Source organism: Bradyrhizobium sp. MV1.5 (assembly GCF_055807615.1).
In genome coordinates, this window is record NZ_JBVVPL010000045.1 from 1 (window position 1) to 47,528 (window position 47,528).

General features: G+C 60.1%; 50 protein-coding genes. 10 read left to right on the forward strand and 40 right to left on the reverse strand.

Features of this window, described 5'->3' with window-relative positions; all coding sequences use genetic code 11:
• The 10 genes from AC0L2J_RS29295 to AC0L2J_RS29340 all read right to left on the reverse strand — a co-directional run.
• Positions 1 to 716: cyclodeaminase (locus AC0L2J_RS29295; RefSeq protein ID WP_473395318.1), on the reverse strand; the 716-nt coding region annotated here is incomplete at its 3' end.
• Positions 716 to 1,702, reverse strand: coding sequence for a hydroxyectoine utilization dehydratase EutB (eutB, locus tag AC0L2J_RS29300; RefSeq protein WP_473395319.1), 987 nt, complete (start codon positions 1,700 to 1,702; stop codon positions 716 to 718). The genes AC0L2J_RS29295 and eutB, both read right to left, overlap by 1 nt.
• A gap of 465 nt (positions 1,703 to 2,167) precedes the next feature.
• Positions 2,168 to 3,127 (reverse strand): 3-hydroxyacyl-CoA dehydrogenase NAD-binding domain-containing protein, encoded by a 960-nt coding sequence (locus tag AC0L2J_RS29305; RefSeq protein ID WP_473395320.1) that lies wholly within the window; start codon positions 3,125 to 3,127, stop codon positions 2,168 to 2,170.
• A 1,237-nt stretch (positions 3,128 to 4,364) separates the two neighbouring features.
• A complete protein-coding gene (ehuA, locus tag AC0L2J_RS29310) occupies positions 4,365 to 5,183 on the reverse strand; it encodes an ectoine/hydroxyectoine ABC transporter ATP-binding protein EhuA (protein WP_473395321.1) in 819 nt (272 codons plus the stop codon).
• A 53-nt stretch (positions 5,184 to 5,236) separates the two neighbouring features.
• Positions 5,237 to 5,968, reverse strand: coding sequence for an ectoine/hydroxyectoine ABC transporter permease subunit EhuD (ehuD, locus tag AC0L2J_RS29315; protein ID WP_473395322.1), 732 nt, complete (start codon positions 5,966 to 5,968; stop codon positions 5,237 to 5,239).
• Positions 5,965 to 6,621, reverse strand: a complete 657-nt coding sequence (gene ehuC / locus AC0L2J_RS29320; protein ID WP_473395323.1) for an ectoine/hydroxyectoine ABC transporter permease subunit EhuC — start codon at positions 6,619 to 6,621, stop codon at positions 5,965 to 5,967. The genes ehuD and ehuC overlap by 4 nt, the downstream gene beginning before the upstream one ends.
• Before the next feature lie 4 nt (positions 6,622 to 6,625).
• On the reverse strand, positions 6,626 to 7,522 hold the full coding sequence (gene ehuB, locus AC0L2J_RS29325; protein ID WP_473395324.1) for an ectoine/hydroxyectoine ABC transporter substrate-binding protein EhuB: 897 nt from the start codon (positions 7,520 to 7,522) through the stop codon (positions 6,626 to 6,628).
• A 632-nt stretch (positions 7,523 to 8,154) separates the two neighbouring features.
• The gene (locus AC0L2J_RS29330; protein ID WP_473395325.1) at positions 8,155 to 9,096 is read right to left on the reverse strand and encodes an electron transfer flavoprotein subunit alpha/FixB family protein; all 942 of its coding nucleotides are present in this window, start codon (positions 9,094 to 9,096) and stop codon (positions 8,155 to 8,157) included.
• A complete protein-coding gene (locus AC0L2J_RS29335) occupies positions 9,096 to 9,845 on the reverse strand; it encodes an electron transfer flavoprotein subunit beta/FixA family protein (RefSeq protein WP_018453239.1) in 750 nt (249 codons plus the stop codon). The genes AC0L2J_RS29330 and AC0L2J_RS29335 overlap by 1 nt, the downstream gene beginning before the upstream one ends.
• 383 nt (positions 9,846 to 10,228) lie before the next feature.
• The gene (locus AC0L2J_RS29340) at positions 10,229 to 11,764 is read right to left on the reverse strand and encodes a porin (RefSeq protein WP_473395326.1); all 1,536 of its coding nucleotides are present in this window, start codon (positions 11,762 to 11,764) and stop codon (positions 10,229 to 10,231) included.
• Positions 11,765 to 12,247: 483 nt separating this feature from the next.
• Here AC0L2J_RS29340 and AC0L2J_RS29345 point away from each other — a divergent pair, with 483 nt between their 5' ends.
• Positions 12,248 to 12,730: a MarR family winged helix-turn-helix transcriptional regulator gene (locus tag AC0L2J_RS29345; protein ID WP_473395327.1), complete on the forward strand. Its 483-nt coding sequence runs from the start codon at positions 12,248 to 12,250 to the stop codon at positions 12,728 to 12,730.
• A 350-nt stretch (positions 12,731 to 13,080) separates the two neighbouring features.
• On the opposite strand, the gene AC0L2J_RS29350 is transcribed toward AC0L2J_RS29345, so the two are convergent.
• Positions 13,081 to 14,136 (reverse strand): alpha/beta hydrolase family protein, encoded by a 1,056-nt coding sequence (locus AC0L2J_RS29350; RefSeq protein ID WP_473395328.1) that lies wholly within the window; start codon positions 14,134 to 14,136, stop codon positions 13,081 to 13,083.
• Between the two features lie 423 nt (positions 14,137 to 14,559).
• Positions 14,560 to 15,672: an alanine dehydrogenase gene (gene ald, locus AC0L2J_RS29355; RefSeq protein ID WP_473395329.1), complete on the reverse strand. Its 1,113-nt coding sequence runs from the start codon at positions 15,670 to 15,672 to the stop codon at positions 14,560 to 14,562.
• 305 nt (positions 15,673 to 15,977) lie between these two features.
• Here ald and AC0L2J_RS29360 point away from each other — a divergent pair, with 305 nt between their 5' ends.
• The 3 genes from AC0L2J_RS29360 (at position 15,978) to AC0L2J_RS29370 (ending at position 18,496) form a co-directional block, all read left to right on the forward strand.
• Positions 15,978 to 16,700, forward strand: coding sequence for a LuxR family transcriptional regulator (locus AC0L2J_RS29360; protein ID WP_473395330.1), 723 nt, complete (start codon positions 15,978 to 15,980; stop codon positions 16,698 to 16,700).
• Positions 16,701 to 16,795: 95 nt separating this feature from the next.
• Positions 16,796 to 17,428 (forward strand): acyl-homoserine-lactone synthase, encoded by a 633-nt coding sequence (locus AC0L2J_RS29365; protein ID WP_473395331.1) that lies wholly within the window; start codon positions 16,796 to 16,798, stop codon positions 17,426 to 17,428.
• Between the two features lie 72 nt (positions 17,429 to 17,500).
• The gene (locus tag AC0L2J_RS29370; protein WP_473395332.1) at positions 17,501 to 18,496 is read left to right on the forward strand and encodes a LysR family transcriptional regulator; all 996 of its coding nucleotides are present in this window, start codon (positions 17,501 to 17,503) and stop codon (positions 18,494 to 18,496) included.
• On the opposite strand, the gene AC0L2J_RS29375 is transcribed toward AC0L2J_RS29370, so the two are convergent.
• The 15 genes from AC0L2J_RS29375 to AC0L2J_RS29445 form a co-directional block, all read right to left on the reverse strand.
• Positions 18,426 to 18,668 (reverse strand): DUF2274 domain-containing protein, encoded by a 243-nt coding sequence (locus tag AC0L2J_RS29375; protein WP_473395333.1) that lies wholly within the window; start codon positions 18,666 to 18,668, stop codon positions 18,426 to 18,428. The two genes, AC0L2J_RS29370 and AC0L2J_RS29375, sit on opposite strands and share 71 nt — an antisense overlap.
• A 2-nt stretch (positions 18,669 to 18,670) precedes the next feature.
• Positions 18,671 to 19,873 (reverse strand): TraB/TrbI/VirB10 family type IV secretion system protein, encoded by a 1,203-nt coding sequence (locus AC0L2J_RS29380; protein ID WP_473395334.1) that lies wholly within the window; start codon positions 19,871 to 19,873, stop codon positions 18,671 to 18,673.
• A complete protein-coding gene (trbG, locus tag AC0L2J_RS29385; protein ID WP_473395336.1) occupies positions 19,870 to 20,844 on the reverse strand; it encodes a P-type conjugative transfer protein TrbG in 975 nt (324 codons plus the stop codon). The genes AC0L2J_RS29380 and trbG overlap by 4 nt, the downstream gene beginning before the upstream one ends.
• Before the next feature lie 2 nt (positions 20,845 to 20,846).
• On the reverse strand, positions 20,847 to 21,527 hold the full coding sequence (gene trbF / locus AC0L2J_RS29390) for a conjugal transfer protein TrbF (RefSeq protein ID WP_473395337.1): 681 nt from the start codon (positions 21,525 to 21,527) through the stop codon (positions 20,847 to 20,849).
• 51 nt (positions 21,528 to 21,578) lie between these two features.
• Positions 21,579 to 22,814, reverse strand: coding sequence for a P-type conjugative transfer protein TrbL (gene trbL / locus AC0L2J_RS29395; RefSeq protein ID WP_473395338.1), 1,236 nt, complete (start codon positions 22,812 to 22,814; stop codon positions 21,579 to 21,581).
• Positions 22,815 to 22,817: 3 nt separating this feature from the next.
• Positions 22,818 to 23,192 (reverse strand): putative entry exclusion protein TrbK-alt, encoded by a 375-nt coding sequence (gene trbK-alt / locus AC0L2J_RS29400; protein ID WP_473395339.1) that lies wholly within the window; start codon positions 23,190 to 23,192, stop codon positions 22,818 to 22,820.
• A complete protein-coding gene (gene trbJ / locus AC0L2J_RS29405; RefSeq protein ID WP_473395340.1) occupies positions 23,192 to 23,926 on the reverse strand; it encodes a P-type conjugative transfer protein TrbJ in 735 nt (244 codons plus the stop codon). The genes trbK-alt and trbJ overlap by 1 nt, the downstream gene beginning before the upstream one ends.
• Positions 23,923 to 26,364: a conjugal transfer protein TrbE gene (gene trbE / locus AC0L2J_RS29410; RefSeq protein ID WP_473395341.1), complete on the reverse strand. Its 2,442-nt coding sequence runs from the start codon at positions 26,362 to 26,364 to the stop codon at positions 23,923 to 23,925. Before trbE ends, trbJ begins: the two co-directional genes overlap by 4 nt.
• A 10-nt stretch (positions 26,365 to 26,374) precedes the next feature.
• Positions 26,375 to 26,638 (reverse strand): VirB3 family type IV secretion system protein, encoded by a 264-nt coding sequence (locus AC0L2J_RS29415; protein WP_007600323.1) that lies wholly within the window; start codon positions 26,636 to 26,638, stop codon positions 26,375 to 26,377.
• Positions 26,638 to 26,964: a TrbC/VirB2 family type IV secretion system protein gene (locus tag AC0L2J_RS29420; RefSeq protein WP_473395342.1), complete on the reverse strand. Its 327-nt coding sequence runs from the start codon at positions 26,962 to 26,964 to the stop codon at positions 26,638 to 26,640. The genes AC0L2J_RS29415 and AC0L2J_RS29420 overlap by 1 nt, the downstream gene beginning before the upstream one ends.
• Positions 26,961 to 27,881 (reverse strand): P-type conjugative transfer ATPase TrbB, encoded by a 921-nt coding sequence (gene trbB / locus AC0L2J_RS29425; RefSeq protein ID WP_473395343.1) that lies wholly within the window; start codon positions 27,879 to 27,881, stop codon positions 26,961 to 26,963. Before trbB ends, AC0L2J_RS29420 begins: the two co-directional genes overlap by 4 nt.
• A gap of 246 nt (positions 27,882 to 28,127) precedes the next feature.
• Positions 28,128 to 29,426: an MFS transporter gene (locus tag AC0L2J_RS29430; protein ID WP_473395344.1), complete on the reverse strand. Its 1,299-nt coding sequence runs from the start codon at positions 29,424 to 29,426 to the stop codon at positions 28,128 to 28,130.
• Between the two features lie 94 nt (positions 29,427 to 29,520).
• Positions 29,521 to 30,183: a ribbon-helix-helix domain-containing protein gene (locus AC0L2J_RS29435; protein WP_473395345.1), complete on the reverse strand. Its 663-nt coding sequence runs from the start codon at positions 30,181 to 30,183 to the stop codon at positions 29,521 to 29,523.
• Positions 30,184 to 30,572: 389 nt separating this feature from the next.
• A complete protein-coding gene (locus AC0L2J_RS29440) occupies positions 30,573 to 30,995 on the reverse strand; it encodes a CopG family transcriptional regulator (protein WP_473395346.1) in 423 nt (140 codons plus the stop codon).
• Between the two features lie 10 nt (positions 30,996 to 31,005).
• Positions 31,006 to 32,982, reverse strand: coding sequence for a conjugal transfer protein TraG (locus AC0L2J_RS29445; RefSeq protein ID WP_473395347.1), 1,977 nt, complete (start codon positions 32,980 to 32,982; stop codon positions 31,006 to 31,008).
• A 580-nt stretch (positions 32,983 to 33,562) separates the two neighbouring features.
• On the opposite strand from AC0L2J_RS29445, the gene AC0L2J_RS29450 reads away from it, so the two are divergent.
• A complete protein-coding gene (locus AC0L2J_RS29450) occupies positions 33,563 to 34,372 on the forward strand; it encodes a polysaccharide deacetylase family protein (RefSeq protein ID WP_473395348.1) in 810 nt (269 codons plus the stop codon).
• A 487-nt stretch (positions 34,373 to 34,859) separates the two neighbouring features.
• On the opposite strand, the gene AC0L2J_RS29455 is transcribed toward AC0L2J_RS29450, so the two are convergent.
• The 4 genes from AC0L2J_RS29455 to AC0L2J_RS29470 all read right to left on the reverse strand — a co-directional run bounded on the left by AC0L2J_RS29455 (position 34,860) and on the right by AC0L2J_RS29470 (position 38,699).
• On the reverse strand, positions 34,860 to 36,587 hold the full coding sequence (locus AC0L2J_RS29455) for a relaxase/mobilization nuclease domain-containing protein (RefSeq protein WP_473395349.1): 1,728 nt from the start codon (positions 36,585 to 36,587) through the stop codon (positions 34,860 to 34,862).
• A 241-nt stretch (positions 36,588 to 36,828) separates the two neighbouring features.
• Entirely contained in the window at positions 36,829 to 37,725 is an 897-nt protein-coding gene (locus AC0L2J_RS29460) for a lytic transglycosylase domain-containing protein (RefSeq protein ID WP_473395350.1), read from the reverse strand.
• A 3-nt stretch (positions 37,726 to 37,728) separates the two neighbouring features.
• Positions 37,729 to 38,235, reverse strand: coding sequence for a S26 family signal peptidase (locus AC0L2J_RS29465; protein ID WP_473395351.1), 507 nt, complete (start codon positions 38,233 to 38,235; stop codon positions 37,729 to 37,731).
• Positions 38,235 to 38,699 (reverse strand): DUF2840 domain-containing protein, encoded by a 465-nt coding sequence (locus AC0L2J_RS29470; RefSeq protein WP_473395352.1) that lies wholly within the window; start codon positions 38,697 to 38,699, stop codon positions 38,235 to 38,237. Before AC0L2J_RS29470 ends, AC0L2J_RS29465 begins: the two co-directional genes overlap by 1 nt.
• 112 nt (positions 38,700 to 38,811) lie before the next feature.
• On the opposite strand from AC0L2J_RS29470, the gene AC0L2J_RS29475 reads away from it, so the two are divergent.
• The 3 genes from AC0L2J_RS29475 to AC0L2J_RS29485 all read left to right on the forward strand — a co-directional run bounded on the left by AC0L2J_RS29475 (position 38,812) and on the right by AC0L2J_RS29485 (position 40,002).
• A complete protein-coding gene (locus tag AC0L2J_RS29475; protein ID WP_473395353.1) occupies positions 38,812 to 39,351 on the forward strand; it encodes an IS110 family transposase in 540 nt (179 codons plus the stop codon).
• Between the two features lie 69 nt (positions 39,352 to 39,420).
• Entirely contained in the window at positions 39,421 to 39,762 is a 342-nt protein-coding gene (locus tag AC0L2J_RS29480; RefSeq protein WP_473395354.1) for a transposase, read from the forward strand.
• Between the two features lie 21 nt (positions 39,763 to 39,783).
• Positions 39,784 to 40,002 (forward strand): hypothetical protein, encoded by a 219-nt coding sequence (locus tag AC0L2J_RS29485; RefSeq protein WP_473395355.1) that lies wholly within the window; start codon positions 39,784 to 39,786, stop codon positions 40,000 to 40,002.
• 587 nt (positions 40,003 to 40,589) lie between these two features.
• On the opposite strand, the gene AC0L2J_RS29490 is transcribed toward AC0L2J_RS29485, so the two are convergent.
• The 5 genes from AC0L2J_RS29490 to AC0L2J_RS29510 form a co-directional block, all read right to left on the reverse strand.
• Complete coding sequence (locus tag AC0L2J_RS29490; protein WP_473395356.1) at positions 40,590 to 41,492, reverse strand: replication initiator protein A; 903 nt, start codon at positions 41,490 to 41,492, stop codon at positions 40,590 to 40,592.
• A gap of 3 nt (positions 41,493 to 41,495) precedes the next feature.
• Entirely contained in the window at positions 41,496 to 41,774 is a 279-nt protein-coding gene (locus tag AC0L2J_RS29495; RefSeq protein ID WP_085398892.1) for a helix-turn-helix transcriptional regulator, read from the reverse strand.
• 124 nt (positions 41,775 to 41,898) lie between these two features.
• The gene (locus AC0L2J_RS29500; protein WP_473395357.1) at positions 41,899 to 42,420 is read right to left on the reverse strand and encodes a DUF2285 domain-containing protein; all 522 of its coding nucleotides are present in this window, start codon (positions 42,418 to 42,420) and stop codon (positions 41,899 to 41,901) included.
• Between the two features lie 58 nt (positions 42,421 to 42,478).
• Positions 42,479 to 42,661, reverse strand: coding sequence for a transcriptional regulator domain-containing protein (locus tag AC0L2J_RS29505; RefSeq protein WP_204513416.1), 183 nt, complete (start codon positions 42,659 to 42,661; stop codon positions 42,479 to 42,481).
• A gap of 157 nt (positions 42,662 to 42,818) precedes the next feature.
• Positions 42,819 to 43,097 carry a DNA -binding domain-containing protein gene (locus AC0L2J_RS29510; protein WP_473395358.1) on the reverse strand — a complete coding sequence of 93 codons (279 nt, stop codon included), beginning with the start codon at positions 43,095 to 43,097 and terminating at the stop codon, positions 42,819 to 42,821.
• Between the two features lie 107 nt (positions 43,098 to 43,204).
• Between AC0L2J_RS29510 and AC0L2J_RS29515 the strand changes: the two genes are divergently transcribed.
• The gene (locus AC0L2J_RS29515; protein ID WP_473395359.1) at positions 43,205 to 43,486 is read left to right on the forward strand and encodes a helix-turn-helix domain-containing protein; all 282 of its coding nucleotides are present in this window, start codon (positions 43,205 to 43,207) and stop codon (positions 43,484 to 43,486) included.
• A gap of 164 nt (positions 43,487 to 43,650) precedes the next feature.
• On the opposite strand, the gene AC0L2J_RS29520 is transcribed toward AC0L2J_RS29515, so the two are convergent.
• Positions 43,651 to 43,971 carry a DUF736 domain-containing protein gene (locus AC0L2J_RS29520; protein ID WP_473395360.1) on the reverse strand — a complete coding sequence of 107 codons (321 nt, stop codon included), beginning with the start codon at positions 43,969 to 43,971 and terminating at the stop codon, positions 43,651 to 43,653.
• Between the two features lie 379 nt (positions 43,972 to 44,350).
• On the opposite strand from AC0L2J_RS29520, the gene AC0L2J_RS29525 reads away from it, so the two are divergent.
• Entirely contained in the window at positions 44,351 to 44,512 is a 162-nt protein-coding gene (locus tag AC0L2J_RS29525; RefSeq protein WP_473395362.1) for a DUF736 family protein, read from the forward strand.
• A gap of 315 nt (positions 44,513 to 44,827) precedes the next feature.
• Here the strand turns inward: AC0L2J_RS29525 and AC0L2J_RS29530 are convergent, their stop codons facing one another.
• The 3 genes from AC0L2J_RS29530 to AC0L2J_RS29540 all read right to left on the reverse strand — a co-directional run bounded on the left by AC0L2J_RS29530 (position 44,828) and on the right by AC0L2J_RS29540 (position 47,461).
• Positions 44,828 to 45,061, reverse strand: coding sequence for a hypothetical protein (locus AC0L2J_RS29530; RefSeq protein ID WP_473395363.1), 234 nt, complete (start codon positions 45,059 to 45,061; stop codon positions 44,828 to 44,830).
• An 81-nt stretch (positions 45,062 to 45,142) separates the two neighbouring features.
• Positions 45,143 to 46,066: a DUF2493 domain-containing protein gene (locus AC0L2J_RS29535; protein ID WP_473395364.1), complete on the reverse strand. Its 924-nt coding sequence runs from the start codon at positions 46,064 to 46,066 to the stop codon at positions 45,143 to 45,145.
• Between the two features lie 327 nt (positions 46,067 to 46,393).
• Positions 46,394 to 47,461 carry a DUF7146 domain-containing protein gene (locus tag AC0L2J_RS29540; RefSeq protein WP_473395365.1) on the reverse strand — a complete coding sequence of 356 codons (1,068 nt, stop codon included), beginning with the start codon at positions 47,459 to 47,461 and terminating at the stop codon, positions 46,394 to 46,396.
• Between the last annotated feature and the right edge of the window lie 67 nt (positions 47,462 to 47,528).

A 47,528-nucleotide genomic window follows, 5' to 3' on the forward strand; every position in this document is an offset into this window, starting at 1 on the left:
GCGGGATCAATCTCATTCTTGTGTTCGGCATCCGATCCCATCGCGGTCACGTGCTGTCCCGGTTCCAGCCATTCCGCGCGCAGCAGCGGCTGTACGGCCGGCGTGGTCGTGACAATCACATGCGAGCCCATCACGGCGCGTCTCGGCTCCGCATATGCCCTTACGGGAAATCCCAATTGTACGGACAGGTCTTGCGCCACGGTTGTGGCCTTGGAGTGATCACGAGCCCAGATGCGCGCTTCGTGGATCGGCCGCACAAGCGAAAGAGCCTGCAGCTGCAACTTCGCCTGCATTCCGGCTCCCAGGATCGCAGCTACCGCTGCATCTCTGCGGGCCAAGTACTTGGCTGCCACTGCACCTGCGGCTGCCGTGCGCACGTCGGTCAAATAGCCATTGTCCAGTAAGAGTGCTTGAACCAAACCGGTTTTGCTAGAAAGCAGCACCATCATGCCATTAGTGCTCGGTAGTCCGATCTTCGGATTATCAAAAAAACCGGGGCTGATCTTAATGGCAAAGCCGTCGAGACCGGGCACATAGGCCGTCTTGACGTCCACCTCACCACGATGTTCGGGAATATCCAAGCGAAGGATTGGTGGCATCGCGACTGGCTTGGTCGCGAGCGAATGGAAGGCCTCCTCAATGCAATGAACTGCTCGCAGGTCGAGCGACACGATTTGCTTTAGATCGCGTTCTGTCAAAATCTTCATTCTTGGCATCAGACCTGCTCCCGAAATGGATCGCTATGCCCGTTTACGACACGGCGGTGGAGTTCCATGTCGATATTGCGACCCGAGAGCACGAGAGCGACCGGGCCCCGTATTGCATCTATTTTGCGAGCGAGCAGCGCTGCAATTCCGACAGAGCCAGCGCCTTCGAGGATTTCGCGTTCTTTTTCGTAAGCATGGCGGATTCCAGTCGCGATCTCGCTCTCGCTCAGCAACACGACATCATCGAGCAGAGCTCGACACATAGCGAACGTCAGCTTGTTGTCGTGGCCAACGCCACCACCGAGGGAATCGGCAAGGCTTGAAAATTCTTTGACCTGTACCGGACGCCCTGCGTCGAGGCTTGCCTTCATTGCCGCGCCGCGTTCCATACTAATTCCTATCACCCTCGCATGAGGCTGCATGCCCTTGACGGCTGCTGCGATCCCAGCCGCCAAGCCGCCGCCAGAGAGGGGTACAAGCACGGTGGCGACATCGGGCATTGCTTCGACTATGTCGAGACCGATCGTCCCTTGTCCTGCCACGATGTCCGGATGATCGAAGGGCGGCACCATCACCAGCCCGTCTTTGGCCACCAGGCGCTCAACTTCTTGCTGCGCCTCGTCCTGTGAATCACCAATGATTCGCACGTCGGCACCGAGGCGCCGGATCTCAGACACCTTATTGCCCGGCACTAGCCGCGACATGCAGATGGTCGCATACGAACCTAACGCTTGGGCTGCATGAGCAAGTGCTCGACCATGATTTCCCGTAGAGGCGGCAACGACTCCTCGGGATCGCTCCGGTTCGGTGAGCTTTAGGATAGCATTGCTAGCACCTCGCAACTTGAAGCTGCCGGTCGATTGGTGATGCTCAAGTTTCAAGCTCACCGTAGTGCTGCAAAACTCCGAGAGCGTCGGTGACTGCACGAGTGGCGTCGGGACGATGTGCCCGGCGATTCGTCGGCGGGCTTCCTGAATCGTATTGAGACTGATCATAGGCACCTTTCAAGTCAAACAACGACTCCATGCGATGCACCCCATCGTGGTCCATCAGAGAGGGCGCGGAGGCGCCCGCGACGAAGGCGAGGCCGAGCGCTGGCCGTCGCGAACCACGTTATCAGTCCAAGCTCTGGAGGCGGCTTCCGGCATTGTCGCATCGTAGAACAACGCTAGCTTGCCCCCATGATAGACGTTCTCACAGCGAAACGCAGCAATCGCGCTCTCAAAGGCAACCGGCCGCACTCGTAACTCGAACGCGTGCTGGTCAGGCGGCGCATAGTACGGTTTGCTTGGCACGATGATGCGAAGCGTCCGCACTATGCGGTCACCGGCTGCCTCAAAGCGGCATAGACCCTGTCGCCGCTTGCGCGCCTCCCAAACATCGCCCAGACTGACAACATTCCTCGGCCTGCGTCGCAGCACACCATTCTAGCAGTGCGCATCAATGGCGGACGCGCAATTCTACGCCCCGCTCGGGTCGATGCTGGTTTCTCGCTGCGCACGAAGAACAGCGGCTAAGGTTCGATCTCGTTGAACTTCGACGGCCGAGCGGGCGCGCCCGGCCATAAGACGCTCGCAGCCCTCCAACATCGCCGCCTCTAAGGACGCATTACGAACCGGCGGTTGAAGATGGGCCAGAAGCCGTTCGCTTCCCAGATCAAAGCTAGGAAAGTATCCTGCGATGCCGGATCGCGCGTATGCGAGATGCATGACCGTGAATGGTCCAATCGCCGACCAGCGCGGCGCCAGACCATGCACCAGACAGGCGTCAATCTGCTCTGGCGTGGCAATACCTTCGTTAACCAAATGAAGAGCTTCACGGAACAGCGCCGCTTGAAGGTGGTTAGCGATGAAGCCCGGCGCCTCCCGCACCATCGTCACGGGGACGCGCGCTAATCGTTTGTAGAAAGCGACGGTAGCGTCGATGGCCGCAGGGGCAGTAAAATCGGCACCCGCCACTTCCACCAAAGGAACCAAGTACGGCGGATTGAAGGGATGCCCGATAACGAACCTCTCGCAGGGCGGTCCATCGGACAATAGCTCCGTAACGGTGAAGGCAGACGTGGAACTCGCCAATACCACGCCCTCTCGAAGAGCAGGGATAACCTCCCGTAGGAGCGCGCGCTTAAGTTCCAACCGCTCTGGGCCGCTCTCCTGCACGAAGTCGCCCATGGAGACAGCCTCCGCAGCGGTCCCGACAAAGCGAACGCGAGAGGGGTCCGCACCTTGAGCTAGACCGAGCAACTCAAGGGAAGGCCACGCTCGCTCAATCAGAGAGTGAAGGCGCGCAGCTGCATCCTCTGCCGGGTCCCAGACAACGACGTCGAGGCCATGAGCCAAACACAGGGCCGCCCAGCCGCCACCGATCAGTCCCGAGCCCAAAAGAGACACGGTGCGGATCACAGGCAATGAGCTAGTCATACAATCTCTCCCTAGTTTAGGCCGTCACTCGGAGGCCTCTTGCAACTTTCCTTCCACACATACTTAGCGCGTCTCGCTCAGTGCCATGCGGAAGAGGTTCTCCCATCGACTCTCACCCGTGATGATTCGGTGCGGTCGCCGAATTGAGTGTAACGGTGTCTTTATCTCGATTGATGCAATGAGAAAGAGTTGGACGGTTAAATCCTGCATTGGGCTGATCTTTTTCGGGGATTTCAGCCGGTCAGCGGCGCAACCATGCGCCCAGCTGCCTTTGCGTGAAACACTTGAGAACGCTCGCAAAGAGAGACGCAATTCAATGCGTAACGTCCGCGAGCAATTTTGCAGATGGAGCGCCAGGATGGGAGAGTCGCGACGAGCTCCTAAGAGGGCGACTCATCGGTGCGGCAAGACGGGTCGCCGCATGAACTTGGCAAATGTGCTGGACGGCGCTTCTTCTAAATCTATTGCTCGACGAGCCGGCCGCCAGCCAACTCGCGCTCCTCGCATTTTGCCGAGTGATCCCAGAAGGCCAGAGCCTGCTTTCCTCGCCACGATTGTCCAGCACGAGATCACCGACGGCAGCCGCCTCCCTCCCTAACGCGGCGACCTCGTCACACGCGACAGCGCAAAGCAACTCGACAGCTCGACTCACAACGCCATACTGATGTCGCCGATGCGCATTCACGCGCTCGCCGTGTCGGCCGGTTAGGCCAGGCCAGCGGGGCGCCAAACGCCACCTATTCGGCCGTAACCGTAAACTGAACGTATCGCTGATACTAGGAATTTCGAATCGCAGTCACATCCGTGCGGGCCGCGGCCAGTCGTTGGCTGGGTGGATAAGGCAAATCCACGAAGGCAGTGCGCAGACCCTGCAGATCTTCAGATCGATGCTCTCGAGCTATTAGAACTTCAACGCATGAACGGCCTCAGCTTGACGCTTGCGTTCGGCCCAGCCGTCAGTGATCAAGAATGTGAGGCGCGACGCAACTAACTTGTCCAGAAAAGGTGTCTACTAGTCGCGAACTCAAGCTCGAAGCCTTCATCGCCTCAAATTTGGTGATTGTCGTCTCTTGGCATGGATAATGCAAGATCCTGCTTGCCGGCAAACAGAGGTCGCGGCTCGCTGTTCCGCCCTGTTCGAAAGACTTTCCCCGACTCACGAGGCGCTAGATGCCGCACTCTGTGGCGGAGACACCGTGAAGAGCGGCATCAATGTTTCAGCGAGACCGCGCCAGAATTACGTAGACCGGATCGCCTTAAGAAAGGATTTTGTCCTCTCATTCTGAGCACAACTGAAAATTGCCGACGGGGGACCTTCCTCGAGTATTCTACCATTGTGGAAAAAGCATACGCGATCAGCGACTTCTTGCGCAAACTCCATTTGGTGAGTGACGATTAGCATGGTCAAATCATCTTCGGCGCTGAGCTGCCGCATAACTTGAAGAACCTCATAGACAAGCTCTGGGTCCAGGGCGGATGTAACTTCGTCGAACAGCATCACCTTCGGTCGCATCGCCAGCGCTCTCGCGATTGCGACACGTTGCTGCTGCCCGCCCGATAGCTGCGAAGGATAATGGTCTTTCTTGTCATCCAGCCCAACTCGCTTCAGTAGTATCATCGCGCGTTCACGAGCTTCGCTGGCACCTAGTCCCAGAACATGAGCTGGTGCTTCCATTACGTTCTGAATCGCCGTCATGTGAGGGAAGAGATTAAATTGCTGAAATACCATCCCGATCTTGCCGCGAATGGCGCGCAAATGCGACTCGGTTGCGGGTACAAGCGATCCCTTTTCCATCCGATGCGTAAAAAGCTCGCCCTCGACCTTGATGCATCCGTCTTGGATCGATTCGAGAGTCATTAGTGTGCGAAGCAAGGTCGTTTTTCCTGAACCAGATGGCCCAATCAACGCGACCTTTTCACCCTTTCGTACCGATAGACTTAGCTTATCAAGAACAACAAGCGACCCGTATCTCTTAACGACCTCGCAGAACTCAACAATCGGTTGCTCCGCGCGAGCTTCACGATTTGCTCCGTCGACAGCCACTTCTCTCTCCATTCTACCGTCCCAAGGCAAGATTCTGCCCACTCGAACCACTCGTTCCGATGTGACTAGACAGTTCGCACAGTAGGCACTTCAGGAGCGATCCCAGCTGCCCCCCCACTGGACGCAGCCTGCCTGCCATCCGCAGCGTTGAAGTACCTTTCCGCCCTACGAATTATCGCTGATGAAACCAGCGTGAGAACCAGGAATATCACCCCGACGATCGTGATAGGCTCGACGTATCTGAAAGTTTCCGATCCGATCATCTTCGCTCTGCTCATCATTTCAAGGACCGTGATGACGGACAAAATCGGTGTTGCCTTGAACATATCTATGAGAAAGTTTCCCAGTGCAGGCACCATCGGGGGAATTGCCTGAGGGAGAATGATGCGCTGATATGCTTTGCGCACGCCCATGTTCAATGCTCGCACGGCCTCCCATTGCCCTCTCGGCACAGCGTCGAGACCTGCCCGATAAACCTCGGCTATGAAGCATCCGTAGTAGAGGCCTAACGAGAGCAGCCCGGCAGCCATCGGCGATAAAGTTACGCCAAACTCTGGAGCAACGAAGAAGACTACGTATATCTGAATCAAGAGCGGCGTCGATCGAATGAATTCGATGACAGACCAGCTTAGGCACTTAAGAACAACGCTCGAGCTTCGACGAGCGAGCGACAAAGGCAGCCCAATAACAAGCGCCAATAAGTATCCCAGGATCGTTGCTTGGATTGTTACGACCGCGCCCTGAAGAAGGGTTGGCAATATCGACCAAGCAAATCCGAAGTCAAAAAAGTCGTTCATGCTAGCTTCCCCATACCGCCACGATTCACGGCGCGGTATAAAGCCGCCACTGAAAATGCAATCGCCTGAACAACGACGAAATATATTATGAGAGTTGATACGTATATTGGGACGGTTGCAAATGTCTGAATGTTCAAATTGTAGGCGTTGAAGGCAAGATCGTGGATCGTGATTAGTGATACTATCGATGTTGATTTGAACAATATGATTAGCAAATTCCCCCAAGGCAGGAGCATTGTAAGTAGCGCTTGGGGCAGCACGATTCGTCGCATCGCTAAGCGCTTTGTCATATTAAGCGCTATAGTCGCTTCAATCTGCGCGCGTGGCACTGAAATAATCGCGCCTCTGACAACCTCACTGCCATAGGCGCCCATGTTAAGCCCCAAGGCTGCGATTGCAACGGCGTAAGGAGGGAGCAAAATACCAAAGTGAGGCAAAACGTAGAACAGCCAGAAGAGCTGAACGAGCAGCGACGTTCCGCGAAAAAACTCCACGTAGCAAGCTGCTATCCATCTAGCCATCCGAAGGCGCGATAGCTTAGCGAAGCCGGCGATAAAGGCCATCACAACAGCTACTAACGACGCTGCACCTGCAATTAGAAGCGATACTACGGCGCCCTTGAGGAGGAGGGGAATGAATTCGGCCGCGGCCATTGGTTCAGTCGACCTTGGAGCATTGTTTCGATGTTGTCATCTCGCCGGGAGGTTGGGGAGTCACCCCGTATTTCGAATAGATAGCCTTCGCCTCGTCGGACCCTAAGTACTCCTTAAGAGCGGCATTGAAGGCTTCACGGAGAGAGACATCACTCTTCCGGAACGGAACGGAGGAATAAGATACGGCCCATTCTGACGTTGTAAACGGCGTGGCAGCCTCGACTGCTCCTCCTCCCTTTTCCGCCATTGACTTAACGCTTCCTGGCGTGAGAGCCGCAGCGTCCGCCCGCCCCGATATAACGGTGGCCAGCATGGCACCGGGATCTTGCAGCGGGACAGTTCGATCCGCGGGCACCCCCGCCTTCAGAATATATTTCTGCTCTGCCGCCCCCGCCATCACCGCAACGCGAACGTCTGGATTCTTTGCGGCGTCTTCATAGCTGTGCAAGCTCTTAGGGTTGCCTTTCTTTACGAGCATAGCACCCTCGAGCTTGGAAATCGGCTCACCGAAAGAGACAGCAGCGCATCGAGCGGGAAGGATGAACATCGGGGTGGCAAGGTCGAAGCGACCAGCATTCAAGCCAGGGATAAGCGAAGCCCATTCGGTAAGAACCGGACGAACCTCTTTGATGCCCATCCTCTTGAAGATGGCTACAACCTGCTCTGCATTCAGACCGGCAGCCTGGCCGTCGGGGCCCATAAATACGTACGGCGGCTCGTTGGAAAACCCGAATGAGACGCCATTGGCACGGGCACGCTCAAGAGAGTCATCCGCAAATGCCGCCGATGATGCAGCGAACAGCGATCCGAAAGCAATGGCTATAACTGCACCGCGAAGCGTAACCATGTTTTCCTCCTTGGGATCGGATTTCACGATCGTTGCAGTCGCGCCCGCACTCATCCTTGGCGCCGCGACTAACTACCACCACATCTTCTCAACTTGTCAGCCTCAATCTGCAGCCCTCGGCTTTTCTTGCTTACAGAGGCAATAAATTCGCGGAGCGCTAAGAACGTTTGGTTAGAGAGCGCAGAGCTTTTCGCGTGGTCCGGCCGCCCTCCCCAAAGGTCTTGCGCCTTCCAATTGCTAGTGTAGAGGGCGCTCAGCGAGCAAAACCAGCAAAAAAGGCGCTCAACAAAGCAACTTTATGCAAATTTGGCCTCATACGCGCATGTGTCCCGCGCCGCCTTACCAGAAGTTGCAGTTATTCGACCTCACCTACGGAGGTACTTTCCTTGCAAGCGGTCTTATTTTTGTCGCCTCCACCTGCAGATTGCCACGTTGCTTTGAGTCGGGACCATTTGTCCGGCTCCTGATCGTGCAGACGATGGCACTGGAGCCGGTAGGGACTCAATGCGCTCCATGCACGAGGAGTCCATGTTTCTTCCGATCGTCTCGCCAACCGCTGTGCCGCACCTCGTTCGAGCAAGCCGATCTCTGATATCGTGGGGGCTCAGCAGGGCAGACGCTCTTGTCCACGACTGCTTCAATCAATGGTGCCGGCCGGAGTTTACACATCCGGCCGGCGCTCTTAACTAGTTATACTTGCCGAGTTCGGCCGTCAGCTCCGGAACCGCCTGATAGAGGTCGGCGACCAGGCCGTAATCGGCGACCTGGAAGATCGGCGCGTCCTCGTCCTTGTTGATCGCGACGATCACCTTGGAGTCCTTCATGCCGGCCAGATGCTGGATCGCGCCGGAAATGCCGACCGCGACATAGAGCTCGGGGGCCACGACCTTGCCGGTCTGGCCGACCTGCCAGTCGTTCGGGGCATAGCCCGCATCCACCGCGGCGCGCGAAGCGCCGACGCCGGCGCCGAGCTTGTCGGCGAGCGGCTCGATGTACTTTGCGAAGTTCTCGCGGCTCTGCATGGCGCGGCCACCGGAGACGATGATCTTGGCCGAGGTCAGCTCGGGACGGTCACTCTTCGCGACCTCCTCGCCGACAAAGGACGACAGGCCCGGATCGGCCGCCGCCGCGACGCTCTCGACCGACGCGCTGCCGCCTTCACCCGCTGCGGCGAAGGTGGAGGTGCGCACCGTGATGACCTTCTTGGCGTCCTTCGACTTCACCGTCTGGATGGCGTTGCCGGCGTAGATCGGGCGCTCATAGGTGTCGGGGGCGATCACCTTGGTGATCTCCGAGACCTGCATGACGTCGAGCAGGGCCGCGACGCGCGGCATCACGTTCTTGAAGCGCGAGGTCGCGGGCGCGACGATGGCGTCATAGGACGGCGCCAGCGAGACGATCAGCGCGGCCAGTGGCTCGGCCAGATCGTGCGCGTAAAGCGCGCCGTCGGCGAGCAGCACCTTCTTCACACCGGCGAGCTTTGCCGCGGCGTCCGCCGCGGCCTTGGCGTTCTCGCCGGCCACCAGAACCTCGACGTCCGCGCCGAGCGCGGCCGCTGCGGTCAGGGCCTTGTTGGTCGCATCCTTGAGCGACGCATTGTCGTGTTCGGCAATCAGAAGCGTCGTCATCAGAGCACCCCGGCTTCGTTCTTGAGTTTCGACACCAGCTCGGCGACGTCCTTGACCTTGACGCCCGCCTTGCGGCCCGCCGGCTCGGTCGTCTTGAGAACCTCGAGGCGCGCGGTGAGATCGACGCCGTAATCGGCGGCAGTCTTGTCCGCAATCGGCTTCTTTTTGGCCTTCATGATGTTCGGCAGCGAGGCGTAGCGCGGCTCGTTGAGACGGAGATCGGTGGTGACGATCGCCGGTCCCTTCAGCTTCACGGTCTGCAAGCCGCCGTCGACTTCGCGGGTGACCTTGAAGTCGCTGCCTTCGACCTCGAGCTTCGAGGCGAAGGTCGCCTGCGACCAGCCGAGCAGCGCGGCCAGCATCTGGCCGGTCTGATTGCTGTCGTCGTCGATCGCCTGCTTGCCGAGAATGATCAGGCCCGGCTGCTCTTCGTCCGCAATCTTCTTCAGGATCTTGGCGACGGCGAGCGGCTCGACCGCACCCTCGGCCTTCACCAGGATGCCGCGATCGGCACCCATGGCGAGACCGGTGCGGATCGTTTCCGACGCCTGCGCCGGTCCGATGGAGACCACCACGACTTCGGTCGCCTTGCCGGCTTCCTTCAGGCGCAGCGCTTCTTCGACAGCAATTTCGTCGAACGGGTTCATCGACATTTTGACGTTGGCGAGTTCAACACCCGATCCATCGCTCTTGACGCGGACCTTGACGTTGTAATCGACCACCCGCTTTACCGGCACCAAGACCTTCATCGATCCTCTCTCTTTAAGACTCCGCCTTTGGCGCACCTTAAACTCGTCGAGTGTCCTCCTGAGTTGCACACTACGAGAAAGTTTAAAGGCCCATCGTTAAGTACCCTGCATTCAAGCTGCTAGCGCGCCGAACTTAGAAGTGATGCTCAACTAGTGCCCCTCTGCAAGTCCAGCTAAGTTCGCCAGTTATGAGGCGTACTACGAACAGAATTGGCTTGCAAACCTCGCGCAGTAATTCAGCAGCTGTACCTTCAGCTCTTCAGCTCCACAGCAGCAGTGGTCAAATCAAAGGCCCCCGGCGGGCATGCCGGAGGCCTTCTTGGAGGTTAACTTAGCTCAGTAAAGCCGTTCGGTTTTCTCCTTGCGCTAGTTGGTCGGAAAACTCACCAGGCGCGTTGAGCGCGGAGCAGCAGCGCCAAGCTGTTCTGATCCTTGAGCTCATAGGCGCCCGCGGGCTTGGCGATGCCTGCTTGGGTCGGCAGCGTGACAGTGCTTCCGCTCGCATACTTCTGGTCGAGCATGACGTAAGCAACTTCGGCCGTGAACGTCAGATTCTTGACAGGATTCCAACGCGTGGTGGCACCCACAACTGAGTAGTTGAAGTCAGGGTTACAACCGCCGAGGCCGCTCGATAGCGCGAGCGTCGTCACAAAGGCGCCGCAGATGTAGCCCTTGGCAGTGCTGTTGTACCGGACAGCACCGATTCCGCCCCAGAGCGAACTGCTCCAGCTTGCGTTCCAGTTGTGGGTATAACCGCCATTGAAGCCATAGCTAGTGGTCAACTGCTGACCGGCGCCGGTAACGAAGACAGAGTCAGAGAGCCCAGCGAGGCCAACGCTCTGGTAAGCTCCCGTCCCCCCCGTAGCGCCGTACAGACCGAAAGTGTAGGGCCCATAGGGCTGGAAGTTGTACCCCGTAGCGCCGTTGGTATACACGCCCTGGATGTTGATCGTGTCACCCGGACCGGTCGGGATGTTTTTGATCGACAGCGCCAGCTGCCCAGCCCAACCCCACTTATCGCCGGGATGACCGGTGGTTTCATCAACACCATAGTACGCAGCGTGATTGTCATGTGCGGCGACCGAGGCCTGGAAAAGACCCCAAGCCTGATCGACTCGCAGCTGCGCCACAAAGTCCGGAGTCCGCGACCCGCCAATGTCGCCAGCACCGTACGTGCCAGCCGCAAGACCTGCGGCGGTCGCACCACTCACGTTCCAAATATTGGTCGTGTTGCGAACAACCTGGTCCTCAGCCGAGAAGCTCGCCGTGATGCCCTGCCCAAAATCCGCCGTGTAGGCAACCTGGTTGACAGCCTCCCACCCGCCACCACCAGGCAAACCGTCGTAGCCGTTCGCTGGATAGTTGGTCCACGGGGAGGAGAACTGCGACTGCGCCCGACCAAAGGTGAAACCAGCGAACTGGATAAACGCATAGTAGATAGACAGGTTGCCGCCAGAGATCATTCCGCTACCACTTCCTGCGGGGTTACTCCCGCTATAGGCCGTGGCGCCATTAAGGGCAGTTGAACCGGCACCGTTATAGCCACCCGCAGTCCAGGTGAAGGCCAGCTCAGCGTACGTGCGAACAACACCATACTCAGTCGCCGTACGGGAATCGACACCGAGATCGAAACGGGATTGACCGGTGTAGTAGTTGCTCAGGCGATTGTGCGCGCCACCGAGACCGCCGGTCGGGGCAACCCAAAGGCCATTCGTACCCAGCCCCGCGGTCGCGCGCACATAACCACCTAGCTTGATACAGGTATCGCTTCCGGGGATGTAGAAAAATCCAGCACCATATAGAGAGCAGATTTTCACATACTCGATCGCCTTGGCCTTCACGGGAAGATCGGCAGCCTGCGCGCCAGCGCCCACGAACATTGCGGCTGAACCAAAGATAAGACTCTTCATCAACTTCATTGCTGAACCTCCAAGTTGGAAACGTCGTTTCCGTCCTTCAAAGATCCGCCGCTACTAGCCTCACCTACTGTGGGCGGGTGCTTGACGGACGACGTCGAGGTGCCCCCCCTCCGTCCGCTCAATGACTAATTGGCAAAATCACTTGCCGCAATTAATTAATGAACGATATCACTTTTCTGCCGTACATCGTTGCATTCAAGCAACACTTTCCAACGAGCGCCAAGGATGTCGGGTACGAGCAAAAAAGAACCCCTTGGGGGCATCCCAGAGGTTCTCATTGGAGATTTTGACGTGATCGCCGAAGAGCCTCTTCAACGATCTGGCCAAGACACTATCTGGGAATAATTATATTAGTCAATTTATTTCTACATGGCGTCTATGCGCGCCGGGCCTTTCCACCCGGCCTTAAGACGGATACCTCTCATCCAGTGCTGCCCATAGACCGGCTATCGGAAGCCACCGAGGTATGGCGGAATGACCAACATGGCTGAAAAAGAAAAAGTCGATAGGGCCGTAAGGGACTTCATCTGGAACATTGTCGAGATCCATTCCCAACTCGAGGAAATACACAAGAGTTGGGCCCAGGTGCTGGGATTAACGGAGCCGCAATGGCTGATCCTAATGGCGATCGATGAACTCGATGAAGGCCGCGGTGTGTCAGGAATTAGCGTCGCAAACAAGCTGCGAATCCATCCGACATTCGTCACCAACCAAACGAAGAAGCTAGAAACGATGGAATTTCTGGCTCGCGAGCAATCGCCCGATGATGCACGGTTCCTCCAAATGTCTTTGACTCAAAAGGCTCGTGCAGAAATCTCAAAGCTCTCGATGAAAAGAGATGCCCTCAACTCCGCATTGTTGGAGGGGCTAGACGAGGCATCGCTTGAGTATCTCAACAAGCGACTAGCCTCGTTCGCCAAAAATAGCCGATTGGCATCGCAAAAAATGAGCATAGGCGTCTTGTAGGCGGCAGAACCGCGATCGCTTACGCCGTGAATTGCAACCGGATGAATGTTGCTGTAGCGAAGCGAACGCGGCAAGGAGGACATTGAGCGCCTGGTGAGCCAACCGCCACGTGTTCAAAATATGGTCTTCGAAAAGCGTTAGTTTGAGCGCTGAGTACAACAGCGGCTCTGCCACGACTTATTGTGAAGCTGAGCCGATTTCTGGAGCGAGTGGTCATTTCAGATGCTAGCGCGCTCGTTTTGCGCAACTACGCGACAAGATCCTTTGGCTATTACCCAAATTCAATATTCGATCGGCGCACCTGCGAGCAAGGTCGGACGCTCTATTCCCATGCGCTTCTCATATTTCCATCATGGAGCTCTAGCTCTCGTGAGTTTGTTTTTCAGCCATCTAAAGACACAGTCATCTGCGGTCACGAAGTTCTCAACCTCCTCGCCAAAGCCTCCTCGAATGATCTGCGGCATAGCCAAGTCCAAATGGATGTACGCCGCCATACAATCAGCCTGTAGCTTGACAGCTTCCGATACGCTGACTACGCCGCGGCCGCCAGCCACCACGAGTATTGGGCAATTCAACTGTCGCGCTGACCGCGAGCGACATGCTGATATCCAGTCCTTGGCAGGGCCATCTGCGATGCCGGTTATCCAGCCGACGGACGTCGAAGTCCGCACCCAGTTCAAGATGCCACCGTCGCAAACCGCCGCAGCGACCCTCCGATCATACACTGCAAAATCAGTAGCTAGAGTAGCCGATAGTGCGTCGCCATAAACGCCGATTCGGCTGATATCGACCTCAGGCCGAGCCGACAAATAATCAAAACAGTGAGACAGTAGTGCCGCCGGTCTGCCGCGGGAGTGATTTAAGACGTCTGCATGAGAGACAACAAGGACAGACATTCCCCGCCCGATCACCACAGGCAGGAGCCTGCCGAGCAGCGTCGCTCCCTTTTCTTCTTCGCTGCTGACGCAAATGACCGCTGGGGCAGACAAACCGGTACTAGCAGCAGGCAAATAGTAGGCCTGAAGTTCGGCCCCGTCGAAGCAAGTTATTTCTACGCTCTCCACCTGATAGCCGAGAGCCGTTCCGAACCTTTGAACCCCAGCCTCAACCTTAGCTGAAACGCCTGCCTTGCCTGCATCATCATCAGCAACTAGCCTCCTGGCAACTTCGAAGGCAGTTAGCGCGCAAAGCCAAGCTTCCTTTGCTTCATCGAAGGCTAATTTGTTTATGTTGAGGTCAGCAAGACGGTAATAGGCATCTCCGGTCTTTGTCCATGTCGCCACCCAGTTTTGCCGAACCGTCCCCGCGCGGCCCTCATCAGACGGCAGATTGTCAAAAAAAGCCGATGCGCAGCGTCTTGTAGACGCAAGATCACCCCTCAACGGGGGCCAAGCACCAAAATCCATAGATTTGCCCTCGGTGCTGCTGGTTTCGAGTCAATTCCTATCGATGAGACGGTCGGCCTCTTGGGCTTCTGTTTCTGGAAACAAATATTATCAAGTTGCCAAAGCCGAAATAGTCGAATGGAGCACCGCGTAGCTCCGAAATTCGGCGCGAAAACCCATTTTGAGGACTCTTTCGGGCGCGCTGAAGCGTTTTGGCTATTCCCAAGAAACAAGAGAAGTCGTCGCAAGGAGCATTGAAACCTCTGTTCCCCAGTTCAGCGCGATGAAAAACATGTCGCGGTTGGCTATGCAGTAAGGACAACCAGGAGCGAAATGCAGGTTCTTTTGGAGCTCGCTTTTGCCAGATTACTAAAAAAGCGGGTCACCCCGAAGGAGTGACCCCGCCAAGTCAGGGACGAAACGCCCCCTAGGAAGGCCTCTGGATCAGGCCGCCGCCTGATCGATCGGCGAGAATGGCAGCCCAAGGCTTTCGGCCACAGCCTTGTAAGTTAGCCTGCCGCGATAGACATTCAGGCCTGCGCGCAGATGCGGATTTTCGAGCACAGCTGCGAACCCCTTGTTGGCCAAGGCCAAGCCAAAAGGCAGAGTCGCGTTGTTCAGGGCTTGGCTTGAGGTGAGCGGGACAGCCCCCGGCATATTGGCAACACAGTAGTGAATGACACCATCAACCTCGTAGGTCGGCTCGGCGTGTGTGGTCGCTCGCGACGTTTCGAAGCATCCGCCCTGATCGATAGCCACGTCGACAATCACGGCCCCCTTGCGCATTGAGCTCAGCATACCGCGGCTGACCAGCTTCGGCGCACTTGCACCCGGAACCAGAACGGCGCCGATCACGACGTCCGCGGCGAAGACCTCTTCCTCAACAGCATCGATTGTCGAGAATCTGGTACGTACCCGTCCTTCAAAGAGCTCATCCAGCTCGCGAAGCCGAGGTATCGAACGGTCCAGGATTGTCACCTCAGCACCCAGGCCGGCGGCCATGCGCGCAGCATGCGTGCCGACAACGCCGCCTCCAATCACCACGATACGGGCAGGTTGAACGCCTGGCACACCGCCGATCAACAGGCCGCGCCCACCGGCGTAACGTTTCAGTGCCGCACCAGCTGCCTCAATCGAAAGCCTTCCCGCGACCTCGCTCATCGGAGCAAGCAGCGGAAGCCCTCCATGCGCATCGGTAACGGTCTCGTAAGCAATGGCAGTACATCCCGACTTCATGAGGCCTTTAGCCTGCTCGGGGTCCGGCGCCAAATGCAGGTAAGTAAAAAGAATCTGGTTCTCTCGTAGCTGCGTCCACTCAGACGGCTGCGGCTCCTTAACCTTCACGATCATCTCGCTCGACGAAAACACCTCGCGAGCAGACTCGGCAATCCTCGCACCTGCTTTGCGATAACCATCATCTGCAGCGCCAATGCCTGCACCGGCACCCGTCTCCACCAGGACCGTGTGACCGGCAGCGACGTATTCCCGGACGGCTCCAGGTGTCAGGCCGACGCGGTATTCGTGCGTCTTGATTTCCTTGGGAACACCGACTTTCATATGCAATCTCCTTGGTGAGCGGTCCTTTGTAGTCGCAGCGGCGACACAAACCTGTAGCTACGACGCCCGAACGACGCATTAATTCGGCGATCTTTCACTCCCACGTGCAGTATTTCGGCAGATGGTGAGCCCCGATTTACAGTTACTTCCCATTGTATCGGGCGGAGCGCCTAGACGCGCCGCGCGTCGTTACTCCAGCGAAGTCAATCTTTTTGGCTCCACCTCTTCGTTGTTTTGCCCTATTCGCGATGCTCGATCGAATACGCGAAAAACGCTTTGCAGGAGGGCCTACGGGTTCATCAACGATGGATCTGGTTTTTCAGAAATTTGCCGAGCGATTGACCGAAAGCACGCATCGAGAGGCAATTCAGCAAAGCATGGCCGATGTCACCGCCGCATTGAACTTGTCTTTCTTCGCCTATCTTACGTTTCGCCGCACGCCTAGCAGTGCTCCGGACCTTATCTCGACTTATCCATCCTCCTGGACCGGTATCTATTTGCAGCGGGGCTATGACTCTGTCGATCCGGTAGTGCGTCATGCAATCCACCAGCCCAGGCCCTTTCGATGGGGGCTGGGATTCAGACTCGGAGATTGCCCGGATACCGAGCGCACGTTATTCGAAGAAGCCGCAAAATTTGGGATTCGATGTGGATTTACATTCCCGATCCACGATGATCACGGCCCGATTGCCGCGCTGAGTTTTGCGGGGGACGAGCGTAGCACTTGCTTCGAGCGTTCCTTGGTCGAGCACGCCCAGAGCCTGCGGCTCATCGCGAGCTTCTTTCATGCACACGCGAAGCGTTTTTTGACGATCGATCGCATGGTCGGCGGGGTCTTGTTGTCTCCTCGCGAGTACCAATGCCTTGAATGGTCCGCGCGCGGCAAATCAGCTTGCGATATCGGGACAATTCTCGGTATTGCCGAGCGAACCGCATGCTTTCACCTGGACAACGCCCGTGCAAAGCTCGGTGTCAGGTCGCTTCATCAAGCCATCGTGCTGTTAACGGAAGCAAAATCTCGAAAATAGATCATTAGCCGTCCACGAACACCTGTGCAACTACACAGGATGCTCTCGGGCCGAATCTCCCTGCTTAATTGCCGACACAAAGCAGGGAGACAAAAATGATGCAGCTCATCGCGCCCGAATACTACGGCGTATTCATCCACGATCTCGCAGAGATGCACCGGCTACGGTACCGCGTGTTCAAGCGGCGCCTAGACTGGAACGTCGAGGTCAGCGGTGACATGGAAGTCGACGAGTTTGACGTCCTCAGGCCGGTGCACCTGATCAACCGCTGCGCAGCCGGACAGATTCGAGGTTGCGTCCGGCTTTTGCCCTCGACCGGCCCAACTATGTTGAGAGACACCTTCCCGATCCTGCTGGACGGGGAGCCCGCACCACGAAGCAATCGGATCTGGGAAAGCAGCCGCTTCGCGCTCGATGTCCCCTCAGATGCTCCGAAGGCGGGAGGTGGACTTGCTGCAGCGACCTACGAGCTCTTTGCGGGCATGATTGAATTTGGCCTATTCACTGCGTTGACCGAAATCGTCACCGTCACCGACGCCCGGATGGAGCGTATTCTTAGGCGCGCAGGCTGGCCCCTTCGCAGGATTGGGAAAGCTCATGCTCTTGGAAACACCACAGCTGTTGCGGGGTGTCTGGAGGTATCAACCGATGCCTTGGAACGTGTCCGCAAGGCGGGGCTCATCTCAGGTCCGGTACTATGGGCTCCCGTCATCCGAACGGCTGGCTAGTATTTGCAAGCACGTACAATCGCGTCTTCGCTTCGAACCGAAGCAGATTGCCTAACCCGCTTATGGCTCACGATGCGCAAAAGCTCTCGACCAAGAGTCTCCCTACAAGCCGATAAGGCACTCGAATTGAAACACCTGAGGTGGGCCGTTGCTGCCGCCGATTGCGGCAGCTTTCGCGCAACCGCGGAATTGCTGAAGTCCCAACAATCCAGCGTCAGCCGAAGGATCGACGAGATTGAACACCACTTGGGTATCGTCATCTTCGAGCGTTATAGCGGAGGCGTGCGCCCTACCCAGGCCGGCCGCCAGGTGCTTCGGTACGCAAGGACGATCTTGGAAGAATTTGAGGCACTCATCGCAACGGCGACATCTGTTCATAACCGCGAAACCGGTCGTCTGACGGTTGGCTTCTGCACTTCGCTTTCTGCACGCAATTTGAAGGCTTTACTCCTCGCATTTAAGCAACGATTCCCGCAGATCGACCTCTCAACGGTGGAACGGTCGCGGATGCGTTTGGCAGCTGCACTTCGCAATGGCGCGCTTGATGTTCTGCTCGTAACAGGTAGCTTGCCATTGTTGGACGGCAAGGAAATGCTGCTTTGGAGCGAGCGCGTTCTGGTGGTCTTTCCGCATGATCATACGCTGGCGCGGCGCGAGAGTGTGTCCTGGACTGACCTCCGCGGCGAGACGGTGTTGCTGAGCTATTGCGATCCGGGAAAGGAACTCGAAGATCTGCTTATTTCTAAGCTCGTATCGGCCGAGGATCGCCCCAAAATCGAGCGCCACGAAGTCAGTCCAGGCATCATCAAGAGCCTGATCAGCATGCACACAGGAATAAGCCTGGTATTAGAATCCGATGTAGGAGCGAATTTTGGCGGTCTTGCGTATAGGGAGCTACGCGATGGGACGGGCCCGAGCCGCTTCGAGTTCTACGCTTATTGGCGCGGCGACAACAACAATCCAGCCCTGCAGGAATTCCTGCAGCTACTCTCCGACGTCATTCCTGGCGGCCGCTCTGACGTTGACGCCCTCGCCGGGCTTTCCGGAAACTCCGGTCCGCCGCCATGAAGCGCGCCAACATCGGCGCGATAAGCTTGGCCGGGTCGCCAATCGGCTGACCGGTCTCCTGCGCGAGGATATCCGCGTAGGCCACAAGATCCCGGTGGATGCTCGCAGGTAATTCGTGCGTGACTTTGACCGGTTTATCGTCTTCGATTGCACTGAGTTTGAGTTTGGTCAACCTTAACCTCTATACGGTTCGAGCACCAGATCGCGATTGACGATGACCCGCACGGGAAATCCCGGACGAATTGTCAACGTCGGCTGGATGTTGAGATTGCGACGGACCACCTGCTGGCCAGTCTGGTTGGCCGAATCCGCTGCCCCGCGCCGGAGCGCGGCAATGAGGTCGCTGTTGGAGCTACCGGTGTCCGCTCCGGAATTCACCTCGGTGCCGACGGCGAGCAGCGTCGAGAGCGCAGCTGCCCCCAATAACTCCTTCCAATGGTTGTCGACCTCATCCTCAAGCCCAGAGTAGCCGGCGGCATCTGCGCCCGGCTGCCGCTCCAGCACGAGCGACCGCCCATTTGGCATGATGAGGCGCGTCCACACCAGGAGTACGCGCGATTGGCCAAATGCGACTTGGCTATCATACGTCCCGATCAACCGGGCTCCTTGCGGGATAAGGCGAGCTCGCCCGGTAGGGGAATCATATACCGCTTCTGTGACTTGGGCCGTGATCTGCCCAGGCAGGTCGGACCGAATCCCCGTGATAAGAGCAGCCGGAATGACCGTTCCCGCCTGGACCACAAAGGGAGAGACCGGTCTTGCGAGGCGATCGGGACTCGTGGTTCGACGGTCAACGGAAGCACTGACGAACGCAAGTTTTCGATCCTGGCCATTCTGGGCAAATGCTTCGTCAGATGGCGCTGCATTTGATGGGGCTTCACTTGGCGATGTGACAGGGGCCTGTGCGCGGACGCTCGTGCTGGCAAACACCTTGCTGGTGCGTGCCGCCTCGCTCTCCTGATTGACGCGCTGCTGTTCAGCGTCAACACCAAGCGGGCTGGGGGTCGAAGAGCCCTGTGCTGCGACGATCGGCCGGCCAAGATCGCCGGGTAAAGGTGGTCCAAGGCGCGGCACCTCCTTCGGGATCTCAGCATAATCCTTCGGCAAGGTTGCAAGCTGATCAGCGACATTGTGGTGGTCGGTCGCGTAAAGCTCCTCGGCGGCCGGCGAGCGCGATCGCTTCTCCTGCAGAGCCCAGAAGACCGCACCAGAGATGAGCACCAGAAAAAGGGCGCTGCCGCCCGCAAGCACCTTACGCGATAGGCGCGTAACTTGCGGCCGATCTGGCCGGAGCCGAAGGGTTTCGGCGATATCTTCCGGCGGCTTAACCCGAGGAGCGTCCTTGGGCGTGTCATTCGGCTGGCCAGTCTCTGTCACAGCGACCTCCCGTCGGTTCGGAGGATCCTAACCTTCTGCTGGTGCTCCTCGCCCAGCCTCAGTTCCGCGGCGGCGAACAGCCGGTCGACGATCAACACATTGCCGTAAGCGCGATAGTTGACGAGTTCGGTTTTGCCGTCAGGCCCGATCACGAACAGCGGCGGCATCTCGCCCTGGCCGACGCCGGGCGAAAACTCGATATAGACCTTGCGCCCATCGTCATAGGCATTGACAGGACGCCACGGTGGGCTGTCTCCCTCGATGGCGTAGCGGTAACGGCGCTGCGCCTGACCCGGGATGACGGGTGTGGGCGGCAGAGCTCGACCACGCGCGGTCCGGTCCTCCGGATAGAACCATGTGACCTGTGGCATGTAGGGCCTTTCGCGGGAGCGCAGTTCCATCAGGTAAGTGCGGCGATCGGTGTTGATGACGAGATTGGTCTCAATCGAGGAGCGCGTCGGCTTCACCATGATGTGCACACGTCGCGTGTCGCCGCTGCCGCTTTCGGTATCGCCGACCACCCAACGCACAGTATCACCCGCGGCAACTGGTCCCGAGCCGATCAGCTGCTCGCCGGGCTCCAGCGCAATGTCCGTGATCTGCCCCGGCGCGACATAGATTTGATAAAGAGCGCCCGGACTATACGAAAACACCTGCACCGCATTGAAGTAGCCAGCCTTCCGCGGCTGCACACGTGCGGCGTCATTCGCGGTCTCAATCCGTTCAATCGGCTCCTTGGCTTCCGCGTTCTTGCCGCCGCGGGCCGCCTTCCAGGCCGGTGGGACATGCAGCGGCCGCGGCCGGTCGTCGGCAAGCGCCGGCAGATCTGGAGCTGGCGGGACATCGCTATCGTAACTAATTTGCGGCGGTTTGAACGTGGTGCAACCGCCAAGGGTGGACACACCAACAATAAGAGCCAGAGCCAGGCTCGGGCGGCCCCTCTGTGACGCAATAACGAGACCTGACGGCATGACTAGCCCAGCTCCTTCGACCAGTTGATGGCGTTGACGTAGATGCCAAGGGGATTTTTGCGTAGGCGATCGAGATCGCGAGGCATCTCCACGATGACGCTGACGATCGCGCTCCACCGCTCGGTTACGGCCAGCTGACCGTTGTCGTAGCGGCGTTCGACCCAAGCGAGGCGAAAGCTCTCAGGAGATGCCCGAACGACGCTCGAGACCTCGATCGCAATTTGCGTCTTGCCGAGCTTGGCGAACGGATCGTTGTTGCGGGCGTAGTCATTCAGTGCGGCCGCACCGCGATCGGTTGTAAAGTCGTAGGCGTGGAGCCAGTTTTCGCGCAGGACGATGGCGTCCATCGGCAGGCCACGCACATGCTCGATGAAGCGCGCCAGGTGAAAAGCTACTTGCGGATCGGTCGGTTGATAGCTGGCATTTGCCGGAGCTACGGCTTTCGCTTCGCCCAATTGATCGACCTCGACCACCCAGGGCGTGATCGTCCCGTGCGCCGATTGCCAGACCAGGGCGCCGGCGAGAGCAGCCGATAAGAAGAGGGAGCCAAAGGCCATCAGGCGCCAGTTCTTGGCCTGCACGCGCGCAGACCCAATGCGATCATCCCAGACCTGGGCTGCGCGTTGATAGGGAGTGACGGCTTCTGGCGTGCGGCCATAGTGAACAGCCGATCGTTTGAACATTGCTTGACCTCAAGTGACGGGGGAGAAAATGGAGTTGGCCGATCAGAAGAGTCAGCGATCCTCTTGCGAGAGGTCGACAGATCCGCCGCCGCCTCCGTGATCACCCGAACGGATCGCGTGGGTTGCTGCTGATGCGCCATGGCTGATCGTCTGCGCTCTCTTCATGCGCCGAACCCAAGAGGGCGCACTGTCTGACGCTCTCGGGGCGCCCCCTTCCCCCTTACCGGCGTCGCTCGCCGTTCCACCAAGACCAGCTGCGACCGAACGCAGGGGACTTACAGCCCCGGATGCGCTCGCCTCGGAGCCGGACTGACTCCCCGCCCGAAACACGCTTATGGTGCCGCTTGCAATCGCGCTTCCACCGCGTGCGGCACCTGCAATCGCTCCGCCGGCAAGCCCGGCAACGCCAGCCGCAAGGCCAGCGCCAGCCGCAACGACTCCACCGGCGGCAAGTCCCGTCCCGACGGCGCTGCCCGCGCCGAGCTGCGGACCTCCGGAGACGATGCCATTGGCAATCCCAGGTCCGAAAATGCCGAGGCCCAACAAGGCGAGAGCGCCGAGCACCAGCGCCATCGCGTTCTCGATGGTCGGCTGATTGCCGCCGAAACCTGCCGTGAACTGCGAGAACAAGGTCGATCCAATGCCGACGATGACGGCGAGGACCAAAACCTTGACGCCGGAGGAGATGACGTTGCCCAGCACGCGTTCGGCCGCAAAGGCGGTCTTGCCGAACAGACCGAAGGGGATCAGGACGAAACCTGCAAGCGTCGTCAGCTTGAACTCGATCAGCGTGACGAAGAGCTGGATGGCGAGAATAAAGAAGGCGAGCAGCACCACGATCCAGGCGAACAGCAGGACCGCGATCTGGACGAAATTTTCGAAGAAGCTGACATACCCCATCAGGCCCGAGATGGAGTCCAGGATCGGACGGCCGGCATCGAGCCCCACTTGCGCGATCCGACCTGGCCGCAAGAAATCTGCCGATGACAGGCTCGTGCCCGAGGCTTTGAGGCCAAGACCTGCAAAGCTCTCGAAGACGATGCGGGCAAGGCTGTTCCAATTACCGATCAGGTAGGCAAAGACACCGACAAACAAGGTTTTCTTGACCAGTCGGGCAAGAATCTCCTCATCACTTCCGAGGGACCAGAACAGGCCCGCAAGCGTGAGGTCGATTGCAGCTAACGTCGTGGCGAGATATCCGACTTCGCCTCCGACCAGGCCAAATCCGGAATCGATGTAGCGGGTGAAGGCTTCCAGAAACTGGTCGATGACGGAGGTGCCACCCATTGCTCACTCGCTTTGGCTTGGAATGGAGGGTGAGAGCGACGGCAGGCGGCTTTCGTCCTTACGCGGCCGCGGGGAGGAAAATGGCGCCGTGCCCGCATTGCTGTCCGAACCGTTTACCGATCCGCTTTTCCCCAAGAACTGGCTGCGCCGTTCCGCCCAGATCCTCTCGCATTCGAGAAGAGCCTCTTTCTGCTCGTAGGTGACGGTGCGGCATTGCTCGAGCTTTGCCGCCGCCGGATCGGGCTTCGCAGCGAGCGAGGCGGAAGATTTGGTCGCACTGTCGTCGCCGCGCAGGCGAATGGCGCAGGCGGCGACGACCAGGACTATGAGGCTAACTGCCACCGTCATCGGCAGCCGTTCAAATCTGTTCTTCATCATCAGTGGAACATCTGCACGGTTGTCGGTTGATAGCCCTGACCTTGGGTCAGAAAGCGCCGCAGCTGCTCCCTCCCCTGATCCTGGGCTACTGCTCTTTGCGCGGCTTCGAGCGTTTGCGCGCGCCCCTGCGCGGCCACGGTCGCGGTGAGATCAGCAAGCTGCTGGGCTTGCAGTGCAAGGAGCTGGTTGCCGGCCTGACTTGCCTGCAGAGCACCTGACGCGCCCTGGCTCGCCGTGACCAGGGCCGACATCTGGGTGCGGTTGGTATCGAGATTGCCGACGACGGTTGCCTGCACCCGCATGGCGTCCTGCAGGCCGGCAACCGCATTCTGCCAGCGGGTCTTGGCGTTGGCGACGAGGAGCCCATTGGACATGCTCGCGGATGCCGGCGCATAAGTTGTCGAGAACGCGAGATCGATCTGCTGGACATCGTAGGCAATGCGCTGCGCTTGACTGAGCAGCTGCTGCGTGCGCTGGATCGATTGCTCGAGCTGCTGCAACGACGAATACGGCAGGCTCGCCAGGTTCTTCGCCTGATTGATCAACATCTGCGCTTCGTTTTGCAGCGACGTGATCTGGTTGTTGATCTGTTGCAGCTCGCGCGCGGCCGTCAGCACATTTTGCACGTAGTTGTTGGGATCGAACACGATCCACTGTGCCTTTCCTTCCCGGGGCGCTTGGGTCAGGCTAATTGCGATGATGCTTGCTGCCAGCAGCGGACGGAGACGTTTCATGACAAGCCACCTTCCTTGGCAAGCTGCGGAATGAGATTGCAGGCCCAGCTGAGGTCGCGCGCCTTGAGCCAGCCGGTGACGAAATCGTCTCGTCCGTGCTCTTCAAGAACCCGCTCGATGAGAGCCTGGTCGGTCTTGGACGACGCGGCCGCAAAGGTGAGCGCGATTTCGCCAAGACCAAGCTCGAACAGGCGGTTGCCCCGGCGCGACTGGCAGTAGTAGTCGCGCTTTGGCGTCGCGCGGGCGAGGATCTCGATCTGCCGGTCATTCAGTCCAAAGCGCCGGTAGACCGCCATGATTTGCGGCTCGATCGCGCGGTCATTGGGAAGCAGGATCCGGGTCAGGCAGCTCTCGATAATGGCGGGCGCAATTGCGGAGCCATCGATATCGGCCAGCGACTGGGTCGCAAACACGACGGAGGCGTTCTTCTTGCGCAGCGTCTTCAGCCATTCGCGGAGCTTACCGGCAAAATCGGCATCGTCCAGCGCAAGCCAGCCCTCATCGATGATGAGAAGGGTCGGACGGCCGTCGAAGCGATCCTCAATCCGGTGGAACAAATAGGAGAGAACCGCCGGCGCGACACCGGTCCCGATCAACCCGTCAGTCTCAAACACCTGGACGGAGGTCTCTCCCAGCCGTTCACCTTCGGCATCCAGCAGCCGCTCAAACGGCCCGCCGAGGCAATAGGGTTGCAGCGCGCGCTTCAAGGCATTGGATTGCAGAAGAACGGACAAGCCCGTCAGCGTCCGCTCCCGAACTGGCGCCGAGGCGAGCGAGGTCAAGGCCGACCAGACATGATCCTTGGTCTCGGGCGTGACCTCGATGCGCTCGCGCGTAAGGATCGAAGCAATCCAATCGGCTGCCCAACCGCGCTCACCGATATCCTCGATATGCGCAAGCGGCTGGAGCGCCACGAATTCTGTCGAGTCTCCACCAACTGCGCCGCCGAGATCATACCAGTCGCCACCCATGGCGATCGCCGCCGCACGGATCGACCCACCGAAATCGAAGGCAAAGATCTGAGCGGCCGGATATCGCCGGAACTGCAGCGCCATCAGCGCGAGCAGCACCGATTTGCCGGCGCCCGTCGGCCCAATCACCAAGGTATGTCCGACATCCCCGACATGGAGCGAGAAGCGGAAAGGGGTCGATCCTTCCGTCTTGCCGAAGAACAGCGGAGGCGCCTTGAAATGATGGTCCCTCACCTCTCCCGCCCAGACCGCAGAGAGCGGGATCATGTGGGCGAGATTTAGCGTCGACACCGGCGGCTGGCGCACGTTTGCATAGACCTGACCCGGCAGGCTGCCGAGCCAGGCCTCAACGGCATTCACTGTCTCGGTCATGGAGGTAAAGTCCCGGCCCTGGATCACCTTATCAACGAGGCGGAGCTTTTCGTCCGCCGCGTGCGGATCCCTGTCCCAGACCGTGACGGTTGCCGTCACAAAGGCCTCTCCAATCTGATCCGAGCCGAGTTCCTGGAGCGCGTGATCTGCATCCATCGCCTTGTTGTGGGCATCGGTATCCAGAAGCGTGGACGCCTCGTTGGTCATCACCTCCTTCAGGATCGCGGCAATCGACTTGCGCTTGGCAAACCATTGCCGCCTGATCCTGGTCAGGAGCTTGAGAGCATCCGTCTTGTCGAGCATGATCGCCCGCGTCGACCAGCGGTACGGGAATGCGAGGCGGTTCAGATCATCGAGGATCCCGGGCGTCGTCGCAGTGGGAAACCCCACAACCGTCAAGACACGCACATGCGCGTCACCCAGCATCGGCTCAAGCCCGCCGATTAGCGGCTGATCGGCAAGCAGCGCATCGAGATACATCGGGATTTCCGGCACCCGAACACGATGCCGCTTGGTCGACACCGTCGAGTGCAGGTAAGTCAGCGTTTGCTCGTCTTCGAGCCAGCCGCATTCCGGCATAAAGCCCTCAACGAGCTGCAGCACGCGGTTGGTCCGGTCGACGAAGCCACTCAGCACCTCGCGCGCATCCGCTCCCGCGCTGCGATGGCCGCCCTCGTACAGGAGACGCTCTGCCACAGCTGCACTCTCTGCAGGCGGCAGATAAAGGAAGGTCAGGTAGTAGCTCGATTCATAATGGCTGCCGGCCTCCTCGAATTGCGCTTTCCGCTCCGCATCCACCAGGGCGGATGCGACATCCGGGAATGTGTCGGGCGGATAGCGCCCTGCCGAATGCCGTTGCGCCTCGACAAAAACCGCCCAACCGGATCCGAGACGCCGGAGCGCATTGTTCAGCCGGCTTGCGACCGCAACAAGCTCGGCCGGCACGGAACTGTCGAGGTCCGGTCCCCTGAACCGCGCCGTCCGCTGAAGTGAGGCGTCCTTGTTCAATACAATTCCCTCGTCGACCAGAGCAGCCCAAGGCAGGAAATCAGCAAGGCGCGTATTCGAGCGGCGGTATTCGGCAAGATTCATCATGGGACTATTCTCAAGCGCTGAGGTGACCGGGAACACGAACGTGCCGGCGCACGACTTCGACGAATTCCGGATCGCGTTTTGCGGCCCAGACCGCGGCCATGTGACCGATGAACGCCAGCAGAAGGCCTGCCAGCCACAAGCGCAGACCAAGGCCCAGCGCTGCAGCCAATGTGCCGTTGAGAATGGCAACCGATCGCGGTGCACCGCCCATCAGGATCGGCTCGGTCAGCGCACGGTGGACAGGGGCGACAAAGCCCGGGACTGGCTCATCCATCAGATCACCACCCCGCCGCCGAACGAGAAGAACGACAGGAAGAAGCTCGAGGCGGCAAATGCGATCGACAGACCAAACACGATCTGGATCAGCCGCCGGAAGCCCCCCGAGGTGTCGCCGAATGCGAGCGAAAGACCGGTTACGATGATGATGATGACCGCGATGATCTTGGCTACGGGTCCTTCGACCGATTGCAGGATCTGGTTGAGGGGCTGCTCCCAGGGCATGTTCGAGCCGGCGGCCCAGGCCGGGCTACTCGCCAGGTGCAGACAAGCGAATGCTGCAACTGATGCGAAACCTCGCCCGAAAGATGATCGTACGTTCATGACTGATCTCCGGTTTTCGAAAGGGTGTAGTCGCCTGATGACCCTAGCCCGGTGACAGAAGCGAGTTCGCTCAAACGCCGTTCGGCACCACGGCCAGAGAGCACGGCGATGATGTTGATGGTCTCGGCGATCAGCGCGCGCGGGACCGTGACGACGGCCTCCTGGATCAGCTGCTCGAGCCGGCGGAGCGCGCCAAGCGCGGTGCCGGCGTGGATCGTGCCGATTCCGCCCGGATGTCCAGTCCCCCAGGCTTTGAGCAGATCCAGCGCCTCGGCTCCGCGCACCTCGCCAATCGGGATACGATCAGGGCGCAGGCGAAGCGACGAGCGCACAAGTTCGGACAGCGAGACGACGCCATCCTTGGTCCGCAGCGCCACGAGGTTCGGCGCCGTGCACTGAAGCTCCCGCGTATCTTCAATGAGAACGACGCGGTCCGAACCTTTGGCCACCTCCGCCAGAAGCGCGTTCGTCAGCGTCGTCTTGCCCGTCGATGTGCCGCCCGCGACCAGGATGTTCTTGCGTGTAGCGACCGCATCGCGGAGCGCGTTCGCCTGCTCCAAGTTCAGGATGCCGGCAGCGACATAGTCGTCCAGCCCAAACACGGCGACCGCAGGTTTGCGGATCGCGAAGGCCGGCGCGGCGACGACCGGCGGCAACAAACCTTCGAAACGTTCTCCCGTTTCCGGCAGCTCAGCCGAGATTCGGGGCGAGCCGGCATGAACCTCAGCGCCCACATAGTGCGCGACCAGCCGGACAATTCGCTCGCCGTCGGCAGCTGATAGACTCGCGCCGGTATCGGTAAGGCCGCTCGACAGCCGATCGATCCACAGCCGGCCATCGGGGTTCAGCATCACTTCAACGATCGACGGATCTTCCAGAAAGCCTGCGATGGCAGGCCCCAACGCTGTGCGGAGCATGCGCGCTCCGCGCAACTCGGCTTCCGAATGAAATGAATGGATCACCACGACAGCCCCCCAGTTGAGTGAGGCAGCTAGCGTCTAGCCGCCTCACATGAGGACAACTAGAAAAAGCAGAACCTGCGCGACAGCAACAATGAGACCATGTCAATCGTAGTCTGGCGTAGAAGAAGAAAGATTAGGGACGATCGCTTCTGACGCGCCGAATATCATGAACCGGGACATCAGCCCGGCGACAGGCTGGCTTCACCATTCCGCGTGATCGTCCGCCTCCAGGATGGCGAGCTCGGCTGGTGGAATAACGACCTCAACTGAATTCCAGCCTCCTGCCGGCTGACGTGTGGCCGAAGCGCCAGCCTTCCGTTTCCGGCGCTCCAGCCACGGGACGGCGGCGAACCAGACCAACGCTGCCACCTGCAGCAAAACGTTCACACCGAACGCGGTCTGATAGGCCGTTAAAGGATAATGCCCCGCCTCTAGAGGCCATTGCTCCAGAATCAGTCCCGTCCCGTACTGCACGACGAAAGCCCAGCCAAATTGCAGGACATTCAGACCTCCATTGGCGCGCGCAACCAGCTCGGCCGGGAAATAATCCGCTATGATGGCGTAGGTCAGAGCAGTGGCTGATCCGGCCATCGACAGCACGCACCACGGCAGGAGTGAAGGCCAGGGCGGATGCAGGATCAGCACAAGCTCCGCCACAATCAACATCGCCGCGACCAAGCCAAACAGAGCCTCGCTCTTCTTAGCCCGGCGGCGCACCCAGTTGGCAAGGACGCCCAAGACCAGAGCGCCGAGACTCAAAGCGACCGCCATCACGAACAATTCGTTGACGAGTCTCGTTCGATCCAGCCGCTCCACATCGGAAAGCCAGGGCGCCGCCCATAAGGATTGCAGTGCCCAAGCGGACCCGATGCAGGTCGCCGATAAGGGCGCCATTCTCCAGAAGCGCGCATCGGAATAGACTGTTTTCAGAGTGGCGGGCGTCCTGCTACCCTGTGGCCCAGTGGTTCGTTCGGGAACCACGAGATAGATCAAAATGGCAGCAAGCGCGCTTGCGGCGCCTAGCACGCCGAATAGACCCCGCCATCCGATCCAGTCCAGCAGCACCTCGGCAGGAGCCGTTGCGGTAACGGCCCCCAATGAGCCCAGCATGATCATATAGCCATTGATGAGGGCCATTCGTTCTCTTGGAAACCAGAGGACGATGATTTTCAGCCCGGACATCAGGGCTGCTGCACTCCCAAGTCCGACAATCGCGCGAGCAAAAAGAAGCGACAGGAATCCCGTCGATAGTCCAAAGAGCGCGGCCCCCCCTGCAGCAACAGCCAAGAGCACGCTCTGGACCCGGCGCGGCCCAAAGCGATCAAGTAACATGCCGATCGGAATCTGGGCCGCCATAACGACCAGAAAATAGATTGACGTGAGCAGCCCGATATCGGCAGCGCCAAGCCCGAGATCAGAGGCGAGGCGGCCAGCAATGAGTGTATTGATCGTCCGGAACAGGTACGAAAGGTAGTACCCGGCCGCGAAGGGAAGAAACACGCACGCGATGAGCCGCCAAACAGGGATTGGCTCAACTCGTGCCACCGGCAATATTTGCGACCCAAGCTCCTTCCGCACGCTTCTGGCGGCCGGCCTAACAAAAGGAGTTGGGCAGGTTTCGAAAGTTCGGATTGCTGCCGCCCTCCACGGCGGCAGCGCTCGGCTCGGAGTTTCCATCCGCCGCGACTGCGGACAGACCTTCCTTTCTCGGCTGCTCTTCTGCCGCACGCTGTGATGCGCCGCCAAGAGCTTCGCCGGCAGGTCGACCGCGCCTGCCCAGCCGATCGATCGTCTCCTGGATCAATGGCTGACCGAGCCGTACCCGCCGTTCGACTTGCTCCGCCAATACCTTGAACCGCTGCTGCCCGAGCAGGCAAGCCTCCCGCTGCCCGGATGGCGGCACGGGCGGCGTCACGGTGAGGTGATAGCGCGCATGCAGGGCTACGGTCTCGGCGATGATCGCGATCTCGCGCTCGAGCCTGGCCATCTGGCCACTTATCCGGTCCAGAGCCTCATGAAAGAGGCCCTCGATGGACGGTGAAGGATTCAGGAATCGTTCAAGCGCCGTCTCGAGGACCATGCTCTTGCCGACCCCCGGGCGTTCGGTCGCAACTTCAAGCCGCTGAAGCATGCTCTCGGAGAGCTGAACGGTGACCTTCTTGGTTCGCGCTCCTTCGTTTGGGCTCGGCTGCGCATCGCTGTCGGCTTGATTCACAATCGAGCTGGGCTGGCCTCCAAGCTCTCCATCGACTTGCACTGCTTGTTCACTCCCAATTTGCGGCCGCGACCTGCCCGCGCACCGCGGCACGCGCGGCGTCGATTTCGGAATCGAAACGGCTGAATCGCCCCCAGCGATGATGGACTTGACACAAGGGCCAATCCGAACGTCACTTCAACCGCACCGACATCTGCGTCGTGGTCTGGCGTAGCCAAAGAAAGACAAGGCGGTCTCAAGAAGAGCGGGATTTGTAAGCCTATGTCATTCGCGGGCAGCTAACGGGCTGTTGCAGCGGGCCCGGGCGCCTTGAGTGACGCGACCATCGCTTGTTGCTTCGTGGCGTGCTGCCGACCTGCAGTCTGCTTATCTGACTCAGCGCCGTACCCATCGCCAGAAGCTGCCAGGGCGCATTGGAGCGCCCGTACTGATTACTCGGGCTTCTCAGAGGCGTGCATGTCGATGCTCACCTCTTTCAGGACGGTGGATCCGCTTGCAAGCCGCCGTCCCAGCGCCTCAACAAAGCGATCGTAACGTTCTGCGCCCTTGGCGCGCGCGGCGGGTGTCGAATGTTCGGGGAGCGCCGGCGTTGAGGTCAGCCAGAAACGGATGAAGAGCGCGATGGTCTCAAGCGTGACGCCATCATTGCGCTCGAGGCGCTCAAGCAGGCGCGCGATCCGGTCCAGCCGCTTGGCGATCGCGGCCTCGCGCCGATCGGAGTCATCGGGAGAAAGAAAGGTGGCAATCGCGGCCTCGGCGACCAGGGACTTGGGCTGACCCCGGCGTTGTGCGAAGGCCTCGAGGGTTTTGAAGGTTTCCGGATCGAGATAAATGCTGAGCTGGATCTTTTTCACGCTGCCCCGATCATAGGTCCATCCCATCGTCCGCGTCGAGGCTGACGGTCCGCGCGACGCCCTGCATCGAGCGGCTCAGAGCTCGTGCCTGGACGGCATCGGCATCACCCTCATCGAGGTCGGCGTCGAACTCGTGTTCGCCGAGCGGCGCCTTGACCTCGATCTCCTCATGTTTCGGCAATTCCGGCTCGCGACGCAAACCACCGTTCGCCTCGTCGCTCCTGCGCTTGCGTCTGGTCAGTAGCTCGACTGATGGCGGAATTGGAGCGCCGGCCGACCAGTCATCCGGTCCTGCGGACAAGGTACGCGGTTCGAAGCGGGGCGGCTTCAACACACGTCGCTGGAACTGCGGATCCTCATAGTAGCGGACTTTCGTGGCGCGCACCGGGTGCACCCCGGAAATCATCACGACTGCATCTTTCGGCGAAAGTTGCATGACCTCGCCTGGCGTCAGCAGCGGGCGGGAGGTCTCCTGACGGCTCACCATGAGATGTCCAAGCCAGGGGCTTAAACGGTGCCCGGCATAGTTCTTCATGGCGCGCAACTGGGTCGCGGTTCCGAGCGCGTCGGATACGCGCTTGGCGGTACGCTCATCATTGGTCGAGAAGGCGATCCGGACGTGGCAATTGTCGAGGATGGCATGGTTCGGCCCATAGGCGCGTTCGAGCTGATTGAGGCTCTGGGTGATCAGAAAGCTGCGGATGCCATACCCTGCCATGAACGCGAGCTGGCTCTCGAAGAAGTCGAGCCGGCCGAGCGCTGCAAATTCATCGAGCATCAGAAGGAGTTTTTGCCGGCGCCGGTCTGGATCCAGGCTTTCGGTCAACCGCCGCCCGATCTGGTTGAGGACGAGCCGCATCAACGGTTTGGTGCGAACGATGTCGGATGGAGGGACCACGAGATAGAGTGAGACGGGCTCGGCGCCGTCGACGAGATCGCGGATGCGCCAATCGCTTCGTGCGGTGATCTTGGCAACCACCGGATCGCGATAGAGCCCCAGGAAGCTCATCGCGGTCGAGAGCACGCCGGAGCGCTCGTTCTCGCTCTTGTTGAGAAGCTCGCGCGCGGCCGAAGCGACAACGGGATGAACGCTACCTCCAAGATGCGGGGTTGCGAGCATGCCGTTGAGCGTAGCGTCGATCGGGCGGGAGGGATCGGACAGGAAATTGGCGACGCCTGCGAGGGTTTTGTCGGCTTCGGCGTACAGGACATGCAGGATTGCGCCGACAAGGAGAGAGTGGCTGGTCTTTTCCCAGTGGTTGCGGCGTTCGAGTACCCCTTCTGGGTCGACGAGGATATCAGCGATGTTTTGGGCATCTCGCACCTCGCAATCACCACGACGGATCTCGAGAAGTGGGTTGTAGGCAGCGCTGGCCGGATTGGTCGGGTCGAATAGGAGCACTGGCCCAAATCGCGCGCGCCAGCCGGCAGTCAACTGGAAGTTCTCGCCCTTGATGTCATGAACGATCGTGGAAGCCGGCCAGGTCAAAAGAGTCGGTATGACGAGGCCAACGCCCTTGCCCGAGCGCGTAGGAGCAAAGCAGAGCACGTGCTCAGGCCCGTCATGCCGCAGATAATGGCCCTCAAGCCGGCCGAGCACGATGCCGTCAGATCCTAAGAGACCCGCCCGCCTGACCTCGCGCGCATCCGCCCAGCGCGCCGAGCCATAGGTGGTGACGTCCCTCGCCTCTTGCGCCCGCAAGACGGAGAGCATCATCGCTAGCGCAATTGCTGCGATGCCACCGCTCGCGGCAATGGCACCGCCCTCCAGGAAGATCAATGGTGCGTAAGCGTCGAATTTGAACCACCAAGCGAAGAAGGCTGCCGGCTGGTAAATCGGCCAATGCCCAATCCTGAACCAGGCTGGTCCAAGCTGCGGTTGGAAGGCGAGCCGCCATGCCGTCCATTCGGTAGCCGCCCAAAGAAAGGCGAGTACGACGAGACAAACCAGGAAGACCTGATGCCATATGATCTTTGTTGCGGACATGGATTGGAGATGTGGAGGCATTCATGGGGTGCGCACAAGCGGTGCCGCCCGTGAATCGTACTCGCGCGCGTCATGGCGCAGAAATCAGCGGGTCAGGCGAACGGTCGCATTCGTGAATGAAGATCCCCAACGATCCGGAACATACCGGTGATACTAGCCACAACATACAATGATCCATGTCGCGCTCCGAAAACGACTGAAAGAGCCGGCGATTATCCCATCGTTGCGTGACCGTCGCGGCTACGGCGTCAGACGTTACCCAACGTTTGCTCGATATGGCGGATTCGCCCTTGCTCCGATCAATTGGTGCTGGTGGCGTTCTCTTTCGGAAGTTGTCGTGCTCGACACGAGCGACTTGGCGACCTGTCGACTATGCCCAAGGTCGGACCAGGATGCTTCCCCGCAGAGAGGGCACGGAAATAAGTTCAATCATTAAGAACGCCGCGTTCATCGCATCAGCCGGGGCCTAACGACGCTTTTTGGCCCGATATGCCATTGATGCGCAGAAATCCCGCTAGCGACATCGAATATCGTACGGCGCGCACGGGTTTGCGCAGCAAGCAAAGTCGCGCTGGGGGCGATGGCAAACAGGCGTTTGAACAGATTGGCATCATGGCTTGCCCGCGCTGCGGCCGTGGTGTTCGCCTGCAATGGCATCGCTAGCGCGACCGACTGCCCGCGGCAGGACGCATTGGGAACGTCGCGCGTACTCGCTGTCGATCCGAAGGCCTATCCGCGCGTGGGATCGAATGAGTTTCCGAAGACCCTTCCTCTGGCAGATCACGAGGTCGTCCTCACCTTCGATGACGGTCCGAGGCCGCCGAACACACAAAAGGTGCTGGAAGCGCTCGCGCAGGAATGCGTGCGGGCCACCTTCTTCCTTGTCGGCAGATCCTCGGCAGAATTTCCCGAGTTCGTCCGCCGCATCGCCTCACAGGGCCACAGCATTGCGCACCATAGCTGGTCGCACCAGATGATGTCCAAGATGCCGTTCGAGCAGGCAATGGATGACATCGATCGCGGCATTGCGGCTGATGAACTGGCGCTCAAGGGCGTGTCGACCAACGTCCCTTCGACGCCATTCTTCCGCTTTCCCTATTTCGGCTCGTCGCCTGCAATGCTCGACGCGTTACAGTCGCGCGGGATCGTCGTGTTCGGAACCGACCTTTGGGCGAGCGATTGGGAAGACATAAGCTCAGACCAAGAGCTCATGAACGTGATCGCGCAGCTAGAGAGCACGACAAAGGGCATCATCCTCCTGCACGATGCCCAAGCCCGCACTGCCGCGATGATGCCGGCGTTGCTGCGATATCTGCACAAGAACGGTTATCGAGTCGTGCATTTGGTATCGGCTGCCCAGGCCGAGAAGAAGGCTGAGACGCGCCATTAGCATGCGCCTTTTCGACATCACCTGTGGCAGCTTCCTGATGATGTCCCTTTTGAGTTCGCTGCAGGCTGGTGATGGCCGAGAGTGGAAGCTGCTCGATTTCCGATCCTAAGGGGAATTCGAATCTCAATTGGTACAATGCATGCTGAGTTGACAGCTAGATCCTGCGTCCGAATGGCAATATCCGGTGCATTCTAGCTGGTGGGCTGATGTCGGTTGTACAAGGGTTGGCCTAAGGTCGTCGGCCTACATTCCACTGTTACGACTTGATGAAGCCAACCGCCTCAACATTGAACGGGTAGGATGGTCTCAAAACCTCATGAACTCTGCCAGCTCTCGTTGAGAAATGGAGATCCAGTCGTCACGCCGGACCCTCAAGATTGCCCCTTTGACGCGAACAGGGTTCGGGTTGAATAGGAACGATGTGCGGCTCAATGATAGCCCGTCGTGCCCAGCAACTGCCGGCGGCCCCAAAGCAGAAATCGACGGGTCAGAGTGCGAGCCCCCGTTTGCGTCCAAAGCTCCACTCGACATTGGCCGGTCCCGCGATGCCGCTTACTTGTTTTCCCAGTTGGTGCTCAAGTGAAGGCGTCCACGGCACGAGCTGGAAACCAAGCCCATTGTCGATCATGGCGAAACGCCCAGAGGCCAACGATAGGCGCCGGCGATAGACCCCCGAAATCTGCTCACCTGCCTCAGTGGGCAAATGCGCAAGCCCTGATTCCTCGGCCAGACGTCGTCCGACGGCTGCCAACTCACGGCGGCGAAGGGTCTCGACCAGGTTACGACCGAGCGTGACCTTTTCGCCATTACGGCGGGCGAGTCCCTGCTCTGCCAGGACGTCGATCCGCCGCTCGAGCGCGGTCCGCACCTCTGCGCCAAAGCCAGCGCGTGAGAGATCGGTAGGCTCGCGTGCCACAAGCTGTCGGTCGAGCCAGGTCGCTCCCTCCGCCGAGACCTGCTGCTCCAGCGCCACGTCCGAGCGCACAGCGAGCGCGATCCGTGCTCGACCGCGCGCATCGTCAAAGCGCCGGACCTCCACAATGGCGCCGATCGGCCCGTTGCCAGCCGAGTCGATATCGGGGAGTTTCAGGTGATGCACGCGCCCGTCGATCCCGTCGATGATGGCAAACGCCGTGCCCTTGAGCTCGTCGTCGAGCCCGCGCGCCATAAGACGCCCGATGACCGGTTGGCCATGGCGTTCGCCTTCGAGTGCCCAGGACGAGGGTGCGCGTGCCGTGCCCTCTTTCGCGATTGTATTGTGCAGTCGCTTGATGATGTCGCCGCGCTCACCGAGCGCACGCAGCCGCGGCTGGGCGTCTACGGCCAGTACCCACTGCGCAGGACCGGCGGGCGCGGCTACGCCGAGCCGCTCGAGTGTCCGCATCCGCCCGATGCGAATCTCCCCTAATGGGTCGCCCCCGGAAATCCCGTCTGGCCTCAGATCGATCACCCCGTCCGCCGCACCCGCTTCCCGGGCAAGCGCCCGGTCGAGCCTGGTCCAGCGTTCTGCCGTCACCTCCGCTTCAAGGGCGTGGCGGATCTCGAGCTCCGATCGCGGGCCAAGCTCGCGCGTGACGAGATCGCCGGCCCGGGCGCGCAAGCCTGTCGAGATATAGTCACGGCTGATGACGAGGTCATTTCCGTCATCCGCGCGGCCGCGCACCAGGATGTGGACATGCGGGTGCTCGGTGTTCCAATGATCGACCGCAACCCAATCAAGGGGAGTGCCGAGGTCGCGAGAGGCCTGATCCATGAGCTCACGCGTGAAGCTACGCAAATTTGCGAGCTCGCCCGCATCGTCGGGCGAGACGATGAACCGGAAATGATGCCGGTCGCCCTGGCAGCGCTCAGCGAACGCGCGGCCATCGGCGTCATCGCCCGCGGCGTCAAAGAGCTTGCCCGGTGTCCCATCGCGGGTGACGCCGTCGCGCTGGAGATAACCGATATGCGCGCGCAGCGCGCCCGGCGAACGCATTCGGCGCACGACCCGCGCCTTGACCATGGCGGATCGCGCACGGTTGTTGAGGAGCCGCGTCGCGGCAAGGCTCGCCGCGCGCCCGCGCCCAAACTTGCTGCCGCTGCTGCGGCTGCCCCGCGAGAGACCGCCGGGCTTCTGAGCAGCCTTGAGCGCCTGCGCCAAGAACGGCTTTGTCCGAGGCGCGCGCGTCGAACGGATGCGGCCTGGGCGGATGCGGAAATCGTCGTTACCGGTCATCTTGCCCGCCGGAACGTGTCGAAAACCGAGCGACGACGGGGAGTTGCCGCAAATCGCAAGTTGCGTCGGCCATTCGCAATGTTTTCCGGATCATTGAAATCGATACAGTTTCGCCCACAACCGACCGGCCGCACCTTGCGGCTTTTATCCTGCCCTCCCCGGTCGCTCACTCCCAGCTCTCTGCCGACCACTCTCAACGTTGCGACTGGCTTCGACATCATGCGACGAAATGCGATTGCGATCATCGGGACTGCACCTCGTCTGATCGCCGCACAAACAGGCCCGTCGCGCGAGGGACGAGTGCAGTTGCACCCGCCCTAGGCGCTGCTTTCGACGAATTCATTGTGCGCAAACGAGATGCCGAGTTGGTGTCAGCCGATAAGCTCTTGGACCGCTCAACAACGAGTGGCGCTTGCTGCCACGCCGCCAAGCGTCTGGCAGACGAACCACCGCTCTTGCGCTGCTCAGTGCCGATCAATTGTGCGAGTGTAGCGATGTAGATCTGTGTTTCATCCGGAAGCGGTCGACCGGTGGCCAGGTGCTCCTCGTACCTTCTTGGTCCGGCATTATAGGCTGCGAGAAACCCTGCTGATCCGAAACGATCGAGCATCTCGCGAAGATACGCTGCCCCAGCCATAATGTTGTCGTGAGGATCAAACGGATCGATTCCGAGATCGTAACGAACGCTCAGCTCGACCCAGGTCGCGGGCATGATTTGCATCAACCCGAGCGCTCCCCGAGTTGATATGGAGTGCGCATTACCACCGCTTTCGGCCTGGATGACAGCACGGATCCAACGCTCCGGGATTGCGAACCGATGTGAGGCTTCGGTCACGAACGCGGCGTATGCACGGCCTGGAAGCAGGTTTGAGGAGCGGGCAGCTTGTGCGCGCGGTGCAACCTCCGCCCTGCCGGCCGATGGCGCTCCGAACGTCAGCAGAATTGCCAAAAAGCAAGCAGCGGCTTGACATAGCAATGTGCGGACAACCGCCAAGGACAGAGCTCTTCCCGGCCGGCCCTGGGGCAGCGCGAGACTGCCGCGACGCGTGCCGATTGCCGACAATTCGGCCGGGATGGAGGAATGACAGTACGATCGGTCGAATAGAGAAACCGCAATCCAGTGGAGCAATGCCGGCATTTGTCAGTCCTCCCTGGTCCACACCGGTACCGCTTGCCCGATGACGGCCGATATCGGGAGCGGTCCGAAATATCTGCCGTCAAAGGACACCGCCGACTGCCAGTTCATGAGAAAGACCTCGTCCTCAGCGACGACCCGGCAGCCCTGCCAGGCCGGCAACGGCCTGCCACGGCCGTCGCGCTCACGTGCCTGGCCCATTTCGATGCCGTCGACGACGATTGTGAGTCCCGTTCTGCAGACGGTCTGTCCGGGCAACGCCAGCACGCGCTTGAGCATCGGAAGACCGCTCGGCAAATAGCCGTTGAAGTCGAGGAAGCTCGCAAGCGGCTCTGGTGGCCGAACGGCCACGAGCTCCGTGATGTGCAATCGTGCGGTCCCTTGCAAACGGTAGAGGCCGATCGGCACACTTTCGGAAGCGTTCCAGATGTACGATAGTGAGGTGTCGGTGACCGGCCAAAGCGCGAACGTTGTGGCCCCACATATCGCAAGGATGATCCTTAGCCGTCCCATCAGAACACCATCCTTCGCCGGCGGAGCCACGCCTGGTGGCGCGCACGCGTATAAGGTCGTGGCGTTTCGTTGACGGAAAGACGGTTGTGGACGTGATGCCAATATTCGGGGGCTGCATCGGCAGGATCGATGCCGAGTGACTCCACGGCGTCGATCAACTGGAGAACGCGCTGCACCTTTCGCCAGCCGGCCAGTCGCAGCAGGCTTTCGCCGCCGGGGCTGACCCAAGGCACGGTCGAATACCGCTGCCCCGGCGTGATCGCGCGCAGAATGTCGATGCGAGACAGGATGGTTCCGAAATCATTGGAGGTCCAGCGCACGAACGCAAAGATGTTGCCGGGCACAAACGAGAGAATGCGCCGGTGCTGGTCAATGATCTTCTCCGATACGGGCTTGCCGAACCGGATTCGGTTCTCGATCCGCTTCTCGAGCCACAAGAGTTCAACAGTTGTGAGGTCGCTCACCTGGCCGCTCCATAGTGTTGAGAGGAATTTTGGACATGCCAACGGGTGCGCCGTCGCCGGCGCATCGACGTCAGAGCCTTGGTTTCGCCAGAACGGTTGTGATGGAGGGTCGATGATCGGCTTTTCCAACCGTTGCAGCGCTCCCGCTGCTGCCAAGGATCGCAGCCGAGTGCTCCAATTCGCTAGAAGGGATTCCGAAGGATTCGAGGCTTGCCGGGGTACTAACCGGTGCCCCATCGCCGGTCGCATTGCGACGATGATTTCTCGCGACAAATCGCGAATGGAACGCGCGGCGCATCCCGGCGGTCGGCAATGGAGGCGCATGATGGACTTCTATGCAGGGCTCGACGTGTCGCTGGAGGCGACGACCGTTTGTGTGGTCGACGGCGACGGCAAGGTCCTCTGGGAAGCGAAGCTGGACACGGATCCGGACGCGATCGAACTGTTGCTGGCGGAATGGGGAATTCATCTCAAGCGCGTCGGGCTGGAAGCGTTCTCGTTCAGCGCCTGGCTGTTCACGGCGGTTGCCGAAAAGGGGCTCCCGATGATCTGCATCGAGGCCCGCCATGCCGTGGCGGCGCTGAACGCGATGCTGAACAAGACCGCCCGCAACGACGCAAAACGCATTGCGCAGATGATGCGCACTGGCTGATTCCGCGCCGTTCATGTCAAGTCGGGGAGCGCACAGACGTCGCGCGCGCTGCTGGCCGCGCGCAAGGCGATGCTCGGCAAGGTGCTGGACATGGAGAACATGATCCGCGGCCTGTTGCGCCCGTTCGGACTCAAGGTCGGCGAGATCTCGGTCGGCCGTCTTGACGCGCGGGTGTGTGATCTCCTGGCCGGGAAGAAGGAATCGAAAGCGATCGTCGCGCCGCTGTTGAACGCCCGCAGCGCCATGCGGCAGCGTTTGGCAAAACTGCATCGCGTGGCGCTGACGTTTCGCGCCATCGTCGATGACCCGGCGCGATTCAAGAAGTCGACCAACGTCGAGGCCCGTTTCGGGCTGACGCCGCGGCGCTATCAATCCGGCCAGACCGACCGGATCGGCAGCATCTCCAAATGAGGCGACGAGCTGACGTGGGCGATGCTGTACGAGGCGGCGATCGCGATCCTCACGCGCATTCCGAAGAATTTTGAGTTGCGGCTGTGGGGCCCGCGGCTGGCCAGGAAGAAGGGTCTGAAGCGCGCGGCGACCGCAGTGGCGCGCGCGCTCGCTGTGCTGCCGCACAAGATCTGGACCAGTGGCACCACCTTCCGGTTTGGCGTCGGTGGCAAGCGTGGCCGGGTCGCTGCGGCGGCTTAAGGGCCTCTGCGACCGTGCCGCTTCCACGCGCGCCTTTTCCTTCCGCCACGGCGGAGCGGCGTCTCCCGAGGGGACGGGGATGTGGGTGAGATCGCAACTTTTCTTGTCGGCGGCTTCATGGACACCTTTGAAGCCAGCAAGCACGGCGCTGGTTAGCCTGACCGCCCATTCTCCAGATTCCGGCATGTGGTGGCCGTCGGGCCAACCAGGGACGTTAGCGAGTTCTCCTCGACGAGCGAGCTGCCGCAAAGGAAGGCGACGAGCGTGATGCGGTGCTGCCGATGCTGGTGATTGCGTGATTTTGCGCCCGATCGCGCACCCGCGCGCGTCTTGGAGAACGGATTCGCATTGCAGGAAGGTCTTGCGCGTGACAGCATAAGCGCATGAGGCATCCTCGTTGCACGTACGACCGACTTGTTCACAACGCCCTGATTCACAACAAGAAGTTAGTGTCAGTACGTTAGGAAAGTTACGGGAGCAGGAAGTCTTGGCGCCGCAGAACCTTAGCTCTGAATCCGGTCCTCGATAGCACGAGCATCGCGTCCCCGATGGCACGAGCGTTCTGGTCCCTGATAGCACGAGCGAATTCACAGCTTATCCCCAGCAGGAAGGACGAGGCCATGCTTGCGAAGTCGCTTGCTCGACGGGCCGATGGGGACTGGTGCGAAATTCAATCGCTCGGCGCCATTCGGATGATGCGTGATGATGAGCCGATAGCCTGGCAATGTCTGACGACGGACGATCTGACGCAGGTCGTAGGCAAAGTGTTTGAACGGGGAGAGGCTCCCGGACTTCGCATGCAAGTGCACGAGATCGAAGCTCCAGCCGCCATTCTGACGGCCGCCGTGCTTGCGGACGAGGCGATAGAGCCAGCGCTCCAATCCACCGGTCAGATCGAAATAGGCCCGGTCAATCGTCAGCACGAGCGCTTCATCGAGAACGCCCGTGTAGAACCAATCGGGCAGGATCAGCTCGATTCCACGGGCATGCCCGTGCAGATCGGCTGTCTCTTTCCATTCGTTGATCCAGGAGAAGCGATGCCGCCGCCGTTCGCTCGGCTGGCGGATCGATGTCATCACGGTGGTCGATTGCAGCCGGTCGAGCGCAGCCTTCAGGCGGTCGTAGTCGCGCACGCTGGTGCCGCGGCCGATGAAGCTCAGGATCTCGTAAGGGGTCGCTGCCATCAGCCGTGACGTTTTCAGGCCGGCATCACGGGCTTCGACAATCTGCGAGGCAGCCCAGATCAGAACGTCCGCGTCCCAGATCGTCGCCATGCCATGTTCCGGCACGGCTTCGACACGAATGGTGATGGTGCCTGCGCGGAAATCGATGGGAACATTGCGCCTCGATTTTGCCAGCGAAAAGAACGGGTAAGCCATCAGGTCTTGTGCGTCCCGTGGCGCCAGATCGCCAGGGAGCGCACGAAACAGATCGAGTTGGGCGCGCTCTGACCGCCGCCTGCTGCTCGCAGTAGAGTTGCTGTCCGGCATGGGTCAGCGCCGCTCCTTGCCGGCATAGGGAACGGGTGTGTGCCGTTTCGCGGGCAGGACCGTGCCTGTGCCGGGATCGCTGGTGGACGTTTTGGCGCCGCGGTCAACCCACGCCTTCAGGTCCTCGAGCGCATACACAACGCGACCGCCGAGCTTGCGGTAGGTCGGGCCTGTCCCATAGGTGCGGTGCTTTTCCAGGGTTCGGCCGGAGAGTCCCAGAAAGCGCGCCGCTTCGGGCGTGCGCAGGTATCGCGGCGGCAGGCCGGCGTTCGGATCGGGCATTTGCAAGGCTCCGTGCTCGTCTGGAGCGCGGCCGGCTCGGGCCGCGCGTCGACGGTCACGATGGCGCAGTCGGAGTGCTTAGGGGGATGCCGAAGATCAAGCGATGATTTTCGGCACCCCTGCTCTACTCCTTACGAGACGAGGGACGTAGCAGTGCGCGATAGCCACCGCGCATCAGAGCCAAGCCAGCCTGCACCAGGCGGATGGTCCGGCTGCGCAACTCGTGGGTTTTCCAGGCGCGCTCAGGGATGCGTTTTCGGCCGAACAGCACCTCGGCGATGACGCGATAGGAAGCACCTTCCATGCGTCCATCGAGCGCTCGCAGCACCAAGACGAGTCGTTCGCGCCGCTGCGCGGAAAGCTGATGAAGAGGAGGTCCCGGCCGGCGGCCCTTGATTGCGCGCCACAGCCGATGTGAGGCATGGGCGCGGATCTCAAAGTCCGCATCGAGCGGCAGTTCGGCAGCATAAGTGATGCCAAACTGCGGCGCCTCTTTCAGCCAGAGATGATGTTGTGCCCCTTGAATGCGCAATACGGCATGCCAGCCGTCAGATGCCTGTCTGATGGTGCCCGATGAAAGGTCGGTAAGCCGTAGCCTCGCGCCGACCGCTTTTGAGCCGGACGTGCTGCGAACGAGCGGCACCACCGTCGGCAACGCCTCAGGTGCCCAGAAGATTGTCTGTTGGCAAAAGGACCCCTGAGGGTCATGAGCGAAAGCAGACGCCCCATCTCCTTCGGAATTCGGAGGTCATCTGCGATCGATTTTCACGATAGGAAGCTCGATAGTTAGGGCTGCGCCGCAGTGACTCCCAGGCGAAATCCGCCATCTCGCCCGACTTGATAGCGTGCTGATAGGCCTCCGGTGAGCGCCAGTCGAACTCGGACATTGCTGTTATCCCTGCCGTAAGTCGATTGCGGCGCAATGTTTATGAAGCTTGGGATTGTCGGGGAAGTCACCAATTATGCATTGCGTGATGCCTGCAGGCGATCACGCGTCAGCGGGGAAATCTGTTCTCGAGCGCGAATTCTTCATGACAGATTTTACTATTTAAGCGCGCCGCCGCGAAGCAAGTCGCGGTAGCCGTGGTCTGCCATCCATTTTGCTCGCGCCAGATGACTATCAAACGCATTGCGGGCGCGAGCCGGTTCGCGATCCGGATCGATGTGCAACACGATCCGAGCCACTTCTTTCCAATCGGCGCCGTCAGTCTCGGCATCAAGAAGTCGCCAGTACGTTACCAGATGCTGCTCGTCATAGGTCGTCAGCACCGGTTCATGCGGCGCGACATCCGCGACATCGGGATCTAACGGTGGCTTCGTCATGTGGGCTTATGCGCGCACTTCGCCAATATGCATCGTAAGCGAAACTTACCAAAATAGTTCGGTTATAGCCAGTGGTTTGATGGTCTGCCTAATGGCTGTTTGAGCGCATGAAAGCTCGTGCGCTCGTGGCCTGGAATGTGCGCCGGATCCGCGTCGATCGCGGTATTCCGCAAGAGCAGCTGGCCTACGACGCCGGGATTGACCGCTCATATATGAGCGGCCTTGAGCGGCAATCTGAGAATCCGACAATTGATCTTCTCGACCGACTCGCCGAGACGCTGGGTGTCCATTTATCTGAATTCTTTGTTCAGCCACCCAAGGGAGCGGCGACACCCAAGACGTTGCCTAAGGGTCGCAAGTCAGCACCTTTACGTTTCAAGAAGCAATAGCATTGGGCGAGTTCAAGGCACGCGGACAAGCGCCACGTAAGTGCGTGACTCAGACGAGTGAAAATCAACTCGACCAAGCCGATCCAGCTGCATGCTCAGTCGATTTTTGTTCAAGAGAAGAGCCCCGCCCGAGCAGTTCGGGCGGGGCTTGGCGGTAGTGAGCCTCACTCGCCGTTCTTGCGCGGCCGCGACCAGAGCAGGGTGTAGCCCTCGCCACCTTCATCATCGAACAGGTTTGCGTAGATCGGAGCGTTGAACGAGGGGTCGTCGAGCTTGAGCGAGAGGTAATCGCGACCCTCCTCGGAACGCTTCGCCCAGGCCGCCCCGATCTCCGCCCGGCCCACATAGATGCGGTGGCTCGGAGCGTTATCGTTGGAGCGGTTGGTTTCGGGGACGATACGGACCCCCTTGGCTTGCAGGCTCAGGGTGACGATCTCGCCCTGGAAGTCGTTGCCGACCTTCTTGAAAGAACCTATGTTAGCCATGTCACTTCTCCTGTTGTGTTTCGAGCCCGCGACCACCGCGGCCTCGATGGCGATCTGCAGGCCGAAGACGATCGGCGACGCACCCGCTTGCGGGCCGGAGCGCAGCGGAGGACGTCGTTGCGGCGACTTTCTTGCCTCGCGAGGAATGGGCAAAGCCCAGGGGAAGAAAGTCGCAGCAACGGCGTTGCGGCTCAGACGATCGAGGCGCAGCCGGTCTTCGGCCAGATCAAGCCATCAAAGAGGCCACGTGGTCTGCGTGCTGAACCGCAATCTTGAGGAGAAGACTGGCGAATCTCGGTTCTGCTGAACAAGGGGTTGGTACGGTTCAGCGCAGAAAGAGAAACAATCTGCCGCAAAGGGCAATATAGTCCCGGAACGAATGATCGAACGGAGCGCGCCGCTCCACCGCAGCTATGTGGACCAGACAGAGGCCGGTACGGCTTGCTTGAGCGCCCCGGGGAGGGAACGCGATTACCTCTCGCTCAAGCTCGACGACCCCTCGTTCAACGTGACGCCGTGTGCCGTGCTGCTCGGCCGATGATGGCGACAAAGCCTCTCCGCTCGTGCGCGGCGGCTGTAAGAACCGGTCGAGGCACACTCTCCACCACCCCCGCCGACCCCGACGGGAGGGTCCCCGCGAACACGGTCAAGCGTGTCCATCCCGTGCCGCCGATGCAGACCGCACCTCCGCATGCGAATGCCTCGCGCCAAGCCAATGAAGGCACCCCGATCTGCGACAGGGCAAAAATCACCTGATAGCCGGCAATCGCTGCAGGGACCGCGAATACGGTTGCGATCGCGACGCGCAACGTCAAGGACCGACTAACGGCGACGGCGACCTGACCAGCGGCAAGCGTCAGCGTGCCAGAAGCAATCCCGATAAGCAGTGAGCGAAGACGCCTGCGCCATGACGAAATGCCAACATCCCGATACTCAGCGCGACGAAAAACGGCAAAGCGAACACCGCGAGCGCAAAGATGGCCCAGCAAAACAACCCGAGACCGAGTGCGTTGAGAACAAGCCCAAGCGCGAGCATGGTGGTTGGCTCCATGTGCATGGATTTATCAATCTCGCCTTCCACCACCACCACGGCGCAGTTTTGGATGTAAAAACCAAACGAGGCGGAGTTGCGGCGTGCAACTCCACCTTGACGTCTTCAAGGCGACGGCCCTCATGCGCCGCCGAACTTCCAGACCGGAATGCCGAGCCGCTTCGCCTTGTCAGCGAGATTGTCCTGAATTCCCGTGCCCGGGAAATGCATGACGCCAATCGGCAGGAGTTGGAGCATGGCATCGTTGCGCTTGAAGGGGGCTGCCTTGGCATGCTTCGTCCAGTCGGGCTTGAAGGCGATCTGTGGCACCTTGCGATGGGTCGCCCATTTCGCAGCGATCAGTTCGGCGCCTTTCGGGGAGCCGCCATGGAGCAGGACCATGTCGGGATGCTTGGCATGAACCTTGTCCAGGCGATCCCAGATGAGGTGGTGGTCATTGAAGTCGAACCCGCCGGTGAGTGCGATTTTCGGTCCTGGTGGCAACATGACCTCAGTCTCGGAATGACGCTTGGCGGCGATGAAGTCGCGGGAGTCGATCATTGCTGCGGTGAGCGTTCGGTGGTTGACCAATGATCCCGACCGTGGGCGCCAGGCCGAGCCGGTGTGGAGCTCAAATTGCTCGATGGCCTGATCCCGGAAGAGCTCCAGGCAATTGCGACGCTCAATCAGCGAGATGCCTTCGGCCGTCAGGCGCTCGAGTTCGACCGATCGCACTTCAGAGCCGTTCTGCTCGCGCTGGCTCTTGTGCTGCGCCTGCTCGTTATCGTCGAGCTGGCGTTCGATGCGATCGACGGCTCGGTGAAACAAGTTGACGGTCGACCAGAGCAGATCGTCAAGGTCCGGCTCAAGCCGCGTATCGTTCAAGGTTGCAACCAGGGCGTCGAAGATATCGACCACGGCACCCAGGATCATCTTGCCCTCCGGGAGCGGTCTTGGATCGGGCTGGTCGTCCAAAGGACGATGGCCGAAGAGCTGCAATTCGGTGATGACGTGGCTAGTCGGAGATGTCGCGTGCGGCGGTTCGATGTCGTCATGGTCGGTCATGGGAAGAGGTCCTTTGCCGGATCGGCCGCGACCATCGCGGCCTTCGTGGCGATCCTCTAACGGCGGGCGGAACGGGCCAGCACCCGAACGGGCCGAAGCGACAGCGAAGGATGGCGGAGGCCGGCTATTTTGCTTCGCGATGCAAAGCGCGCGGTCAAATGGCTAATGTGCCTTATCGCTGGCGCGCGGCGGAAAATAGCCGGACGCAGCCATTGCCGGACCGGGCTGCTTGCCGTCCGATCGCCCTGTAGAAGGCCAAGGTCGCGTCCTCTTCCGGTATTGGCGTCGCCTATCGCCGGCCTATCAACATTGATCGAAGACCGGGAGCTATTCCGCGGCCACCGTCGACAAATGCACGAAGCGAACGACGTCCTCTGGCGCAAGCTGAAACCGCAACACCGTCCGGAGGGCCTCGAATCCAAAGATGTGCAGATCTTCGTTGAAGTCGCCCAGCCGCGGCGATAGTGGGATCACTTCAATGCCGGCGTCTTCCGCGCGCTGCGTGAGAACCGCCTGCACGGCATCCCCCGCAGCATCAGCATCGCGCGCGATATAGAGGCGACGCAGGCCAGAGGGCAGCAGCATGGCCGAGAGGTGATTGGCCGAAAGCGCAGCGGCCATCGGCATAGTCGGCAGCACGTGGCGCAGCGAAAGCATGGTTTCGATACCCTCGCCGGCTGCGAGCACGTCATCAACCACGCCGAACCGAACAGCGTTGCCCAGAAGGTCGCCCATGGCCCGTCGTGGAGTATCGATCGGAGCCTTGCCGAGCCGAATGCGATCAAAGCCTTCTGGATCGAGCCAGGTACGGTGTGCGCCGGTGATCCTGCCTTCCAGATCCGTGACGCGGGCGATCATCGCCGGCCAGGTTTCGGTCGCAAAGTGTTCATCGGGTCGATAGTAACAACGTGGGTGGAAGCGAAGGCTGCCCCCATGGTGGATGCGGACTATCCCACGACGCCGCAAATAGGTTTCGACCACCGTGCCTTCGATAGGGCTGGATATCGCAAAGAGCCGACGGGCGGATTCTTGCGACCCAGTCGGAACTGGCGAACGCATGGGTTTCGGAGCCGACTGCTGCGCTGGACGAGGCAGCCTCAGAAAGCGCCTCGCCTCCTCGGCGACCTCTCGAAAGTCTCGCAGTCCCAGGCTTTCGCGGATGATGTCGAGGAGATCACCATGTTGCCCGGTCGCGGCATCGGTCCACTTGCCGGCGGGTCCCTTCGCTGAGTCCTGAAGGCGCACGAACAACGAACGGCCCGGGGTGTTATGGACGTCCCCGACCACCCAGTAACGTCCCGCCCGCTTGCCATTCGAGAGATAGTGTCGGCACACCGCCTCCGCCGCGCGCGCGCGGCGGCGGGCCGCCGGGGCGCGGGCCGCGCACCCCCGTATCGAGGAAGCCTTTCGCACCGTCAGGCGCGAGCCGTTCGTCGGACCTGGACCGTGGTCGATCTCTCTC

What these genes read in the sequence shown, in the direction of transcription:
- AC0L2J_RS29360 (WP_473395330.1), top strand. Translation starts at nt 15,978, where the DNA reads ATGGATCTGGTTTTTCAGAAATTTGCCGAGCGATTGACCGAAAGCACG.
- ehuA (WP_473395321.1), bottom strand. Translation starts at nt 5,183, where the DNA reads ATGGAGAGAGAAGTGGCTGTCGACGGAGCAAATCGTGAAGCTCGCGCG.
- AC0L2J_RS29305 (WP_473395320.1), bottom strand. Translation starts at nt 3,127, where the DNA reads ATGACTAGCTCATTGCCTGTGATCCGCACCGTGTCTCTTTTGGGCTCG.
- trbK-alt (WP_473395339.1), bottom strand. Translation starts at nt 23,192, where the DNA reads ATGATGAAGAACAGATTTGAACGGCTGCCGATGACGGTGGCAGTTAGC.
- AC0L2J_RS29475 (WP_473395353.1), top strand. Translation starts at nt 38,812, where the DNA reads ATGATCGGCTTTTCCAACCGTTGCAGCGCTCCCGCTGCTGCCAAGGAT.
- AC0L2J_RS29345 (WP_473395327.1), top strand. Translation starts at nt 12,248, where the DNA reads ATGGCTGAAAAAGAAAAAGTCGATAGGGCCGTAAGGGACTTCATCTGG.
- AC0L2J_RS29420 (WP_473395342.1), bottom strand. Translation starts at nt 26,964, where the DNA reads ATGAACGTACGATCATCTTTCGGGCGAGGTTTCGCATCAGTTGCAGCA.
- trbB (WP_473395343.1), bottom strand. Translation starts at nt 27,881, where the DNA reads ATGCTCCGCACAGCGTTGGGGCCTGCCATCGCAGGCTTTCTGGAAGAT.
- AC0L2J_RS29330 (WP_473395325.1), bottom strand. Translation starts at nt 9,096, where the DNA reads ATGACGACGCTTCTGATTGCCGAACACGACAATGCGTCGCTCAAGGAT.
- AC0L2J_RS29450 (WP_473395348.1), top strand. Translation starts at nt 33,563, where the DNA reads ATGGCAAACAGGCGTTTGAACAGATTGGCATCATGGCTTGCCCGCGCT.
- AC0L2J_RS29350 (WP_473395328.1), bottom strand. Translation starts at nt 14,136, where the DNA reads ATGGATTTTGGTGCTTGGCCCCCGTTGAGGGGTGATCTTGCGTCTACA.
- AC0L2J_RS29460 (WP_473395350.1), bottom strand. Translation starts at nt 37,725, where the DNA reads ATGCCGGCATTGCTCCACTGGATTGCGGTTTCTCTATTCGACCGATCG.
- trbJ (WP_473395340.1), bottom strand. Translation starts at nt 23,926, where the DNA reads ATGAAACGTCTCCGTCCGCTGCTGGCAGCAAGCATCATCGCAATTAGC.
- AC0L2J_RS29495 (WP_085398892.1), bottom strand. Translation starts at nt 41,774, where the DNA reads ATGCCCGATCCGAACGCCGGCCTGCCGCCGCGATACCTGCGCACGCCC.
- AC0L2J_RS29465 (WP_473395351.1), bottom strand. Translation starts at nt 38,235, where the DNA reads ATGGGACGGCTAAGGATCATCCTTGCGATATGTGGGGCCACAACGTTC.
- AC0L2J_RS29505 (WP_204513416.1), bottom strand. Translation starts at nt 42,661, where the DNA reads ATGTCCGAGTTCGACTGGCGCTCACCGGAGGCCTATCAGCACGCTATC.
- ehuD (WP_473395322.1), bottom strand. Translation starts at nt 5,968, where the DNA reads ATGAACGACTTTTTTGACTTCGGATTTGCTTGGTCGATATTGCCAACC.
- trbG (WP_473395336.1), bottom strand. Translation starts at nt 20,844, where the DNA reads ATGCCGTCAGGTCTCGTTATTGCGTCACAGAGGGGCCGCCCGAGCCTG.
- trbF (WP_473395337.1), bottom strand. Translation starts at nt 21,527, where the DNA reads ATGTTCAAACGATCGGCTGTTCACTATGGCCGCACGCCAGAAGCCGTC.
- ald (WP_473395329.1), bottom strand. Translation starts at nt 15,672, where the DNA reads ATGAAAGTCGGTGTTCCCAAGGAAATCAAGACGCACGAATACCGCGTC.
- AC0L2J_RS29515 (WP_473395359.1), top strand. Translation starts at nt 43,205, where the DNA reads ATGAAAGCTCGTGCGCTCGTGGCCTGGAATGTGCGCCGGATCCGCGTC.
- AC0L2J_RS29365 (WP_473395331.1), top strand. Translation starts at nt 16,796, where the DNA reads ATGATGCAGCTCATCGCGCCCGAATACTACGGCGTATTCATCCACGAT.
- AC0L2J_RS29510 (WP_473395358.1), bottom strand. Translation starts at nt 43,097, where the DNA reads ATGACGAAGCCACCGTTAGATCCCGATGTCGCGGATGTCGCGCCGCAT.
- AC0L2J_RS29340 (WP_473395326.1), bottom strand. Translation starts at nt 11,764, where the DNA reads ATGAAGTTGATGAAGAGTCTTATCTTTGGTTCAGCCGCAATGTTCGTG.
- ehuC (WP_473395323.1), bottom strand. Translation starts at nt 6,621, where the DNA reads ATGGCCGCGGCCGAATTCATTCCCCTCCTCCTCAAGGGCGCCGTAGTA.
- trbL (WP_473395338.1), bottom strand. Translation starts at nt 22,814, where the DNA reads ATGGGTGGCACCTCCGTCATCGACCAGTTTCTGGAAGCCTTCACCCGC.
- trbE (WP_473395341.1), bottom strand. Translation starts at nt 26,364, where the DNA reads ATGATGAATCTTGCCGAATACCGCCGCTCGAATACGCGCCTTGCTGAT.
- AC0L2J_RS29335 (WP_018453239.1), bottom strand. Translation starts at nt 9,845, where the DNA reads ATGAAGGTCTTGGTGCCGGTAAAGCGGGTGGTCGATTACAACGTCAAG.
- AC0L2J_RS29520 (WP_473395360.1), bottom strand. Translation starts at nt 43,971, where the DNA reads ATGGCTAACATAGGTTCTTTCAAGAAGGTCGGCAACGACTTCCAGGGC.
- AC0L2J_RS29490 (WP_473395356.1), bottom strand. Translation starts at nt 41,492, where the DNA reads ATGCCGGACAGCAACTCTACTGCGAGCAGCAGGCGGCGGTCAGAGCGC.
- AC0L2J_RS29455 (WP_473395349.1), bottom strand. Translation starts at nt 36,587, where the DNA reads ATGACCGGTAACGACGATTTCCGCATCCGCCCAGGCCGCATCCGTTCG.
- AC0L2J_RS29415 (WP_007600323.1), bottom strand. Translation starts at nt 26,638, where the DNA reads ATGGATGAGCCAGTCCCGGGCTTTGTCGCCCCTGTCCACCGTGCGCTG.
- AC0L2J_RS29525 (WP_473395362.1), top strand. Translation starts at nt 44,351, where the DNA reads ATGATCGAACGGAGCGCGCCGCTCCACCGCAGCTATGTGGACCAGACA.
- AC0L2J_RS29535 (WP_473395364.1), bottom strand. Translation starts at nt 46,066, where the DNA reads ATGACCGACCATGACGACATCGAACCGCCGCACGCGACATCTCCGACT.
- AC0L2J_RS29445 (WP_473395347.1), bottom strand. Translation starts at nt 32,982, where the DNA reads ATGTCCGCAACAAAGATCATATGGCATCAGGTCTTCCTGGTTTGTCTC.
- ehuB (WP_473395324.1), bottom strand. Translation starts at nt 7,522, where the DNA reads ATGAGTGCGGGCGCGACTGCAACGATCGTGAAATCCGATCCCAAGGAG.
- AC0L2J_RS29370 (WP_473395332.1), top strand. Translation starts at nt 17,501, where the DNA reads ATGCGCAAAAGCTCTCGACCAAGAGTCTCCCTACAAGCCGATAAGGCA.
- eutB (WP_473395319.1), bottom strand. Translation starts at nt 1,702, where the DNA reads ATGATCAGTCTCAATACGATTCAGGAAGCCCGCCGACGAATCGCCGGG.
- AC0L2J_RS29485 (WP_473395355.1), top strand. Translation starts at nt 39,784, where the DNA reads ATGCTGTACGAGGCGGCGATCGCGATCCTCACGCGCATTCCGAAGAAT.
- AC0L2J_RS29480 (WP_473395354.1), top strand. Translation starts at nt 39,421, where the DNA reads ATGCTCGGCAAGGTGCTGGACATGGAGAACATGATCCGCGGCCTGTTG.